Origin of the sequence: Agrobacterium sp. a22-2 (assembly GCF_012276985.1) — a bacterium.
GTDB lineage: Bacteria > Pseudomonadota > Alphaproteobacteria > Rhizobiales > Rhizobiaceae > Allorhizobium.
Genome location: NZ_JAAXMM010000015.1, coordinates 57,672 through 115,342, shown reverse-complemented (window position 1 = coordinate 115,342; position 57,671 = coordinate 57,672). Strand labels below are relative to the sequence as shown.

At 61.0% G+C, this 57,671-nt stretch carries 47 protein-coding genes (2 of these 47 cut by a window edge); 20 read left to right on the top strand and 27 right to left on the bottom strand.

Going from position 1 to position 57,671, the window contains the following annotated elements; genetic code table 11:
- The 3 genes in view from HFC70_RS21465 to HFC70_RS21455 are tightly spaced (at most 3 nt apart) and all read right to left on the bottom strand, a layout consistent with a single transcriptional unit that may run on beyond the window.
- Positions 1–597, bottom strand: the 5' portion of a protein-coding gene (locus HFC70_RS21465) for an FAD-binding oxidoreductase (RefSeq protein WP_168475337.1). It extends 699 nt beyond the left edge of the window; 597 of the gene's 1,296 nt are visible here — the first part of the coding sequence; it begins with the start codon at positions 595–597; its stop codon lies off the left edge, out of view.
- Positions 598–600: 3 nt separating this feature from the next.
- Positions 601–2,097 (bottom strand): aldehyde dehydrogenase family protein, encoded by a 1,497-nt coding sequence (locus HFC70_RS21460; RefSeq protein ID WP_168475336.1) that lies wholly within the window; start codon positions 2,095–2,097, stop codon positions 601–603.
- Position 2,098: 1 nt separating this feature from the next.
- Positions 2,099–3,202, bottom strand: a complete 1,104-nt coding sequence (locus HFC70_RS21455; protein ID WP_168475335.1) for a mandelate racemase/muconate lactonizing enzyme family protein — start codon at positions 3,200–3,202, stop codon at positions 2,099–2,101.
- Positions 3,203–3,337: 135 nt separating this feature from the next.
- On the opposite strand from HFC70_RS21455, the gene HFC70_RS21450 reads away from it, so the two are divergent.
- Entirely contained in the window at positions 3,338–4,831 is a 1,494-nt protein-coding gene (locus HFC70_RS21450; RefSeq protein ID WP_168475334.1) for a PLP-dependent aminotransferase family protein, read from the top strand.
- Positions 4,832–4,854: 23 nt separating this feature from the next.
- Here the strand turns inward: HFC70_RS21450 and HFC70_RS21445 are convergent, their stop codons facing one another.
- The 6 genes from HFC70_RS21445 to HFC70_RS21420 form a co-directional block, all read right to left on the bottom strand.
- Positions 4,855–6,483 (bottom strand): GMC family oxidoreductase, encoded by a 1,629-nt coding sequence (locus HFC70_RS21445; RefSeq protein WP_168475333.1) that lies wholly within the window; start codon positions 6,481–6,483, stop codon positions 4,855–4,857.
- A gap of 173 nt (positions 6,484–6,656) precedes the next feature.
- Entirely contained in the window at positions 6,657–9,260 is a 2,604-nt protein-coding gene (locus HFC70_RS21440) for a hypothetical protein (protein WP_168475332.1), read from the bottom strand.
- A gap of 179 nt (positions 9,261–9,439) precedes the next feature.
- The gene (locus tag HFC70_RS21435; RefSeq protein ID WP_246735894.1) at positions 9,440–10,636 is read right to left on the bottom strand and encodes a patatin-like phospholipase family protein; all 1,197 of its coding nucleotides are present in this window, start codon (positions 10,634–10,636) and stop codon (positions 9,440–9,442) included.
- Between the two features lie 98 nt (positions 10,637–10,734).
- Complete coding sequence (locus HFC70_RS21430; protein WP_168475330.1) at positions 10,735–13,818, bottom strand: efflux RND transporter permease subunit; 3,084 nt, start codon at positions 13,816–13,818, stop codon at positions 10,735–10,737.
- Complete coding sequence (locus tag HFC70_RS21425; protein WP_246735901.1) at positions 13,815–14,861, bottom strand: efflux RND transporter periplasmic adaptor subunit; 1,047 nt, start codon at positions 14,859–14,861, stop codon at positions 13,815–13,817. Before HFC70_RS21425 ends, HFC70_RS21430 begins: the two co-directional genes overlap by 4 nt.
- 29 nt (positions 14,862–14,890) lie before the next feature.
- On the bottom strand, positions 14,891–16,345 hold the full coding sequence (locus HFC70_RS21420; RefSeq protein WP_168475329.1) for an efflux transporter outer membrane subunit: 1,455 nt from the start codon (positions 16,343–16,345) through the stop codon (positions 14,891–14,893).
- A gap of 143 nt (positions 16,346–16,488) precedes the next feature.
- Between HFC70_RS21420 and HFC70_RS21415 the strand changes: the two genes are divergently transcribed.
- Positions 16,489–17,181 carry a response regulator gene (locus HFC70_RS21415; protein ID WP_168475328.1) on the top strand — a complete coding sequence of 231 codons (693 nt, stop codon included), beginning with the start codon at positions 16,489–16,491 and terminating at the stop codon, positions 17,179–17,181.
- On the top strand, positions 17,181–18,443 hold the full coding sequence (locus tag HFC70_RS21410) for an ATP-binding protein (RefSeq protein WP_168475327.1): 1,263 nt from the start codon (positions 17,181–17,183) through the stop codon (positions 18,441–18,443). The genes HFC70_RS21415 and HFC70_RS21410 overlap by 1 nt, the downstream gene beginning before the upstream one ends.
- Before the next feature lie 133 nt (positions 18,444–18,576).
- Here the strand turns inward: HFC70_RS21410 and HFC70_RS21405 are convergent, their stop codons facing one another.
- From HFC70_RS21405 to HFC70_RS21395, 3 genes are read right to left on the bottom strand one after another with little or no spacing between them, the layout of a single operon-like run.
- Positions 18,577–19,701, bottom strand: a complete 1,125-nt coding sequence (locus HFC70_RS21405) for an ABC transporter permease (RefSeq protein WP_168475326.1) — start codon at positions 19,699–19,701, stop codon at positions 18,577–18,579.
- A 1-nt stretch (position 19,702) separates the two neighbouring features.
- A complete protein-coding gene (gene rbbA / locus HFC70_RS21400) occupies positions 19,703–22,432 on the bottom strand; it encodes a ribosome-associated ATPase/putative transporter RbbA (RefSeq protein ID WP_168475325.1) in 2,730 nt (909 codons plus the stop codon).
- A gap of 2 nt (positions 22,433–22,434) precedes the next feature.
- Positions 22,435–23,448 carry an HlyD family secretion protein gene (locus HFC70_RS21395; protein WP_168475324.1) on the bottom strand — a complete coding sequence of 338 codons (1,014 nt, stop codon included), beginning with the start codon at positions 23,446–23,448 and terminating at the stop codon, positions 22,435–22,437.
- 153 nt (positions 23,449–23,601) lie between these two features.
- Here HFC70_RS21395 and HFC70_RS21390 point away from each other — a divergent pair, with 153 nt between their 5' ends.
- Positions 23,602–23,814 (top strand): hypothetical protein, encoded by a 213-nt coding sequence (locus HFC70_RS21390; RefSeq protein ID WP_210259371.1) that lies wholly within the window; start codon positions 23,602–23,604, stop codon positions 23,812–23,814.
- A gap of 4 nt (positions 23,815–23,818) precedes the next feature.
- On the opposite strand, the gene HFC70_RS21385 is transcribed toward HFC70_RS21390, so the two are convergent.
- Genes HFC70_RS21385 through HFC70_RS21375 form a run of 3 tightly spaced genes read right to left on the bottom strand, consistent with a single transcriptional unit; the run spans position 23,819 to position 27,195 of the window.
- Positions 23,819–25,468, bottom strand: coding sequence for a bifunctional 3-(3-hydroxy-phenyl)propionate/3-hydroxycinnamic acid hydroxylase (locus HFC70_RS21385; RefSeq protein ID WP_168475322.1), 1,650 nt, complete (start codon positions 25,466–25,468; stop codon positions 23,819–23,821).
- Complete coding sequence (locus HFC70_RS21380; RefSeq protein ID WP_168475321.1) at positions 25,465–26,328, bottom strand: fumarylacetoacetate hydrolase family protein; 864 nt, start codon at positions 26,326–26,328, stop codon at positions 25,465–25,467. Before HFC70_RS21380 ends, HFC70_RS21385 begins: the two co-directional genes overlap by 4 nt.
- Positions 26,329–26,343: 15 nt before the next feature.
- Complete coding sequence (locus tag HFC70_RS21375) at positions 26,344–27,195, bottom strand: VOC family protein (RefSeq protein WP_168475320.1); 852 nt, start codon at positions 27,193–27,195, stop codon at positions 26,344–26,346.
- 249 nt (positions 27,196–27,444) lie between these two features.
- On the opposite strand from HFC70_RS21375, the gene HFC70_RS21370 reads away from it, so the two are divergent.
- Complete coding sequence (locus tag HFC70_RS21370; protein WP_168475319.1) at positions 27,445–28,197, top strand: IclR family transcriptional regulator; 753 nt, start codon at positions 27,445–27,447, stop codon at positions 28,195–28,197.
- A gap of 16 nt (positions 28,198–28,213) precedes the next feature.
- On the opposite strand, the gene HFC70_RS21365 is transcribed toward HFC70_RS21370, so the two are convergent.
- The gene (locus tag HFC70_RS21365) at positions 28,214–28,816 is read right to left on the bottom strand and encodes a TetR/AcrR family transcriptional regulator (RefSeq protein WP_168475318.1); all 603 of its coding nucleotides are present in this window, start codon (positions 28,814–28,816) and stop codon (positions 28,214–28,216) included.
- A 93-nt stretch (positions 28,817–28,909) separates the two neighbouring features.
- Between HFC70_RS21365 and HFC70_RS21360 the strand changes: the two genes are divergently transcribed.
- The 9 genes from HFC70_RS21360 (at position 28,910) to HFC70_RS21320 (ending at position 39,350) form a co-directional block, all read left to right on the top strand.
- Positions 28,910–30,376, top strand: a complete 1,467-nt coding sequence (locus HFC70_RS21360; protein ID WP_168475317.1) for a carotenoid oxygenase family protein — start codon at positions 28,910–28,912, stop codon at positions 30,374–30,376.
- 307 nt (positions 30,377–30,683) lie between these two features.
- On the top strand, positions 30,684–32,159 hold the full coding sequence (locus HFC70_RS21355; RefSeq protein ID WP_246735893.1) for an aldehyde dehydrogenase family protein: 1,476 nt from the start codon (positions 30,684–30,686) through the stop codon (positions 32,157–32,159).
- A gap of 159 nt (positions 32,160–32,318) precedes the next feature.
- Positions 32,319–33,542: an MFS transporter gene (locus tag HFC70_RS21350; protein ID WP_168475315.1), complete on the top strand. Its 1,224-nt coding sequence runs from the start codon at positions 32,319–32,321 to the stop codon at positions 33,540–33,542.
- A gap of 26 nt (positions 33,543–33,568) precedes the next feature.
- On the top strand, positions 33,569–34,597 hold the full coding sequence (locus HFC70_RS21345) for a transporter (protein WP_168475314.1): 1,029 nt from the start codon (positions 33,569–33,571) through the stop codon (positions 34,595–34,597).
- Between the two features lie 185 nt (positions 34,598–34,782).
- Entirely contained in the window at positions 34,783–36,000 is a 1,218-nt protein-coding gene (locus tag HFC70_RS21340) for an ABC transporter substrate-binding protein (protein ID WP_168475313.1), read from the top strand.
- 37 nt (positions 36,001–36,037) lie between these two features.
- Positions 36,038–36,898 carry a branched-chain amino acid ABC transporter permease gene (locus tag HFC70_RS21335; protein ID WP_168475312.1) on the top strand — a complete coding sequence of 287 codons (861 nt, stop codon included), beginning with the start codon at positions 36,038–36,040 and terminating at the stop codon, positions 36,896–36,898.
- A 3-nt stretch (positions 36,899–36,901) separates the two neighbouring features.
- Positions 36,902–37,906 carry a branched-chain amino acid ABC transporter permease gene (locus HFC70_RS21330; RefSeq protein ID WP_168475311.1) on the top strand — a complete coding sequence of 335 codons (1,005 nt, stop codon included), beginning with the start codon at positions 36,902–36,904 and terminating at the stop codon, positions 37,904–37,906.
- Positions 37,903–38,646: an ABC transporter ATP-binding protein gene (locus HFC70_RS21325; protein ID WP_168475310.1), complete on the top strand. Its 744-nt coding sequence runs from the start codon at positions 37,903–37,905 to the stop codon at positions 38,644–38,646. Before HFC70_RS21330 ends, HFC70_RS21325 begins: the two co-directional genes overlap by 4 nt.
- Positions 38,643–39,350, top strand: coding sequence for an ABC transporter ATP-binding protein (locus tag HFC70_RS21320; RefSeq protein WP_168475309.1), 708 nt, complete (start codon positions 38,643–38,645; stop codon positions 39,348–39,350). Before HFC70_RS21325 ends, HFC70_RS21320 begins: the two co-directional genes overlap by 4 nt.
- A 102-nt stretch (positions 39,351–39,452) precedes the next feature.
- Here the strand turns inward: HFC70_RS21320 and HFC70_RS21315 are convergent, their stop codons facing one another.
- From HFC70_RS21315 to HFC70_RS21285, 7 genes are all read right to left on the bottom strand, one after another.
- Positions 39,453–40,526, bottom strand: coding sequence for a branched-chain amino acid ABC transporter permease (locus tag HFC70_RS21315; RefSeq protein ID WP_168475308.1), 1,074 nt, complete (start codon positions 40,524–40,526; stop codon positions 39,453–39,455).
- Positions 40,527–40,554: 28 nt separating this feature from the next.
- Positions 40,555–41,418, bottom strand: a complete 864-nt coding sequence (locus HFC70_RS21310) for a branched-chain amino acid ABC transporter permease (RefSeq protein WP_168475307.1) — start codon at positions 41,416–41,418, stop codon at positions 40,555–40,557.
- Positions 41,405–42,127: an ABC transporter ATP-binding protein gene (locus HFC70_RS21305; RefSeq protein WP_168475306.1), complete on the bottom strand. Its 723-nt coding sequence runs from the start codon at positions 42,125–42,127 to the stop codon at positions 41,405–41,407. The genes HFC70_RS21310 and HFC70_RS21305 overlap by 14 nt, the downstream gene beginning before the upstream one ends.
- A complete protein-coding gene (locus HFC70_RS21300; RefSeq protein WP_168475305.1) occupies positions 42,127–42,846 on the bottom strand; it encodes an ABC transporter ATP-binding protein in 720 nt (239 codons plus the stop codon). Before HFC70_RS21300 ends, HFC70_RS21305 begins: the two co-directional genes overlap by 1 nt.
- Positions 42,847–42,905: 59 nt before the next feature.
- Positions 42,906–44,186 carry an ABC transporter substrate-binding protein gene (locus HFC70_RS21295; RefSeq protein ID WP_168475304.1) on the bottom strand — a complete coding sequence of 427 codons (1,281 nt, stop codon included), beginning with the start codon at positions 44,184–44,186 and terminating at the stop codon, positions 42,906–42,908.
- A 292-nt stretch (positions 44,187–44,478) separates the two neighbouring features.
- A complete protein-coding gene (locus tag HFC70_RS21290) occupies positions 44,479–46,236 on the bottom strand; it encodes an FAD-dependent monooxygenase (RefSeq protein WP_168475303.1) in 1,758 nt (585 codons plus the stop codon).
- A 29-nt stretch (positions 46,237–46,265) separates the two neighbouring features.
- Positions 46,266–47,339, bottom strand: a complete 1,074-nt coding sequence (locus tag HFC70_RS21285; protein ID WP_168475302.1) for a maleylacetate reductase — start codon at positions 47,337–47,339, stop codon at positions 46,266–46,268.
- A 101-nt stretch (positions 47,340–47,440) separates the two neighbouring features.
- On the opposite strand from HFC70_RS21285, the gene HFC70_RS21280 reads away from it, so the two are divergent.
- On the top strand, positions 47,441–48,391 hold the full coding sequence (locus tag HFC70_RS21280) for a LysR family transcriptional regulator (RefSeq protein ID WP_168475301.1): 951 nt from the start codon (positions 47,441–47,443) through the stop codon (positions 48,389–48,391).
- 27 nt (positions 48,392–48,418) lie between these two features.
- On the opposite strand, the gene HFC70_RS21275 is transcribed toward HFC70_RS21280, so the two are convergent.
- The 3 genes from HFC70_RS21275 to HFC70_RS21265 all read right to left on the bottom strand — a co-directional run bounded on the left by HFC70_RS21275 (position 48,419) and on the right by HFC70_RS21265 (position 50,419).
- Complete coding sequence (locus HFC70_RS21275) at positions 48,419–48,766, bottom strand: hypothetical protein (RefSeq protein ID WP_168475379.1); 348 nt, start codon at positions 48,764–48,766, stop codon at positions 48,419–48,421.
- Positions 48,767–48,779: 13 nt separating this feature from the next.
- Positions 48,780–49,619, bottom strand: coding sequence for a dioxygenase (locus HFC70_RS21270; RefSeq protein WP_168475378.1), 840 nt, complete (start codon positions 49,617–49,619; stop codon positions 48,780–48,782).
- Positions 49,620–49,954: 335 nt separating this feature from the next.
- Positions 49,955–50,419, bottom strand: a complete 465-nt coding sequence (locus HFC70_RS21265; RefSeq protein ID WP_168475300.1) for an Lrp/AsnC family transcriptional regulator — start codon at positions 50,417–50,419, stop codon at positions 49,955–49,957.
- A 159-nt stretch (positions 50,420–50,578) separates the two neighbouring features.
- Here HFC70_RS21265 and HFC70_RS21260 point away from each other — a divergent pair, with 159 nt between their 5' ends.
- Both HFC70_RS21260 and HFC70_RS21255 read left to right on the top strand, forming a co-directional pair.
- A complete protein-coding gene (locus HFC70_RS21260; RefSeq protein WP_168475299.1) occupies positions 50,579–51,592 on the top strand; it encodes a 1-aminocyclopropane-1-carboxylate deaminase in 1,014 nt (337 codons plus the stop codon).
- A gap of 201 nt (positions 51,593–51,793) precedes the next feature.
- Positions 51,794–54,112 (top strand): transketolase, encoded by a 2,319-nt coding sequence (locus HFC70_RS21255; RefSeq protein ID WP_168475377.1) that lies wholly within the window; start codon positions 51,794–51,796, stop codon positions 54,110–54,112.
- A gap of 38 nt (positions 54,113–54,150) precedes the next feature.
- Here the strand turns inward: HFC70_RS21255 and HFC70_RS21250 are convergent, their stop codons facing one another.
- Positions 54,151–54,843: a GntR family transcriptional regulator gene (locus HFC70_RS21250; protein WP_210259370.1), complete on the bottom strand. Its 693-nt coding sequence runs from the start codon at positions 54,841–54,843 to the stop codon at positions 54,151–54,153.
- A 174-nt stretch (positions 54,844–55,017) separates the two neighbouring features.
- Here HFC70_RS21250 and HFC70_RS21245 point away from each other — a divergent pair, with 174 nt between their 5' ends.
- The 3 genes from HFC70_RS21245 to HFC70_RS21235 form a co-directional block, all read left to right on the top strand.
- Positions 55,018–56,535 carry an ABC transporter substrate-binding protein gene (locus tag HFC70_RS21245; RefSeq protein ID WP_168475298.1) on the top strand — a complete coding sequence of 506 codons (1,518 nt, stop codon included), beginning with the start codon at positions 55,018–55,020 and terminating at the stop codon, positions 56,533–56,535.
- Between the two features lie 117 nt (positions 56,536–56,652).
- Complete coding sequence (locus tag HFC70_RS21240; protein ID WP_168475297.1) at positions 56,653–57,570, top strand: ABC transporter permease; 918 nt, start codon at positions 56,653–56,655, stop codon at positions 57,568–57,570.
- A 1-nt stretch (position 57,571) separates the two neighbouring features.
- Positions 57,572–57,671, top strand: the 5' portion of a protein-coding gene (locus HFC70_RS21235; RefSeq protein ID WP_168475296.1) for an ABC transporter permease. 803 nt of this gene lie beyond the right edge of the window; 100 of the gene's 903 nt are visible here — the first part of the coding sequence; it begins with the start codon at positions 57,572–57,574; the stop codon falls past the right edge of the window.

Sequence of the window (57,671 nt, the reverse complement as noted above, 5' to 3'; positions counted from 1 at the left end):
CAGCCTGACGAGGCCGGCGTGATAGCGTCCGGGGTCGAGCGAGGCATGATTCTCGAAGATGACGCCGCCATGATAGACGTCCGTGCCCAGTTCCGACCTCTGCTCGGCGCGCGGCACGACATGGGCCGGGACCTCGAACCCCTTCGGCCGGGTCTTGAGCGACGCCGTCAGGCTGTCGAAGGATTTTTTGTCATGGGCGACGTGGAAACGCCCGACGACCGCGAAATCGCAGTCGATGCCTTCCTCGCGAATGAAGGCCTCTGTCCAGGCCAGCGAGTGGCGGCCATCCTCGAAGATACGTCGCGCCACCGCATCGCCATGGGCCTTGACGAGGCTGGCGAAGTCCGGCTTGACGCTGGTGCTGATCTGGCCGCCGTTGCGGGTGGAGCAGCCGAAGCCGATCTGCTCGGCGTCGCAGACCAGCACCTCGCGTCCACCGCGCGCAAGCTCGATTGCCGCATGCAGGCCGGTATAGCCGGAGCCGACGACCAGGGCGTCGACCTTGGCGGGAAGGGATTCCTGTGTCGGCGCCTCCGGCGGAGACCTGTCCCACCAATAGGATGTCATTTTTGCATCGGCGGTGAAAACGCTCTCCATCGACTACCCTCCGATCCGCGCGGCGACGCTCTTGACGCGGGAATAGGCGTCCAGGGCGGCGAGCCCTTTCTCCCTGCCGAAACCGGACATCTTGTTGCCGCCGAAGGGCACCTCGATGCCACCGGCAAAGTATTCGTTGATGAAAACCTGGCCGGCGTCGATGTCGCGGGCGAGGCGATGGGCGGCGGAGAAATCGCGGGTATAGACTCCGGCGACCAGCCCGTAGTCTGTGCCGTTGGCAAGCGCCAGCGCCTCCTCCTCGGTGTCGAAGGGCTGGACAACCAGAACGGGGCCAAAGATCTCCTGCTGCACGACCGGGTCGTCGGCCGGTGCGGCATCGATGATGGTCGGTTCGAAGAACCAGCCCTTGCCGGTTTGCGGGTCCATGGTCGGCCTGCCGCCGGTCAGGATCGACAGTCCGCGGGCACGCGCGCCCTCGACATGGGCGGCGACGCGCGACAGGTGTTCCACGGAATTGAGCGGACCGAATTGCGGTCGCCTCAACCCGTGGCCGATGGTCAGACTTTCCGCGCGTTCGACGAGACGCGACACCACCTCGCCATGGATCCTGCGGTCGATGACCAGGCGGGAACCGGCCGAGCAGATCTGGCCGGCATTTTCGAAGATGGCCCCGAGAATGCCCTCGACCGCCGCATCGAGATCCGCATCGGCGAGAACGACGACGGGCGACTTGCCGCCGAGTTCCAGCAGCACCCGCGTCACGTTGGCTGCTGCCTCCTGCATGACGTTGATACCGGTCTGCACCGAACCGGTGAACGAGACGTGGCGGACGGCGGGGTGGCGCACCAGCGGCGCGCCGGCTTGGCCGCCGGTTCCTGTGACGACATTGCAGACACCAGCCGGCAGGCCGGCGCGATGAAGGAGTTCGGCAAGCAGTAGAGCCGTCATCGGCGTCTGTTCGGCAGGTTTTGCGATCACCGTGCAACCCGCCGCGAGCGCCGGCGCGATGCCGCGGGCCGCGGTCGATAACGGGTAGTTCCACGGGATGATGTGGGCGGTCAGTCCAACCGGCTCGATGATCGAATAGCCGAGATAGTCATGGCCGAGAGGGAAGCTGTCGCCCTGCAGCGTGTTGGCGGCGGCGGCGTAGTATTCAAAGGTGCGGGCGGCGCCCGCAACGTCGCCTTCGGCTTCGGCCAAGGGTTTGCCGCTGTCGAGACTTTCGATTACGGCGAGGCGAGGGGCCTCCTCCCGAAGGAGGGCTGCCGCGCGGGCCAGAATGTTGCCACGCCCCGCCGGGCGGGTCCTTGCCCAGTCGCGCCCGGCGCGGACTGCGCTGTCGACGGCTGCCGCGATATCGTCGGCGTCACCGGCGGCAAACTGGTGATAGGCGCGACCAAGGCCCGGGTCGAAGGTCTCCATCGTCCGGCCGTGAACCGGCGGGCACCAGCGGCCGTCGATGAAGTGATCGGCGGGTAGGCCGCTCAAGGTTCCGGTGTCAAAATATTCCGCCGCAAGGCGATCGGCTTCCACGGTCATTTCAATCCATCTCGCTGATCTGGTAGCTGGATTTCGCCAGCCATTCCGGGTCGATCTCGATGCCCCAGCCGGGTGCATCGGTGACCGTCGCCTTACCATCGACGATCGCATAGGGATCGTTGCGGAACAGGCCGTATTGCCAGGGATAATAGTCAGCGCCTTCGATCGAGAATTCGAGATAGTCACCGGCATTGGGAATGGCGCGCAGGATGTGCAAGGTGAACAGCGTCACCAGCGAGAGGTTGGCGCAGTGCGGCGTCACCGGAAGTCCCGCTTCGGCTGCCATGCGTGCCACCCGGAGCGTCCGGCTGATGCCGCCGAGATAGAGGACGTCGGGTTGCACGATGTCGACCGCGCGCATGTCGATCATGCGCCGCCAGACCGTCAGGTCGCAATCCTGTTCGCCGCCGGTCACGGCGATATCAAGCGCATCCGCCACCTGCTTGGTCTGTTCCAGCTCCCAGTAGGGGCAGGGCTCCTCGTAGTGGACCATGCCGTGGTCCTCCATCATCCGGCCAACTTCGATCGCCTTGTCCGGCGAATAGCAGGAATTGGCGTCGGCCAGCAGGGCGGCCTCCGATCCCAGCGCCTTGGCCACCGCCGGAATGATCTCCTCGGTGCGGCCCGGCCATTCGTCTTTATTGCGTCCCACTTCCGCACCGACGCGAAACTTGAAGGCATCAAAGCCGAATTGCTGGCGCAGCCGCTTGAAGCGTTCGACTTCGTCGCGCGGAGCGATGTCGCGCTTCATCGAGGAGGCATAGGCGCGCAGCGGTCCTGGCGTTCCACCGAGCAGGGCGACCACCGGCTTGCCGGCCTGCTTGCCACGCAGATCCCAGATGGCCGTGTCAAGACCGCCGATGGCGCGGCGCAGGTAGGAGCCGGGGAATTTATGCTCGCGCTCGGTGATCAGGTCGAGGTGGTCGTCCAGATCGACGATCTCGACGCCAAGCGTCCAGGGCGCCACCTGTCGGTGTAGAACCAGCGCGGAAATGTCGGAATTGTAATTCGACAATTGCCCCCAGCCCGTCGCCCCGGTCTCGTCGGTGACGCGGACGAAGGCGACATAGCGCGTCGAAAATGTCTCGATCGACTTCAGTTTCATCGCCGACAACTCCGTAACTTTGCATTGGCATCCCATCATTGGCCTCACATTGAGCCGAAACTGGCCTTTGACTAAGGTCCATTTTGGAATAGTTTTCATGCCAATAAAGCCGACAACGGCGCTTGGGGAACGGGAATGGTGAAATATGCCGGCGGGGCTCTGATCCCGCCGATCAGCATCAACAGGGATGATCCGGGCTCGCTGACGGCGCAGCTGGCGGGCGGTCTGCGCGAGTTGATCCTGTCCGGTCGGCTTTCGCCCGGCGAGCGGCTGCCGTCCAGCCGAACGCTGTCGAAGGACCAGGGCGTGTCGCGCACCACGGCGGTGACGGTCTACGAACAGTTGATGGCCGAGGAGTTGATCTATTCGCGGGTCGGCGCCGGCGCCTATGTCAGCAAGACGCTACAGTCCGAACGTCCGATCCAGCCGCAGGCAATGCCTGAACTTGCCGATGCAGCGCCACCGCGTCTGGCGCGGCTCAGCATCGAGGCATCGGAACATTATTTTCCCCGCCTGTCCCATCCGCAGGTGCCGCGCCCCTTCGTCACCGGCATGCCGGCCAATGATGAGTTTCCAATGCCGCTCTGGTCACGGCTGTCGGCGCAATACTGGCGCCAGTCTCGTCATCTGGTGCTCGGCTATCCCGATCCTGTCGGGCTGTTCGAGCTGCGTCGTGCCATAGCAAACCATCTCAAGGCCAATCGTGGCGTGGTCTGCGAACCGGACGACATCTTCGTCTTCAACGGCGCGCAGGACGCCTTCAACCGCATCGGCCAGATGCTGCTCAATCCCGGCGACCATGTCTGGTTCGAAAACCCTGGACCGATTGGCGCCCGAAACAGCCTGGTATCGAGCGGGGCAAGCCTGGTGCCGGTGCCGGTCGACGATCAGGGCATGGATGTGGCAGCCGGGCTGAAGCTATGCCCGGAGTTCCGCATGGCCTTCGTGACGCCGGCGCGCCAGCATCCACTCGGCGTCACCATGTCGCTCGGCCGGCGGCTGGAGTTGCTGCATGCTGCCGGGCGATGCGGTGCCTGGATCATCGAGGACGATTATGATGGTGAATTCTATTATTCCGGACATCCCGCGCCGACGCTGAAAAGCGTGGATACGGCCGGACGGGTCATCTATGTCGGTACGTTTTCCAAGGTCATGTTCGCGGGTCTGCGGCTCGGCTACCTGGTTGCACCGCCGGAACTTGCCAAGATGTTTCAAAGGGTGGCGGGCGCCACCATGCAGGGCGCGCCCTCCAGCCTGCAGTCGATCATGGCGAGCTTCATGGAGCAGGGCCATTTCAATGCCCATCTGCGACGGATGCGCCGCATCTATGCCGAACGGCAGGCGGCTCTTGTAGAGGCGGCGTCGCAACACCTCGGTGGGTTGCTCGACGTTCAGCCAACCACCACGGGTTTTCAGACGGTCGGCCGGCTGCCGGATGATCTCGACGAGGACGAGGTTTCGGCACGGGCGCTGGAGCGCGGCATCATCGTTTCGCCGCTCGGCCGCTTCTCGCTGGCGCCGGCGCAAAAGGGGTTGATCCTCGGCTTCAGCGCCGTGCCGTCGCGGGCGACCGTCGCGGCGGTACGCGATCTCGCCGATCTTCTGCAAAAAATGCGCAAGCAACGATAGGCAGATCGCTGTTTGCCTGGCGATTAACGGCGGGCGTCCTCGAGGATGAAATCCGACCCGCGTTCCCCGACCATGATCGACGGTGCATTGATATTGCCGGACGGGATCAGCGGAAAGATCGAGGCGTCGACGACGCGCAGGCCCTGTATCCCATGCACCCTGAGGCGCGGATCGACGACCGAGCGGCCCGGATCCGGTCCCATGGCGCAGGTGCCGCAGGCATGGAAGACGGATCCGCTGCGGGCGCGGATATCGGCCGCCATCTCCGCGTCGCTCTCGACCGCCGGCCCCGGAACGATCTCGCGCCTGATGACTCCGGCGAGCGGCTGCATGGCGGCAATGCGGCGCAGGATGCGAGCACCGTCCACCAGCTCCGCAAGGTCGCTCTCCTCGCAGAGATAGTTCGGCCGGATCAGCGGGGCTGCGAAGGGATCGGCGGACCGGAGTGCGATTTCGCCGCGGCTCTTCGGATGGCAGTTCGAGATGCCGAGCATGAAACCTGAGAACAGGTCCGTGCGCATCAGGGCGCGCTTGCCCGGAACGGCGCGCGTATAACTGAGCGGCGAGAAATAGAGCTGGATATCGGGGCGCGGTCGATCCGGCCGGCTTCGCACGAAACCGCCGGCCTGGTTGACGCTGAGCGACAGCGGTCCCTTGCGGGTCAGCACATATTGCAGACCGACGCGAAGCCGACCCCACCACGGTCTCAGGACATCGTTCAGTGTCTGTCGGGTCGACTCGTAGATATAGTCGAAGCCGAGATGGTCCTGAAGGTTCTGGCCGACCATGGGGGCGTGATGGACAGGTGATATGCCCAAGTCAGCAAGCCTGCCGGCATCGCCAATGCCCGACAGCATCAGGATCTGCGGTGAATTGACGGCACCAGCCGAGAGCACCACTTCGCGGGCCGCCCGCACCGTGGTCTTGACGCCGCCCCTGATGTATTCGACGCCGACCGCACGCCCGGACTCGACAACGATCCGCGTGACATGGGCATTGGTCCTCACCTCGAGATTCTTCCGTCGCCGGACAGGATGAAGATAGGCATCGGCCGACGAACAGCGCAGGCCCTTGCGGGTGGTGACCTGATAGATGCTGGCGCCCTCCTGCGTCTCGCCATTATAGTCCGGATTGACGGGGATGCCGGCGGCAGTGGCAGATTTCAGATAGCCGTTGGCAAGCGGATGAACGGAGCCGTTCATGCTGGTGATCGTCAGGGGACCGCCGGTGCCGCGCCAGGCATCGTCGCCCTCGAGATTGTCTTCCATACGCTTGTAGACGGGCAGGACATCGGCGGCGGACCAGCCCGGATTGCCCAGCGCTGCCCAGGCGTCGAAATCGGCATGCTGACCGCGTACATAAACCATGGCGTTGATCGAGCTCGAGCCGCCGATCACCCGGCCGCGCGGCCAATAGGCGGGTCTGCCGCCAATACCGGCATCGGGCTCCGTCTGGTAGCGCCAGTTGAGCTTCGGATGATAGAAGGTCTTGCCGTAGCCGATCGGCATGCGGATCCAGACGTTGAAATCGCTGCCGCCCGCCTCGAGCAGCAGCACGCGCGTCGATGGATCGGCGCTCAGTCGATTGGCCAGAACACAGCCCGCCGACCCCGCGCCGACAATAACGTAGTCGAAACCCTCTTCAGTCGCCATGCTAGGCCATTCACCTCAAGATTGTCACCAGCCGATCGTGCACAGAGCGCTTAACTTAAGGCTCGCGCGTCTGTTGTCGCGGTCCATTTAGGGGCCAATGCCATACCATTCTGGGCGCCGCCGGAGTTCTCTTTCTCCGTGCTGGACCATCTGGCAGGGCGCAGGTTCCGGATCTAGCTCAGTCGCGCCACGGTGACTCCGAGATCTCGCTTCAGATCCTTGATCGCTTCATTCGAGGATCGCTTGGATTCCGGGATATCGTCGACGGGGACGTCGGTCTTTTGCTCCGACAGCGCGCGGCGCACGGCATGAAAGCCCAGCGCCCGATAGGCCTCCATCTGCTCCTCGGAGAAAAACTGATCGTTTGTCGCTTCATGGGGAAAGGCCGGGTAGCGCCGTTCGTAGTCGAGGACGTAATCGGGTTCATCCCCGGTGACGACCGCCTTGATGTAGAGCAGTCGTCCTGTCCTGCCGTTGCCGTAGTCGATCTTGCCAATGGCGAAGTGGCTGTCATGGATGGGAGCGTCGGCTACGGGGAGCCGCATCCCCTTGATCGCTTCCCGGGCGACGGCAGCTTCGCGCAGATGGGGCCAGTCGAGCGTGATGCGATAACCGAGATCGATGCGCGCGAACCGTTGCACGTCGACAAGTGCACCGAAGTTCAATGCCGGGTCGCTCTCCGCATCGATGATGATGATGTGATCGCATTGCCGTTTCAGCAATTGATAGAGGCCGATATTGTCGATGTGCCCGCCATCGGTGACGTAGACCTTCGAGCTGTCGGCACGCAGGAGGCCGAATGATTCGGCGATCAGATATGCGCCGAGGAAGTCGTGCCAGGGCAGGTCGGACCGCATGTCGGCGATGGACGTCGACGCGTATCGGGGATTGTGAAGCCAGTAGCCCAGGCGCAGGTTGAGCAATGCCAGGGTCGGGCTCAGCAGACCGAGGCGCACGCGGCCCATGCTGGACGAAACGGCGGCGCCCGAGATCGCCACGGCGCTTGCCAGGTTGAGTTCGGGATCCTTGGTCGACATGAGGGGCGTCGGCGCATAGTGCGTGGTGTCGCTGCCGGTAAACAGTTTGGAGAACAGGAAGAATTCCGCATTTCGTCCGCGCATCGCCGGGTCTAGGCCACGGGCAGCATCGTCGGTGTCCTGGGCATTCGCCTTATCATCCAGCGTTCGCTGAGACAGGCGGGCATTGAGCGTTGCATTGATCAGCAGATAGGGGGCCGTGTCGCCGAGATCCTGAAGCCGCAGGCTGCCGTTGTTGCCGGAAAGCCGGAAGGCAATATCCAGCCGGTCGCGATAGAGGCGATGCAGGGAATTGGCGTTGTTGGCGAAGTTGATGGTCAACAAAACCACGATCAACGATGCGAGACCATAGTTCAAGGCCACGGTATACTGGATGGCCATCTCTCCGGACGCGGGGTCGATCTGATGGGGTCGCGTGCTGTCGAATGCGAGGATGAGAAACGCTGCGATGGCCAGGAGCGCCAGACCCACCGGAAGGGCCCTGGTGCGAGGATCCAGCAGGCGGCGACCCAGAAGCTTCAAGGTATCCCGGCCGCTTTGCCGCCCAAGATAGACGAAACACTCCCAGAGGATCAGCATACCTGCGACGACAGCCAATCCCATCGTCGTTCCACTGCTCGAAATGAAAGCGGGCGAATCCGGCGGAAAACAGGGCTCGGTCGCAATCCGTATCTCGGGGCAGAACTTTGTCCACCGCATTCCCCACAGGGAAATCTGCAGATAGAGGGCATAGATCAGCAGGGGGAGGATCAGCGCGGCGGCGATCAGCAGCATATGCGACAGGATCGACCTCAGCTTCATGCCGAAGCGCGGGCTGTTGAATCCTTTTTCGATCCAGCCCGCCAGGCGTTTTTGCTGGCTTGCTGTGGCGATCACGAAGGCCGAAAGCGCCAGGAAGAAAGTCTGGTAGGACGATTGTTCGACCGGTGCCTGCCTTTGCATGCGCGCCAGCCAGCCGAGCACCGGTCCCTGGATCTCGACGGCGGCAATCGCCAGCAACAGGACGATGAACAGCCCCGCCGCCTTCATGCCTCTGGACGACAGTTCCTTCTGGGTATCGATGCCCTTGAGGAGCCCATGCCGCTCGGGCAGCGACCGCCATAGTCCCCAGCCGATGAAATAGACCAATGCGGCGAGGCCGAAGACCTTGGTGGCCAGAAGCGGTTGGCCAGACAGCAATGCCAGCCACTCCCGATTGGGCAGGAATCGCTCGAGTATGTCGTAGATGGCGCTGCGCCCGAGGTGATCGACCGTCGGGTTGAGCAGGATGGTCATGGTCGCCAGCGGCATCAGCAGGAAGAAGATGAGAAACAGATTGACCGCGATGCCCCGCGTCAGGATCGCGGCGGAGACGAGTATGTCGGAAAGACCGTGGGGGATGAGGTAGCGGCTGTGATCGCGGACATGGCTGACGGCCTCGCTGTCCTTCATGTCATTGCCCTGTCGCCCGACCGTGGGCGCATTGCCGCGATCTGCATAAGGGAAGTCCGTTTGCTGTCCGTCCTGCCGGGTCATGGCGGCAACCATTCCAGCCCCGATATAACCGCCGCCGGACACCGTCGAGAGATAATCGGCTCTGCGGATCAGGCCGAACCCTTCAAGGGCCTGCAGTGCTCCAAGGCAGAACGAGGCGGACCGGATGCCGCCGCCCGAGAGGCCTATGCCGAAGAGGTCTTTCGGTCGTTCGTCGCCGTCGTCTTGCTGGAGTGCGGTCAGTTGCAACTGTTTTCGCCGCAGCATGACGGCTTGGTATTCCTGCCTTTGCATCTCGTTGAAATCGACACAATCACCTTTGGCTTCAACGATATTCCCGTTTTCCCTGGCTCTATCCATTGCCACCCCCATCACCCACCGAAATATTAACACAACCCCTGGGTATGGAAAATGAAAACAAAAGGAAGCATTATAGGCGATCGGCTTTAGTTTGGCTGGCGCGAGCCGCCGGTCTCTTTAACCAGAACCGGCGTCGTCATGCGGGAACTGCCACCATCCGTTGGCGTAAACACCGGTCGATCCTGCCACAGCCGGCCATTTATCATCCTGTCGTAGCCGATCTGGAAAACGGCCCTCATGTAGGTGTTGTTGAAGGGGTCGCTGATCTTATACGGAACCGCGGCGTCGATGGCGGCCAGGTGAAATCCGACGCCGGCCCGTCGGCTGTATTCATAAGCGGCGTATAGCGACTGGCGCGTCTGGGACTTGACGAGAACGGAATAGGCGCGGGTGCTGACCGACAGTGTTGAGTTCGGCGTGATGGAGAACTCAGGCATCAGGGTGTTGTTGACCAACAGATACATGTCTGAGCCGCGAACTTCCGGGGGAATCGGCAGGTTCACGTTGGAGAGGATGGCTTCCGGGACTGTTATGATCTGAGCGGAAGAACCTCCATCCGAATGCATTTCAACGATCGGTCGCCCGTCAACCAAAGCCTTGATCTGTACCGCCGGGAATGCTCCGGGAATGCTGGCTGAGGCTATCAGGACGTTTTGGAAGAGGCTCAACGCGTCCGGCTGAGAACTGTCCGCGATGGCACCCATGTTCCAAAGGACAGCCCTCTGCGTGTCGAGGTTCGTTGTCAGTACAAACAGATTTCGTCCTTTGCGATACTCGGCGGCGATCTGGTCAAGAAGCGGCCGATCCACATAGTTTTCCACCATCTGCCGGAGGGGTTTCTGGAAATAGAGGCTCTCACCCAGCACGCCTCTCACGATGAATTTGCGGTCGATCAACTCTGACGCGACGCCACTGGTGTACAGATGCTCCAAGACGTCGTCATACTGGGAGCCCAGGAAGGCAAACGGTGCGATCAGGGCGCCGGTGCTGACGCCGCTGACGAGATCAAAGGCCGGCCGATCTCCCCGCTCGGACCAGGCTTTGAGGACGCCGACCGAAAATGCTCCACCCGCCCCGCCGCCGGAGATCGCAAGGTATTGCACTGGCACATCAGCGCGTTTCCTTGGATAACTCTTCTTAATAAAGGCGCTGAACTCGCCGTCGAGAGGGATCCGCACGTTCTCAAATCCAGCGATCTCCGCCTTCTCCGCATCTGCTTGTGAATAAGGTTCCCGCGTCGTCGCGCATCCGACCAAAACCAAGCAGCAGATCAGCGCGGCCAAGATCGGGCCTGATCGAGCCGATTTTTGGGGCGCCTGGATGGTGCCCGGACGCTTGGCGCCCTTTCGGGAGGCGTTTCCGCCCGATATTGCGCAGTATGTCATTGCGCGGCCTGGGCTGGTGCAGGGATCGCAGAGGTATGCTTGAAGGGCTTCATCAGCAGATGCAAGAGGTCGTCAATGAACGTGAAGACGACGGGTATGACCATGAGACTGAGGAAGGTGGAGGTCACCAGTCCACCAAGCACCACGATTGCCATCGGCTGGCGGAAGCTGGAATCGCCTCCGCTCATGTTCAAGGCAATTGGCAGCATGCCGACGCCCATGGCGATGGTCGTCATGATAATGGGCCGCGCGCGCTTGTGGCACGCATCGACAAGCGCCTCGAAGCGCTCCATCCCTTGCCCGCGGGCCATGATCGCGTATTCGACCAGCAGGATGGAGTTCTTCGTCACGATTCCCATGAGCATCAGCAGGCCGATGACCGCGGGCATGGAAAAGGAGGTGTTCGTCAAGACGAGCGGCAACAAAGCCCCTCCGAGCGCAAGAGGAAGGGCCATGAGGATGGTGACAGGCTGCAGGAAGTCGTGGAACAACAGGACCAGCACAGCATAGATGCAGAATATGCCGATCGCCATGGCGATGCCGAAGCTTCCGAGCATCTCCGTCATGCGCTGGAGTTCGCCTTGTTCGACGACGTGAACGCCGGTCGGCAGGTTTTTCATCGCCGGCAGGGATAGTGCATCCTGATTGACGTCTCCCAGGGCGCGGCCGTTCAGTTCGACCGAGAGTGTCACGTTGCGCTCCCGATCGAGGCGGTCGATCTCGGACGAACTCCCGCCGATACGGATATCGGCGATCGAGCCGAGCGCGACGTCACCATTCGTGCCGCTCACCCGCAACTGCGAGATCGACTCGATGGAGGTCCGCGTGTCTGGCTTCAGCCTCACACGGATCGAGATCTGCCGCTGCGGCAGGTTGAGTTTCGACAAGGATGATGAGTAGTCACCATAAGTCGCCACACGAACGACGTCGGCAATCGATTCCGAGGTGATTCCGAGTGCCGCTGCACGGGCAAAGTCCGGAAAAATTTGTATTTCCGGCGCCTGAAGCGAGGCGCTGGAGGTGATCGCTCCAACGCCGTCCAAGGTGCGAAGACCGTTCTCGACCGAGGTTGCAGCCTGGTCGAGCGCGTCTGCGTCGTCGCTTGCAAGAGTGATCTCAAGGACCGTGCCTCGCCCTCCGGATCCGACCTCAACCCTTGCCCCTGGCAGAACGGCAAGGGCTTTTCGGATGTCGGCTTCAATTTCGGTCTGGGCGCGGTTGCGATCATCCAAAGGCGTCAGGTTGACCACGAGCGTCGCAGAAGCCGTGTCGGACGAGCTGGATGAATCGCTGCCATCACCGCTGGAGGCCGTTCCTATGGCGACGAAGACAGAATCGACGTCCGGCACCGTCTTGATGATCTCGGCGGCACGACGCGCCAACGCATCCGTGGACTGGATCTGGCTGCCAGGCTGGAGCGTCAGTGTGACCTTGGTCTGAGAGTCGTCGGATGCCGGGAAAAATCCCGTTTCCAAGAATGGGATGACCGATAGCGAGGCCGCCAGGAACACGACAATACCAGCGAGCGTCAGCTTTCGAAATCGCAGGCACAAGCGAACCGTTCTGAGATAGGTCCGCATCAGCCACCCGTCCTGCTCCTCTTGGCCGTGCGGCTTCATGATATAGGCAGCCATCATCGGTGTAAGGAAACGCGCCACCATCAGCGACGCCAGGACGGCGACCGCCGCGGTTACGCCGAACTGGCGGAATATGAGACCCGGAATGCCACTCATGAAGGCCGTGGGCAGAAAGACTGCGACGAGCGTAAACGTCGTTGCGATAACAGCCAGGCCGATCTCGTCGGCGGCCTCAAGGGCGGCATCTTTCGCCGATTTGTTCATGCGCAAATGCCGAGCGATGTTCTCGACTTCGACGATCGCATCGTCGACCAGAATGCCGACCACCAGCGACAGCGCGAGCAAGGATACGGTATTGAGGCTGAAATCCATCAAGTACATTGCGAGGTAGGTCGGTATGACGGAAAGCGGAAGCGCGACAGCCGACAGGATCGTCGCCCGCCAGTCACGCAGGAACAGCCAGACCACGACGACTGCGAGGAACGCGCCCTCATAGAGCATTTCCATCGAGGCATCATAATTGTCGATGATCGGCGTCACCGTCGTATACGCCTGCACCACGTCGACTTCAGGATGGCGTGCTTCGAATGCCTTCATCGCCGCCTCTATGTCTTCGGCAACAGCCAAATCCGAATATCCATTCGAGCGCTTGATCTGGACCGCAATCATCGGCTGCCCATCCAGATAGGCGAGCGACGAGCGATCCGAGTAACTATCCGTTACGGTCGCTATTTCGTCCAACCGCATTCTCTTGCCACTGGAAAGCGGGATGGGAAGCGCCGACAGTTCCTCGATGGAGGATACCGCGCCCATGGTTCTGATCGTCTGCCGTGTGTCTCCGATCTCGCCTCGGCCTCCTGATTTATTCACCTGGACCGCCTTGAGTTGGTCCGAGACCGTGGATGCGGTCAGTCCGAGCGATGTCATGAGCACCGGATCGAGATCCACATGAACCTCTCGGTCTATGCCACCCAGCCGACTGACGTCTCCGACACCGGAGACTGCCAGAAGTGCCTTTTTCAGATCGTTGTCGATGAACCAGGACAGTTCTGTTTCATCGAGCTTGGTCGACCGGATCGCGTAGGTGAGGAGCGGAGAAGATTGAACATTCACTTTTGAGACGGTGGGTGTGTCCATTTCGGACGGCAAATCCCCGCTCACGCTGTCGACGGCGTTGCGGACCTCGTTGAGGGCTTGTTCGGAGTCCTTTTCCAACTCGAAGGAGACGCTGATGGAGACAGATCCGTCGGTGATCGTCGTGGTAATGTGATCGAGTTGGCTCAGCGATGCCAGCTCATCCTCGATCTTGCGCGCAACCTCGGTTTCCAGCTGTGATGGGACTGCCCCTTCCAACGAGGCGGAGATCTTGATCGTCGGCAAGTCCATGTCGGGGAAGTTCTGGACGGCGAGCCGGTCGAACGCGAGCAGGCCGCAGACCGTCAAAAGAAAGAACAGCAGGATCGCGGGAACGGGTTTGTGGATGGACCAGGCTGAAATGTTCATTGACTTGCCTTTTCAACTTGCACAAGCACACCGTCGGACAGAAAAGCTCCACCGCTCTCAACCACATCGCTATCCTCAGCGAGACCCGAAAGGACCTCCACCTCGCTGCCCTGCCGGCGCCCGATATCGACACGACTGCGCGCGACCCGATTTTTCTCGTTGAGGGTAAAGACGTAATTTATGCCGTCCCGGAACACGAGCGCGCTCTCCGGTACGGTCAGAGCCGGACTATGTCCAAGTTCAATGGAGCCCGTGGCGTATAGCCCGACCCTCGATCCTGCACTCTTCGGAAGCTCGACATAGACGGTGGCCCGACTGGAATCGGTGCTGACCGTCGGGCCGATGAGGCGCACCTTACCCTTGATCTTCTCGTTGTTGGGGCCATCGATGACCGCGGTCGCTCCCGTCTGGAACTCCTGCAGATATTGCGCCGAAACTTCGGCCTGCCATTCGACCCGCTGTTGCCTGATCAACCGGAACAATTCGGTACCTGAAGAGACCACTGTCCCAAGGTTTGCGGAACGGGAGGATATGATGCCGTCATCGGCGGCTCTGACGATTGTCTGGTCGAGTTTTATTCTCTGGCTCTCAAGGCCCGCCTCTTCGGAAGCCAACGAGGCCTGTGCGGTCTGTTCCGTAATGAGATATTCATTGACTTCCTGGTCCGAAAGCGCACCCGATCCCTTGACCTTTCGGGCTCGATCGGCGTTGGCCTTCGCTTGCGCCAGACTGGCTTTGGCGGAGGCAACGGCTGCTTCCTGCTCACGCAGCTCGGCAAGCACGCTGTCCCTCGACAATCGCACCAATTCCTGACCCTTCGTCACCACCGAACCAACATCCGCGAGCACATCGGTTATGCGCAGCCCGCCGGTTTCGGCAGCAATGACGGCCTCATGCCAAGCCGCCAGCCAGCCGCTTGCCGGAATGGTTCGAGCCCAGTCTCGCTCCTGCGGCTTGACGACTGTCACGGTCAGGGCGGCGGCTTCGGACGAGGACGAATCATCCTGCGTGGAAGCAGCGGAAACCAGACCGGCGACGGGCAGGCACAGGGCGAGCGCTAGATACGGTAACTTCACTGAACATTTCCCTTGGTAGCCATTGTCATCTTCTCGGTCATCTTGGGCGGCGAGGTCGTCCAGCCACCCCCCAATGCCTTGTAGAGTGCGATCCAATACTGCACGCTGTCGCGCCGGACCTCGATCAGGCTGATCTCGGCGGATTGCGCCGAGCGGCGGGCTTCTTCCCGATCCAGCAGACTGGCTCCACCGGCACGCCAGTTCTCGTCAATTGCAGTGAAATAGGCGCGATAATTCTTTGCCGCGATTGATGCATCCCCAATCTGTCGTCGGGTCGCATCGATCCGCACGAGTGCGCTCTCGACGTCGTTCACGGCGCCCAGGATCCCGCTTCGATACGACTGAAACGCGATCTGGTAATCGGCGACGGCGGTATCGAAGGTGGCGCGCCGCTGACCTTGATCGAAGATGGGGATCGAGAGAGATGGCCCGAAAGACCAAGGTAGCGATGTTCCGCTGAGGTCGGACTGATCCAGACTGATCGAGCCGCTAAGAGAAAGGCTCGGATAGAAATCCGCCTTGGCAGCGCCCACTTCAGCGGCCGTGGCGGCAAGTTCCCGCTCGAGCGCAACCACATCTGGCCGCTGCCGCACCATGTCGGCGGGTACTGCCTTGACAGAAAGAGTGGACGGGGAGGGGATTTTTGATTTCCCCTCGTTCAGCACGGTTCTGAGCTGCGTCTCGTCGCCGCCGACAAGCTCGGCCAGTGTCTTGACCAGAATCTCGCATTCCGACTTCTGGGATGTCAGCGTCGAGGAGGTACTCGCCGCGCTTGCCAGTGCCAATGCCAGATCGGCCGATGAGGTGAGCCCTGAAGCGGCCGCGGCTTGCGTCGCCTTGATCGTCTGGCGCTGCGAGGCCAGTTCTTCGCTGTAGCTTCTCTCGATTTGCCTGCAGGCGCGATACTGTACGTAGTAATCGGCAACCTCAGCCGCCAGTGAGACACGCGCATCGTGCCAGTCGGCGGTTTTTTCCATCACGCGATGCGCGGCGGCTTCGGCGTCTTTGCGCAGTTTGCCGAAAAGGTCGATTTCCCAGGACGCATCCAAGGCACCGCTGCCGGTCGTTGAGGCAGAAACTTCGTTGGCTTGCGCGCCTTCGGTACCCGACCGTGTCCCGGAGGCTGTGCCGCTCAACGACGGAAGAAGGCTCGCCCTGGCGCTCGCGAGCGTCGCCCTTGCCTTCTCTATATTGGCCGAGGCCGTCGCCAGATCGGGGCTGCTGGTTTCCGCCGCCAGCTGCAATGTCGTCAGGGACGGGTCGTTGAATGTCCCCCACCAGGCAAGGAGATCGCTGGTCTGCCCATCATGAGGAAGGGACGCATGCCAATACTGGGCAACCAGGACGGCTGTCTCGTTTTGTTGGAATTCAGCGCTAACACAACCACCTAAGGGGGCGATCGCAACGATGACGGCAAGCCGTATCTGCTGCCTCAATCTAAACTGGTGCATGTGTGATCTCTGATGACAGTTGATCTTTCACTAGCACTGCCTGTGTTAAGTGCGGTCAAGACAATGTAAAGTTAGGTAAATGTTGCTTTCACGAATGCTGCAGCGGTGTAAGCGTGGTCTATGCGGGTGTGGAGGTAAACGAGATGACGAAAGTTCTGATCATTGACGACGACTTGGAACTCATGGCCTTACTGAAGGAATACTTTTCCGACGAAGGGTTCGCAGTCGAAACCACGGATGACGGTCGGCGGGCGATCGCCGAGGCATCCGACGGTACCGTTGACATCATCTTGCTGGATATCATGATGCCGCGGATGAATGGCATCGAGGTCTTGCAGCGGATACGCCGCGTGAGCGCCGTGCCGATCTTAATGGTGACCGCACGCGGCGACGATGTGGACAGAATTTCAGGCCTTAACCTGGGTGCGGATGACTATGTTGCAAAACCCTGCTCTCCTGGTGAACTGGCCGCGCGGATCAGAGCAATTCTGCGTCGCACGAGCCGGCCCGAGGAGGGGGGCTCTGCCGACGATCTGCTGAGGGTCGGCGATCTCGTCTTGAAGCCTTCGCTCAGAAGCGCCGAGTGGCACGATCGTCCACTTGATCTGACTGGCACGGAGTTCAATCTGCTCGAAGTCTTGGCGCGAAATGCCGGTCAACTGGTATCTAAGCAGGAAATTTCCAAGAAGGCCTTCGGGCGTCCTCTAACCCCTTTCGACCGCCGCATAGACGTGCATATCAGCAGCGTCCGGCAAAAACTGGGTTTGCGCCACGATGGCCAGTCCTGGATACAGGCGGTTCGGGGGCAGGGATATCAGCTTGTGCAGGATCCTTGATGCGCCGAGTGTTTTGGAAGTTTTTTCTGGTCGTATGGTTGTCCTTGACTGCCACATGGATAGGCATCTTTGGCCTTGACGTGCTGTTTGATCTTCTGCCCCCGAAGAGAGACCGGTATGATGTGCTTGCGCAGATGAGCCTGGATACAGCGGCCAACATCCTGTCCATCAAGGGGTTGGAGGCCGCAACCGTGTTTGCGGACGCGGTGGCGAAGGGCACCAATGCGATGGCCATCAGGATAACGCCGCTCTCGGAGCAGGAAACGTGCTTGAGTGAAGTCGGCCAACTCTATACTCGCACGGCCGCTTACCGCGGAGACTGCTATCGCATCTCGGCGCCTCCGTTCCAGGGAAACTTGTTCAGCGAATACTTCGTTCAATTCTTGCCATGGTTTGCGGCTGTCATCTGCAGCTTAAGCTCGGCCTATTGGCTGGCTCGGCAATTGATACGGCCGGTCGAAGAGCTTCGGCGAGGCCTCCGTTCGCTCGCCGAGGGCGTGTTTTCCTACCGAATCGAGTGCTATTCGAAGCGCCGGCAGGATGAGATCAGTTCCCTTGCCGAGGATTTCAACGTCACTGCCAATCGCCTGCAAGAACTGCAAGACAGCCAGAAGCGGCTGTTTCATGACGTCTCGCATGAATTGCGCTCACCGCTATCTCGATTGCAGGCAGCCACTGGTGTCCTTCGGAAAAATCCAGCCCGCCTGGATGCGATGCTGGCACGCATGGACACCGAAACAGAGCGCCTGGATCTTCTGGTCGAGGAGATCCTCACCCTGGCGAGACTGAGCACGACCGATCGTCCGCTCGAGCGACAAACCATCGACATCCTCGACCTTGCAAACGACATCATCGACGACGCTTCCTTCGAGGCGCAGGGGCGGGGGATAACCGTCAGGCTGGAAGGGGTGCGAAGCTTCGTAGCGCGCGTCGATGGCGAACTTATCTACCGAGCCATTGAGAACGTGGTTCGCAACGCGATCAAATACACCGTAGACGGTTCAACGGTAACCTTGAGGGCAGCGACGGTTGACGGCGCGCTCCACCTATGCGTCTCGGACCGGGGCCCCGGCGTTTCGCCTTCCGCACTGAATTCAATCTTCGAGCCATTCTTACGCTTGGCTCAGCAGACGCCAGCGCCAGGACATGGTCTCGGCCTTGCGATCACAAAACGTGCTGTTGAAAGGCATGGCGGCAGCGTCAGAGCGGCGGTCAACTCTGACGGCGGCCTTGATGTGACGCTCATATTGCACGCGTTCTGAACCGGCCCGGATTTGCCGGCGGCCGTTTGGCTCAAGTTATGCGTCTACGGCCTTTCGATGGATGGTCTTTGGCTTAATAAAGGCCGTTGATTGTTTCAGCCGGAATGCGTCATGGCTTGTGACACGAACCCGTTCATTTCATCGTTGCAACGGAACGTCGGAACAAAAGCAGGCTCGCACCGAGAAACGTCACTCCCATCACCAGCACGGTCAAAAACTCTTTCCAGACAATGCTGAAGTCTGCGCCTCGATAGACGATCGCTTGCATGAAGCTCACATAGTGGCGTGACGGGAGAAACCACGTGAAATACTGAACCCACTGCGGCTGGCTCTCCACCGGAGACATGCCGCCTGACAGCATCATCATCGGCATGATGGCCATCATCATCAGCAGTGCGAACTGGGCCATGGTTCGCGCCAGTGTGCCGAGAAAAATGCCGATCGCCGCGGCCGCGAACACATAGATGACGGTGCCGAGCAGCAGAAGCCCCCGCGAGCCGGCAATGGGAACATCGAGCATCCCTTCGACGACAAACAGCAGAGAGCAAATAAAGGCGAAGACAATCACCACGCCGTTCGACCACACTTTGGCCAGGGCGATCTCAAACGCAGTGAGCGGCATCACCATGAGATGCTCGATGGTGCCATGCTCGCGTTCGCGCAACAGCGCTGCACCCGTCAGGATGATGACAAGCATTGACAGTTGATCGGCAAGACCCACGATTGCCCGGAACCAGGATTGGGTCCCGTTGGGATTGAAGGCGCGGCGTATGACAAGGTCGGACGTCAGGCCCGTGCTCTTTTCCGCCTCCTGCAGGTACGACTCGACCGCATCCGTCACGATGTTCTGGATGTAGCTGGAGCCGAGCGACGCCTGCTGGACCGCAGTGGCATCTGCATTGACCTGGACCTCCGTGTCGCGTCCCATCCGAGTGTCCTTTTCGAAGTGAGGAGGGATGACAACGACGAAGGTGTAAAGTCCTTCGTCCATCGAGCGGTCGATATCGGCGGCACTGATGGTTTTTACCGCCTGGAAATAGGGTGGGTAGAACGCTCCCGCGATCGAACGGGAGAGCCTGGACTGGTCTTCATCGACAATTGCGATGGAGGCGTTGTTCACCGTTTCGCCGCCTCCGACGGATTGCATGTAAATGCTGAGGCCGAAGGAATAGAGGATGAACAGGATCATCGTCAGATCCTTCGAAAGCGTGCGGAGGTCCTTGGCGCCGAGCCAGAATATGTGGGAAAGGTTTCGCATGTCACTTTTCCTGCTTTTTGAGGAGCAGCACCGACAGAACGAGGAAGACCGGGCTAAAAGCCGCAAGCGCCAACAGATCGTATGCCAAGTCCCCGAAACCAAGCCCCTTTGTGAACGCGCCGACGCTGATCTGCATGTAGTAGGTGGTCGGCCAGAATGATCCCATGAGGCGCGCGCCGCCCTCGAGCGTCGATATGGGCTGAGTCATGCCTGAGAACTGCATGGTGGGAAGCATCGATAGGACCGCTCCGGCAAAGACCGCTGCCACCTGGCTGGACGTGAAGCTCGAAATGAAAAGCCCATAGCCGGTAGCAGCTGCTGCGTAGAAAAGCGCTCCCAACGCCAGAGCCAAGCCGGCGCCCTTGAGCGGCACCTGAAATATGAAGACGACGGTCGCGGTCATGATGAGAAAATTGATCATGCCGATGCCGAGATAAGGCAGCTGTTTGCCGACAAGGAATTCCAGCCGGGTCGTCGGCGTCGCGTAGAAATTGGTGATCGTACCGATCTCCTTTTCCCGGGCGACGCTGACGGCCATCAGGATCGCCAGGAACATCATCAGCAGCAAGGCTGGAATTGACGGTCCCATGGAATAGATGCTCTCGGAAGTCGGATTGTAGCGATTGCGTACCAGAATGCTTGTCGTTGCGCTTGAACTGGCCGGGGTACTCGCCTCCCGGTCTCTTTGCTCAGAAAAAAGGTTATGCGCCTGCTCTACATAGCCTTCGATCGTGGCGGCGCGGGACGTGTTGGCGCCATCGATCCAGGCCGATACCTGCCAACCCGAACCACGCTCTACCATCCGGCCGAAGTCGGGCGGGATCTCGATGGCAAGCTCGATGTCGTTTGACTTTAGGCGCTGTTCCATCTCATCGAGATTGCTGATGGGCGACTTCTCGATGAAGTAGGAAGAGCTCGAGAAGTTGGCGAGATAGGACCGGCTTTCCGGTGTGTTGTCCTGATCGAAGGCTGCGTAGTTGAGTTGCGTCACATCGCTTGACAGGCCGAAACCGAAGATCATCAGCATGATGAAGGAGCCGAGAAAGGCGAAGGCCAATCGCACCGGATCACGCATCAGGGACAGTGTCTCGCATTGCGAATAAGCCAGCACGCGGCGTAACGGCATGAAGCCTGGCCGGGACGGCTTCACATCCTGATTGGCGTCAGGTGCGGCCGGCTCTTCACGCGCGGCAGACCGCGGCTCCGAGGTTTCGGCCTCTTCGATATAGGTGACAAACGCCTCCTCAAGATCTGTCGCATGCCGGGAGGCGACGACATTGTCAGGCGTGTCGCAGACAAGGACGCGACCGGCATGCATCAATGAGATGCGATCGCAGCGCATTGCCTCGTTCATGAAATGGGTGGAGACGAAAATCGTTACATTGCGGGAGCGGGAGAGATCGGCGAGCAAAGCCCAGAATTCGTCACGTGCCTGTGGATCGACCCCGGATGTCGGCTCGTCGAGAATGAGCAACTCGGGATCATGGACGATCGCGACGGCCAATGACAGGCGTTGCCTCACGCCCAACGGCAGTGAACTGGCCACGGCATCGGCATAGGTCTCAAGGCCCAGTTTCGTTATGAGATCCGCGGTCCGGTCCTTGGCGTCCGCTTCGCTCATGTTGAACAGGCGGGCATGCAGGAGGAGGTTTTGCCGTACGGTTATCTCCCCGTAGAGCGAGAACGATTGGGACATGAAGCCGACGCGCCGGCGTATCGACAGGTCGTTGGCATCGACCGGACTTCCGCAAACCTCGGCCTCTCCTTCACTGGGTGCCAAAAGCCCGGTCAGCATCTTCATGGTCGTTGTCTTGCCGCTGCCATTCGAGCCGAGGAAACCGAAAATCTCCCCGCGTTCGATGGAGAAGCTGACGCGATCGACAGCGGTAAAGCTGCCGAAACGGCATGTCAGATTGTTGGCGACGATGACAGGTGCGTCTGTGCTCTTTTTCCGCGGCGGAATGACGAAGCGCTCGCGCTTGCCCGTTTGGCCAGGTTGGAGAGCAACAAAGACAGCTTCCAGATCCTGTTCGCCGGTGATAGCCCGCAGTTCGTCTGCCGAGCCTGACGCAAGCACCTTGGCGTGATCCATCGCGACCAACCAATCGCAGTGGGTCGCTTCGTCCATATAGGCGGTGGAAACGACCACGCTCATTGTCGGACGCTCACGCCTCAGTTCGCCGATGAGGTTCCAGAACTGTCGGCGTGACAGCGGATCGACCCCTGTCGTCGGTTCATCGAGGATTAGAAGATCCGGATCGTGAATAAGCGCGCAGCACAGCCCGAGTTTCTGCTTCATGCCGCCTGACAATTTTCCGGCGGGCCGGTCCAGAAAGGGGAGGAGCCCGGTCGAGCCGGCAAGGCGATGAATGCGGGCGTCGCGCTCCGACGCCGACAGCCCGAACAAAGTCCCGAAGAAGACCAGGTTCTCCCTGACGCTGATCTCCTGGTAGAGATTCTTGCCAAGCCCCTGCGGCATATAGGCGATTCGGGTACAAACGGAGCGGCGATGCCGTCCATCTCCCATATTGCCATCCAAAACCTCGACGGACCCCGACTGCAACTTTCGCGAACCTGCGATCAGCCCCAGAAGGGTCGACTTTCCGGCTCCGTCAGGACCGATAATTCCCGTCATCCGGCCCTGCGGCAGCTTGAGCGACACCTCGTCCAGGGCCCGGACCTTGCCATAGACGTGCGTGACGCCGGAAACTTCGGCTACAGAAACCTGCATGATCAATCCTCGGCGTCAAGAGGATCACCCTGGTAGCGCTTTTGGAGGAGGTCAGGCCAGTCAGGCTGGTTAGAACCGTAGCGCACGTAGCCGACGCCGCGGGCACCGGTTTTAATCTGCTCAATATGACTGTCGACGAGGGACGTCGGCATACGCAGCTTGACCCGGAACATCAATTTGTCCCGTTCACTGCGCGTTTCGATCTGTTTGGGCGTGAACTGTGCTTCCGGAGACACGAAGCTGACTTTGGCCGGCACTGCGAAATCCGCACCGTCAAAGACGATACGCGCCTGTGATCCCAGCGCCACGCCCATGGCCTGCTCGGATGGAAGATAGATCTCCATGTAGATCTCTGCCAGATTGACAAGCGTCAGGACCTTGCCGCCGGCCGAGACAACTTCTCCGGGGTTGGCGAGGCGATAGAGGACCCGGCCCCTCACAGGTGCGACAAGCGTGTTGTCGGCAATCTGAGCATCGACCTGGGCAACCAACGCTTTCGCAGCCACAACCGATTGCTCGCGGGCCTCAACATTCTTTTTGGCAGCCTCGAGGACGGAGCTGGCGGAGTCGCGTTCGCTGAGTGCCTCGTCGCGTGATTCCTCGCTGATGGACCCGGTGCCGGAAAGCGAGAGCGCGCGACGAAGATTTGCTTCCTTGAGAATCAATTCTGCCTGCCGTTGGGAAACGGTGGCTTGCGCCTCCAGCATCGAAACTTCCTCGGAAAGCACGTCAGCGGCATATTTGGCGCGTTCGGCCTGCAATTCCGCACTGTCGATGCGGGCGACGACTTGTCCTACCGAGACGAGGTCGCCCTCCTGCACCAGCACCTCCCGAACGCGTCCGGCGGACTTTGCGGCAATATCGACCTGGTCGGATTCAATGCGGCCATTCCCGGATGCGAGTCCTTCCGGCAACTCGTCTTGCCGACTCTGCCACCAATACCAGCCACCACCAACTCCGGCGGCAATCAGCACGAGCGCAACCAGTGCGAACTTTATTATGCGGTGTATTTTCATGATAGCTGTCCCCTTCGGGACGTATGCTAGTTCGGCCAGCGTTAAGTCGCGTTAAGGGAATGTAAAGTTAGGTAAAACAGCAGCAGAGGACCTGGCAGAGCACCGAAAGGTATCAGGGGTCTCTCTGACAGGTGTTGTTTCTCAAGGTTGCGATTGCGCGGTTGCCGCTCTGAAGGGCCGGTTCGGAGGAAGGCCAAGTTTTTCGGCGATGGCATCGGCAAGCCGGACCGGGAGATCGACAGGCTCGTCTTTGCCGAGACGACCGGACTGAGCGTGGCGGCGGGCCCGCTGACCGCCACGGTCGAAACCGGTAATAGTCGTGCCTTCCGAATGAAATTCTGTTTTGTGCGCTTCTTTCACTTCTGAGTTTTCAGACGGCCTGTGCTTGCAGTTCCTCCTCCGCGGCCAATTGTTCCATCTCGCAACTCCGCGGGGCGGCGGTCAGACGCTCGATCATCGGGATCAGCCCCACCAGGGATTCAACAGGCTCAATGGCGGCAACGTAGCGGTCGCGGCGCAGAAGCAAGGCGTGGCCGAGACATTCGCGGAACGGTTTTTCCGAGAAGAAGCGGCTCTGATCGCGCAGGATCGGGAACGGTGCTGCGACCGGGTTCATCCATTCGGGCGTCAGGCCGATGACCTCGCTCCCGAGCGCGCGTAAACGCTCCAGCATGTCGGCGTCCACCCAGCGATCCGGCATCTCGGCAAACACCAGCACAACAGGACGATCCGGCAGGCAACCGTCGAGCAGGATCTGCTGGCGGTCGAGGGTCGCGACGACAGGCTGTGGGATCATCCGACCGATGGCCGCTGCTCCTGGACCATTCGGCACCGGCCGGATCAGCCCGGCAGCGAATTTGGGTTTCGGCTTGTATTTCATCTGGGCAAAGTAGTCGCGGGCCGGGCCATAGAGCCCCAGAAGACGAAAGCCTGCCCTGATGATCGTGCCACGCGGCACGGAAACGGGCATCATGACCTTGCCCATGCGCAGCGCCAGCTCGATCATCGACCAGGCATGGGGTTTGCGCTCGGTCTCGTAGGTGTCGAGTAGCGCCTCGGGATCTGCCATTCGCAATGCTTCGTCGAGTTTCCATGCGAGGTTATGCGCATCGCGCAGGCCGCTGTTCATGCCTTGCCCGGCAAAGGGCGGGGTCAGGTGGGCGGCATCGCCGGCGAGGAAAACGCGCCTGTCACGCCAGCGCGCCGCGATGCGCGCATGGAAGGTATAGACCTTTTGGCGGCGGATCGGCTCTTCGCCGTCCGGACCAACGTCGGCCAACAGCCTGCGGGCGAAGCCTTCCTGCTCGGCATCCGCGGCAGTCTCGCCGGGATTAAGCTTGAACTCGTAGCGCCGGATGCCGCCGGGGCCCGGCAGGGTAATTGCCGAACGACGTGGATCGCAGAAGACTTCGGTGTGGAAACACCGGTTGCGGGTCGACTGCAGATCGACGATCAGCCAGGGTTCCTGAAAGGTCGATCCTTCCAGCGGAATATCAAGCGCCTTGCGAACGGCCGAGCGTCCACCGTCGGCGGCGACCATGTAGCGGGCGCGCAACGTCCGCGTCCGTGTGCCCTGCTTCACCTCGGCAAGAACGTGCTCGCTGTCTTGCGAGAAGTCGACCAGTTCCGCGCCGAAGCGCGCCGTGACGCTTTTGTGCCTGGACAGCGCCTCGCGCAGGGTTGCCTCGAAGAGGGGCTGCTCGAAGGCGTTTCGCTTGTCGAACCCATATTCCTTGACGAAGGGCTTGACCTCAGCGAAGCGACGCCCGTCCGGTCCACGGTAAATGGACCCGTATCCCTTGACCGTAATCGCCGCGATCTTCTCGGCGAGGCCTGCGGCTTGAAGCGCCCGCAGGGATTCGTCGTCGATCGACACGGCGCGGGGTTCCGGCACCGTCGTTTCGTTGCGCTCGATCAGGATGGTGCTGACCCCCATCGATCCCAGCAGATTGGCCAGCAGGAGCCCGGTGGGGCCGGCGCCGACCACCAGGACGTCCGTTTCTTCTTGAGCGTCGTTCATGGCGCGATCGCAGCCTCTCCGGCAATCGGATTGACGAGGCGTCCCAATTTGCTGATTTCGACCTCGATGACGTCGCCGGCCTTCATGTAAAGCGGCGGATCGCGTCGATCCCCGACGCCGCCCGGCGTGCCGGTCAGAATGACATCGCCAGCCGACAGCGGCGTGTAGGTCGAGATATAGGCAATCAGCCGTTCGACCGGGAAGATAAGGTCTGCAAGCGTCGCGGATTGCATGATCTCGCCGTTCAGGCGGGTCTTAATTGAGAGCTTTGAATAATCTCCGACCTCGTCAGCCGTGACCATGAAGGGCCCGAACCCGCCGGTGCCGGGAAAGGTCTTTCCCGGGCCGAACTGATGGGTGTGGCGCTGCCAGTCGCGAATGGTGCCATCGTTGTAGCAGGCATAACCCGCGACATGGGAGAGCGCCTTGTCTTCCGGAATGCAGCGTCCGCCGCGGCCGATGATAACGGCCATCTCACCCTCGAAGTCCAACTTGTCGGAGACCGTGGGCACGATCATCGGTTGGCCATGGGCGATCTGGCTGTCGGCATAGCGCGTGAACATGGTCGGGTGCTGGTTGTCCGGCCGTTTCGTCTCGGCGCGGTGGGTTTCGTAGTTGAGACCGACGCAGAGGATCTTGCCCGCATCCGGTATCACCGGCAGAAGCGTGACATCCGAAACGGCAAAATCCGGACGGCGCTCGGCCGCGAAAGCAGCGGCGGCATCGAGCAGGTCCGCGGCAATCAGGGCCTTCATGCTGTTGATGCCTGGTTCCAGGCGGTCGGTCAGGTCGACGATGCCATCGTCAACCACCGCGCCGAAGCCGCATTTGCCCAGCCGTACAAAACTCATAAGCTTCATGGTCCGTCTCCTCCCTTACGATCGCAGGATCGCACGGCCCCATTTGTTGAGCGTGCGCGGATGCTGCGGCCAGTCGATCACCTCGCGGTCGTAGATGGTCTCGAGCTCGCCCGAGATCTCGATCCAGTTTCCGTCCGGGTCGGTGTAGAAGACGAAGAGATTGTTGCCCGGACCATGGCGGCCCGGTCCCCAGGTCAGCAGCACATCGTTGGATGCGAAGCGGTCGCAGAATTTCTTGATGTTCTCGAAGGTGCCGGCCTCGTAGGAATGATGGTCGACGCCGGTGCGATCGGATTTGAAGCAGGCAATGGTGTGATGCTCGTGGTTCGACGTTGTGAACACCGTCGCCAGATCGCCGTTTTCGTGAAGGACGCGGTCCGAGAGGAAAAAGCCAAGCTTGTCGACGTAGAATTCCTTGAAACTCTGGACATTCTGGCTGGCAAAGGTCAGGTGCTGCGTCGGGGCATGGATGCCCTCGCGACCCGGCGCATAGGCAACCGTCCTGTCGGAGGCGACGCCAAAGCAGATCAGGTGGCCGTCGCCATCACGCACGGCAAAGGCACCCTCTTCGAAGTAGGGAGAGACGCTTTCGAGGATTTCCACGCCGTTTTTCTCGGCGTGAAGGCGTAGTCCTGCCAGCACCTCTGCATTGCGGCAGGCCATGCCGGCATAGGAAAGGACCTTGTCATTCCCTTTCACCACGACAAAGCGGCGCAACGGCCCCTCGCACCGGTATTCGATCTGCGAGACCTCAATCAGTTCCATGTCCATATTGGTCGCATAGAAGCTGGCGAGGCGTTTCGGGTCAGAACTCTCAAAAGCGACATGGTGCAGATATGCCCCAGCCTGAACTGCATTGTACGACATCAGATCCTCCGATTGCTGTTGCGCCAAGGTTATCGAAAAAGTGATTATATGCAATCATAAAATGCCATAATTATTATTTTTTGATAATTATGAGGTGTGCGGTGCATAATGAATGTGAAGTGGACGCTGCGCGCGGCGCCGATTTGAGGCCGGTGATAAATTCGATTGTTTGGATTGACTTCCCAATGGCGCAAATGGCAACTAGAGCGTCCGTCAATGGATCAACTTGGCATATCCAAGGAAAATAGAATGGCAGGACTTGATCGGTTTGTCGAAATCTTGAGACTTTTCGATGAGCACAAGCCGCACTGGACCATCCAGGAAATGGCTGGCGCCACGGATGTTCCGGCGAGCACCATCTATCGCACCGTGCGCGAACTGGTCGGGCAGGGGTTTCTCGACCCATCTATCGAGGCGCATTATCGACTTGGTGCTGCCTTCATCGAATTCGATCGGCGCTTGCGCATTTCAGATCCGCTGATCCGTGAAGGCGATCCGATGCTGGCCGATGTGCTGGCGGCGGCAAACGTTCCCTGCGTCGCGGTGCTGGCCCGGCTATACCGCGATCAGGTCATCTGCGTCGCAGACCATCGCACCCACGATGTTGCCGTGGAGACCAGCTATGAGCGCGGCCGCCCCATGCCGCTCTTAAGGGGGGCAACCTCCAAGGTGATTCTTGCACAATTGCCGAAGGCCAGGCTTGGCAAGGTGATGAAGGCCAGCGGCCATGACCGTGCCCTGAAGGACGATACGATTGCCGAACTGGCAGCCATCCGACGACAGGGTTACACGATCACCCGCGGTGAGGTCGATGCCGGACTGGTGGGCATTGCCGTGCCGGTGTCCTGCCCGGAGGCAGCAATCCACGCCAGCATCAGTCTGATCATCCGTGCGGCGGATAGCAACGAGAGCATCGAGCGTCGGCTGTTGATGACGGTAACGCCGGTTGCCGATATGCTGTCACGCAAGCTTCGTGACGTTTTCCTGGGCGTCTCGAACTGACGCAGCGTTTCAGGCTTTAGGCGCGAAAACTTTCGAGGAAGATCATGCAGGCGGGTTCCACGTTCTCCATGATTTCCGCATCGGTGACGCTGCTGCGGATCGCCCAAAGGTATTGCTCGAACAGGCGGGCCTCGCACAGGGCCTTGAACCGCCATGCGGCTGCGGTCGGATCGGCAATGTTGAGTTCTCCAGCCTGGGCCGCCTGCTCCAGTGTGGCTGCGATGACGCCAATCACGCTTCTCGGGCCGTTTTCGTAGAAGATGCGACCGAGTTCGGGAAAACGCACGGCTTCGGCAATAACCAGCCTGTTCACCGACATGATCTCGTCCGAGAGCAGGAAGCGCAGGTAGTTGCGGCCGAGTGCCTTGAGTTTGGCGTCTATGCTGCCTGCCTTGTCGGGGAAAGCGATGAATTCCTGCCATCGCTGGTGACCGGCGGTAACGACAAAGGCGGCGAAAAGCTCTTCCTTCGACGGGAAATAGCCGTAAAGCGTGCCTTTCGAGCCGCCGACGGCCGATGCGATCGTCGCCATCGACACGGCGCCATAGCCCTGAGAGCGGAAAAGCTCTCCGGCAATGCCGATGATTTCGTTTCTTTTTTTCTCGGTTTTTACGCGCATGGGGCCTTATAACCGTAAATGTCCGTACTGTTAAGTTGACAAATTGCAATCCTCATAATAGTACATATCGGTACTGTTATGAGGAGGTATGCAATGACCAAGCTTTTCCCCAACACGCCTGAATTCACCGGGGCGCTCTACACGCCCGCCCGCTTCGAAGGAGAGGTTTACGACCTTGAAATCGACGGCAAGGTGCCGGAAGAAATCGACGGGACCTTTTTCCAGGTGGCGCCGGATCCGCAATATCCGCCGATGCTTGGCGAAGACATGTTCTTCAATGGCGATGGTGCTATCAGCGCCTTTCAGTTCAAGGGCGGCCATGTGGATTTCAGGCGGCGCTATGTCATGACCGAGCGGCTCAAGGCGCAACGCGCCGCCAGGGCTTCGCTTCATGGTGTGTACCGCAATCAGTATACCAACGATCCAAGCGTGTTCGACCTGAACAACAGCACGGCCAACACCAACGTGGTTGTGCATGCCGGCAAGCTTCTGGCGCTGAAGGAGGACAGTGCCCCCTATGCACTCGATCCCATCACCATGGAAACCATCGGACTGTGGGACTTCGACGGCCAGTTGACCAGCGCCACCTTTACCGCCCATCCCAAGATCGACCCGACGACCGGTGACCTGCTCTGTTTCGGATACGAGGCCAAAGGCGATGCAACGCCGGACATCGTCTATTACGAAATCGATTCAAAGGGTCGGATAAAGCGCGAAACCTGGATTGTCGCACCTTACGCGGCGATGATTCACGATTTCGCGGTCACCGAGAATTACGTCATCTTCCCGCTGATGCCGCTGACGGTCGATCTGCAGCGCCTAAAAGACGGCGGAAAGCATTTCCAGTGGCAGCCGGGTCTGGACCAGCTTTTCGGCGTGCTCAGGCGCCATGGTGACGGCAGGGATATTCGCTGGTTCAAGGCGCCGAATGGTTTCCAGGGCCATACCCTGAACGCCTTCGACGACCGCGGCCGGATCTATATCGACATGCCGATCACCAGCGGCAATATCTTCTATTTCTTCCCGCAATCCGACGGGACCGTGCCGCCGCCGGAAACACTGTCGTCCAACATGATGCGGCTGACGATCGACATGAATTCGACTGGCGACGGGCTGGAGATGAAGGCGCTCACCAGTTTCGCCTGCGAGTTCCCGCGCAGCGACGACCGCTACATGGGCCGGCAATACAGCCACGGCTTCGTCATCGCCATGGATCCGACCAAGCCCTTCGACGAAGCGCGCATCGGGCCGCGGCCGTTCCAGTTTTTCAACCAGTTGGCCCATATCAACGTCGCCAACGGTCGGACAAAGACCTGGTTCGCCGATGACCAGTCCTGTTTCCAGGAACCGATCTTCGTGCCGAAACACGCGAATGCACCGGAAGGCGAAGGCTATGTGATTGGATTGTGTAACCGCCTTGCAGAACGCCGGACCGACCTTCTTGTGCTCGATGCCCAGCATATCGAGGAGGGGCCGATCGCCACGGTCAGGCTCCCGATCCGGTTGCGCATGTCCCTTCACGGCAATTGGGTCCCCGGTGCGGTGCTCCAGGCAGCCTGAGGGCGCCTGACTTAAGGGGCCGTCAGGTCAGACGGTGCCCAAATCAATCTTTCATCTGATTTTTACGCGTTGATCGACTTCACAGACGTCCTGTCTGTGAAGTCGTCGCCGTTTGGCTCCATTCGTGTTAAGCCGCAATGGCTGCATTCATGATCTGTCAGGTTATCAAAATATGATAATTATGTATTGACTATAGGCAAATTTGCGGCAATATGGTTTTCATGAGGAGAGCCCTGAGTATTCTGTCGTTGCCGTGCATCTGCCGGCTCGACGTGGAGACGAAATGGCTGCAAACGGAGGAAACGTCTTGCAACAGAATGTCGACCGGTCTGCTTTTTTTCCGCGTGCTTACGACGGTTTTACCGGGCAATACATCGCCGGTCGTTGGGTGGCGGGCACGACGGGCGCGACCGTCCTCGACCGCAACCCCTATGACGATGCGGTTCTGGCAGAGATAACCCAAGCGGGCCTCAGCGATCTGGCTCAGGCTTTCGCCGCGGCGAAGGCGGCCCAGGACGATTGGGGTCGCGCATTGCCGGGCGATCGCGCCGCAGTGTTTCTCAAGGCCGTGACAATTCTCGAAGCCCGCAAGGAAGAAATCATCGGTTGGCTCGTCCGCGAGTCGGGCAGCACGCGCTTAAAGGCGGGTATCGAATGGGGTGCGGTGCGGGCCGGCATGCTGGAGGCAGCCACCATGCCGGCTTCCGCTCAAGGTCATATCATCCCCGTCGACAGGCCCGGCAAAGAGGCGCGCGTCTACAAGAAGCCGGTCGGCGTCGTGGGCGTCATCAGCCCATGGAATTTCCCTCTGCATCTGTCCAACCGCTCCGTGGCTCCAGCTCTTGCTCTCGGCAACGCTGTGGTGCTGAAGCCGTCGAACGATACGCCGATCACCGGCGGTCTTCTGCTGGCAAAAATCTACGAGGAAGCCGGCCTGCCGGCCGGCGTGCTAAATGTGGTGGTTGGCAGTTCGAGCGTCATCGGTGACGCTTTCGCACGCCATCCCGTGCCGCGGGTGCTGACCTTCACCGGCTCGACGCCGGTGGGCCGCCATATCGCGCAGGTGGCAGGGGAATCATCCCTCTTGAAGCGTATCGGCCTTGAACTTGGCGGCAATGCTCCGCTGGTGGTGCTTGATGACGCCGATCTGGAAAAGGCCGTGGGCGCCGCCTTGATCGGTCGCTTCATGCATCAAGGCCAGATCTGCATGAGTACCAATCGCATCATTGTCGACGCTTCGATCTACGACGACTTCGTCGAGGCCTATACTGCCGCTGTGAAGACGATCAAATACGGCGATCCCAACGATCCGGCAACGTTGGTTGGGCCGCTTTGCAACGACAGCCAAGTGCGGAACGTAACGGAGAGCATCGCCCGCGCCAGACAAAGCGGTTTCCGGGAATGTGTATCTGGACCGATCGAGGGTCGCGTTGTGGCACCGCACGTCTTTGCCGACGTGACGAACGATTCGGAATTCGCCCGCAACGAGATCTTCGGCCCCGTGGCGCCGATCATTCGGGCCGCCAACGAAGCAGAGGCACTGGCCTTTGCCAATGATACGGAATTCGGTCTTTCCAGCGCCGTCTTTACGCGCGACGAGGCTCGCGGCCTGGCGTTCGCGCAGCGGATCGAGGCGGGCATGACCCACATCAACGACATCACCATTCACGATTACCCGCATGTGATGTTCGGTGGTGAAAAGAACTCTGGTCTCGGCCGATTCAATGGCAAATGGATCGTCGAGGAATTTACCACGGATCACTTCATCTCGATCCAGCGATAAAGGGTCTCGACGCCGCCGGAGGAGGGCGGCGCCGTGCCCGAATCCCGTAAAGCGGGGCGCGCCTCGCGGACCCGGCCGAAAGTTCAGTTGAAAGACCAAGAAGTCAGCCCTCGCCTTGCGAGGGAGGGATGACGTGTGCCCTTAAAGGAGGAGGAGAGCATGCAACATTTGAAAGCCGGCGCCCGTCATGGGTCGCTTTTGGTGGCAGTCGCATGGCTTGCCCCGATCGGATCCACGCTGTTCGCCCCGGTTCTGCCGCATATGATCGAGCATTTTTCAGCGGTGCCGCATGCCGCTCTGCTTGCGCCCATTGCGCTGGTAACGCCGGCCCTGTTCGTGGCGCTGTTGGCTCCTTTGGCGGGCCTGCTGACCGATCGTGTCGGGCGGCAACGTGTGCTGGTGGCGGCGCTTGCCATCTATGCGCTGGCAGGCGTTGCGCCGTTCTGGATCGATAATCTCTACGCCATCATCCTGACAAGGGCTGTGGTCGGCATTGCCGAAGCGGGCGTCATGACGGCAAGCACGGCGCTGATCTGCGACTATTTTATCGGCGAACGGCGCGCTCACTGGCTCTCGGTACAGTTCGGTTCTGCCTCGCTGGTGGCAACGGTCTGCTTCGTTCTCGCCGGCATTCTCGGCGGCTACGACTGGCGCGCGCCCTTCCTCGTCTATGGAGCGACGGCGCTGTTCATTCCGCTGGTCCTTGCGATCATCTTCGAACCCGCGCGCAACAGTTCCGGCGAAGAGCCAGTCCAACGGCTGCAAGAAAGTCCCGAGCGTCTGTTTACCGCCCGCTTCATCGGCAGCCTGGCGGTGACCCTCGTATGCGGCGCGCTGTTTTACGTCACGCCTGTCCACATCTCGCTCGTGCTGAGCGAACGAGGCTTTGCTGACCCCGGCATGCTGGGGCTGGCGAGTGCCATCGGTTCGCTCGGCGTGGTGGCCGGCGCGATGTTCTTCCGCTTCCAGTCCCGCCGCTCCGTCGGTGTGCTGTTGACCGGCGCGATGCTGACCCAGGCAATTGGCTTTGCCATCCTCTATACGCAGTCGTCGCTGACGGGCGGCATCGTCGGCATGTTTATCAACAATGTCGGGTGCGGCATCTCGCTGCCTCTCGTGCTTGCTTTCACCATGAGCAGGCTGCCGGACGGCTATCGTGGCCGGGCCTCGGGTATCTGGACATCGATGTTCTTTATCGGCCAGTTCATTTGCCCGCTCTGCGTCGCCGCCGTCTCCGCGCTGAGTGGCGGCATGGTTGCCACGATGGCGGTCTTCGCCGGTTTCACGGCGGTCGGCGGCCTGCTTCTTCTGGCCGGCCTGATGTTCGGCCGCACGCTGCGCGAGCCTGCCACGACGGGCACTCCGGTCGTTGCCACTCACTAATATCCATCGAAAAAAGGGGGATCTAAATGGATAAGCATATCTCGAGCGTCAGGCTGGTATCCTTTGCCCTGTCTGGACTTGTTCTTCTGTCGGCAGCGGGGGCGGCCGGAGCGGCGGAATTCTACCAGACGGTGACGCCTGGCGCGAGCAGCGACATCCGGGCGGCGGAACTGCCGCCGGAGCCTGGTTTTTACGCGGTCGGTGGCCTTTGGGGCAACTCGCGCGATCGCCTGAACGATGGCGACGGAAACGCGATGTTTCCCGACACGGACGAGTCGCTGCTCCAGGGCCAGTTGGGCGGGCTCTATGTCTACCCCGGAGAGGTCCTCGGAGGACGAATGGCCTCCTCGCTGGTCTTTGTCTACGGCAAGCACGACATGACCATTACCGACACGACACCGGCGGACCTCAGCAGCAAGCATACCGGTTCCTTCGACGCCTATTCGGATCTCTTCTTCTGGTCGAAGAGCTGGTACGAAGGACCGCCACCCGGCGCGCCCGGCCAGCCGCAGCCCACCGCAGACTTCGTGCCTCCCATGCCTGTGGGCTTCACGCTCGGTCTCGGCCTCGGCGTGACGATCCCGATCGGCATCTTCGACAATCAGGAAGTCGGCAATCCCGGTTTCAACAATTGGGTGCTCTCGCCCAATGTCGCATTCACCTATCGAACCAGGCCTCTTCTGCTGGATGCCACGGAATTCTCGGCGCGGGTATATTACAACCACAATTTCGATCGTGACGACTCGACCGGCGGCTTCACCTACCGGGACGGCGACTATCTCTCGACGGATTTCGCCGTTACCGAGCGCTACAACCGCTTCCAGTTCGGCTTGGCGGGAAATATTCGCTGGCAGATCGAGGACGACGAGGGCACTCCGGCTACTCCCGCCGCGGATGGGCAGCGGCACAAGTCGATCCGGCTTGGACCGATCGTGGCCGTCGATTTCCCCGAACATCGCACGACCCTCACGCTGAAATACCTGACTGACGTCTACAGCCGCAATGCTTTCGAGGGCGACTATCTGCAACTCAGCTTTATCCGCAAGATCTGGTGAACGATCTTGTGACTGGCCGGCGATTGGCGACGGACAGCCGGCCATTCGATCAGGCGTCCGGGCAGTTCCGGACGCCATCGGAGCCTGGTCGAACCAAAATTGGATTTTTTCAGTGCAGGGCGAACCTCATTGCGGTTCAGCACAATGATGTTTCGTGCCTGAAGAACATTTCTGGAGGAGATGAAATGACGACGGGATTGCTGTTTACGCGCCGCAGGGCGCTCGGGTTTCTGGCGGCGGCACCACTAGCCGGTTGGGCCGTGCCGGCGCGCGCTGCTGGCGCGCCAGTCAGGATCGGCCTCGTGCTCACGATGTCCGGCCCGTTCGCGTCGAGCGGACAGATCATGGCGAATGCGGCCAAACTCTATCTGGAGACCGAGGGCAAGTCGGTGCTCGGCGACATTCCGGTGGAGCTGGTCATCCGCGACGACGGCGGCACCAATCCGGACGTTGCCAAGCGATTGGTGCAGGAACTGGTGACGCGCGACAAGGTGCAGTATCTCGGCGGTTTCCAGTGGACGCCGAACGCCAACGCGATTGCACCCCTGCTCAAGAAGGCGAAGGTGCCCTGTGTACTCTTCAACGCCTCCGGCGCCAACACGACCCAGCTTGCACCCTGGTTTGCGCGCACCGCCTTTACCCACTGGCAGGTCAATCAACCGCTTGGAGAATGGGCGGCGGGCACGAAGGGATTCCGAAAGGCCTATTTGCTGACCACCGACTTTGCGCCCGGTCACGATGCCGAGGAAGCCTTCACCAGAGGGTTCACCGCGAAGGGCGGAGAGGTCATCGCCTCCGTAAAGATGCCGATCCAGAGCCCGAACTTCGTGCCGTTTCTGCTTGCGGCCAAGGCTGCGAAGCCGGACGTCGTCTTCGCCTTTCATCCCGGCGGTGTGCAGGCCTCTGCCTTCATGAGGGCCTGCCAGGAGGTCGATCTGCGTGGCGCCGGCATCCAGCTAGTCGGTCCTGGCGACCTGACCAGCGACGAGGAATTGCCCAATATCGGAACCGCTGCCCTCGGCGTCATCACGGCTGGGCAGTACAGCATGGCTGGAGATCGCCCTGCCAACCACGCGTTCGTCGAGGCATGGAAGAAGGCCTACACCTTTTCACCCGTCAGGCCCAATTACATGGCGGCAGGCGCCTATGACGGCATGCACCTGATCTGCACCGCCATCGCCGCGACCAAAGGAGCTGCAGATGCCGCCGCCGCCATGGCCGCGATGACCAGTTTCAGTGCGACAAGCCCCCGGGGTCCGATTTCCATCGATCCGGAGACACGCGATATCGTGCAGAACATCTATATTCGCGAGGTCCGCGAGGTTGGTGGCGAGCTTGCCAATGTCGAGATCGAGACGATTTCCGGCGTCAAGGATCCTTGGAAAGTCGAGCATCCTCTCTGATACCCCATCGGATCTGTCGGAACAAAGGAGGCGGCGGATGAATACGCTGGTCGAAATCGCTTTTCAGTCGCTTGCCTATGCGAGTGTGCTCTATCTCATCTCGGTCGGGCTTTCTGTGACGCTTGGCCTGATGGGCTTCGTCAACCTGGCGCACGGCGTCTTCGCGATGGCGGGTGGCTATCTCGCCGCCGTCGCGATCAGCGACTGGAGCGCGCCTTGGCTTGTTATGGTGTTTTGCGCGCCTCTCGCCGTCGCCGTGTTGGCGGCGGTGGCGGAGAAGACCCTTTACGGGCGGCTCTATGGCCGTTCGGAACTCGATCAGGTCCTGTTCTGTATCGGTCTGATTTTTATCGTCGGCGCGTTGGCGCGCTTGTTTTTCGGGCCTCTGATGCGCCCGGTCGTTCTGCCCGAGGTCCTGGCGCAGAACATGGTGATCGGCCCGTTCTCCTTCTACATGTATAAGCTGGTGGTGATCGGGATCGGTGCGCTGACCGCCACTGCCATTCTGCTTGCGCTGGAGCGTACCCGGATCGGTGCCGTCATCCGGGCGGCGGTCGAAAACCGCGGCATGGCGGAGTCCGTCGGTGTGCGGACAAAGTTCGTCTTCACCGCGACCTTCGCCTTTGGCGGCGCGTTGGCGGCACTGGGCGGCATGCTCGGTGCTGACGTCTACGGGCTGAACCCGTCCTATGCCCTCGACATCCTGGTCTATGTGCAGATCGTTGTGGCGGTGGCCGGCCTCGGAACGCTGCGTGGCTCCTTCATTGCCGCCCTGCTGGTCGGCATCGTCCAGACGGTTTCGGCCTACTATCTGCCGGCCTTTGGCACCTTCATCCTGTTTCTTGGGGTCTTCGCCCTATTGCTCATCCGGCCGAACGGCCTGTTCGGAAGAATATGAACCATGAACATACCCGTGTCCCCCATCCCCGTCGTGCAACAACCCGGCTTTGGTGGGTTTCTTCGCCGCAAACATGGCCTGCACCCGGCGGAAGGGCTGATCATCGTTGCGCTGGCGCTCGTGCCGTTTCTCGGCGACCAGTATTATGCGCTCGGTGCGCAGATCCTCGTCGCGATCATCTTCGCCCTCTCGCTTGACCTTCTCGTCGGTTATGCCGGAATCGTCACGCTCGGACATGCCGCCTTCTTCGGAGCCGGCGCCTATGCCGCCGGCATTGCCTCGCAACACGGTTGGGGCGAGCCGGTCAGCGGTCTCTTCATCGGAGCCGTTGCGGCAGCCCTGGCGGGTGTCGTCATCGGCGCGATCGTGCTTCGTACGGCGCGCTTCACCCTGCTGATGGTGACGCTCTGCACGGTGTTCCTGTTTGGCGAGATCGCCAACAAGGCCACATCCGTCACCGGTGGGGTCGACGGCCTGCTCGGCATCGAGACGTGGCCGGTCTTCGGGCTCTATGAGTTCGACCTGATCGGCGAAGTCGGCTACTGGTTCTCAGCGGCGGTGTTTCTTGCCGTTTGGATCGGTCTGCGGCGGCTCGTCCATTCGCCGTTCGGGCAATCGATCATGGCGATCCGCGACAATCCCGGACGGGCGGCGGCCATCGGCATGGCGGTCCTGCCGCGGCAATTGCTGATCTTCGTCATCTCCTGCTTCCTCGCCGGGCTTGCCGGTGCGCTGCAGGCGGAGATCAACCAGTTCGTCGGCTTGAAGGACATCGGCTTCGAGCTTTCGGCCACCATTCTCGTCATGCTGGCGCTTGGCGGCTCCGGCCGGCTTTACGGTGCGATCATCGGACCGGCGATCTATCTCGTCGCCCAGGATATCCTGTCAAAGGACAATCCCGTCCTGTGGCAGTTGTGGCTGGGTATCATCATCGTCGTTCTCGTCCTCTTCGCACCGGGCGGTCTGACGCAGTTGTTCGTCCGGCTGAAGGGAAGGGTTGGTCGATGAGCGCGCTGGAACTCAAGAATCTCACACTGCAATTCGGCGGGCTGGTCGTCACCAACGACGTGTCGCTGACCCTTGAAAAAGGTGCGCGCCACGCGCTGATCGGGCCGAACGGCGCCGGCAAGACGACGCTGATCAATCTCATCACCGGCCGGCTGGCGCCGCGCAAGGGATCCGTCTTGCTTGACGGGGCTGACTTGAAGGGCATGCCGCAACATCGGCGCACGCGGCTGGGGTTGGTCCGCAATTTCCAGGTGACGAACCTCTTCACCACGTTCACGGCGATGGAGAATATCGCGCTGGCAATCAGCGAGCGCGAGGGCTGCGGGCTTTCGATGGCGCGTCACAACGGCTTTCCGGCAACAGTGGTGAAGGAGGCCGAGGATATCGCCCGCCGCATGCGTCTGACTAACGTTCCGCACATACCGGTCCGCGATCTGGCCTATGGGCAGCAGCGGCTCGTGGAGCTTGGCGTGGCGATGGCGCTCAGGCCGAAGGTGCTGCTGCTCGATGAGCCTGCCGCCGGCTTGCCTGCCTCGGACCACGAGGTCATCCTCGGCGTCCTCGACGAATTACCGGGAGATGTTGCGGTCCTGCTTGTCGAACACGACATGCCGCTGGTCTTTCGTTTCGCTCGGCAGATCACGGTGCTGGCGGAGGGAACCGTTATTGCGCGCGGTACGCCGGAAGAGATCCGTCACGATCCGCAGGTGCGCACCGCCTATTTGGGGAACCGTTCATGACAGAAATCCTGCTTGAAATCAGCAATATCGTCAGCGGTTACGGTCCGACGCGCATCGTCGACGGCATCAGTCTTTCCGTGCCTGCGGGTGGCGGATTGGCACTTCTCGGGCGCAACGGCGCGGGAAAGACGACGCTGATGTGTACCATCGCCGGTCGCCTGCCGCTGAAGGAAGGCAGCATCCGCCTTGCCGGTGCGGAAATCGGCGCTCTGCCGGCCAGCCAGCGTTGTCGGCGGGGGATAGGCTTCGTTCCGCAGGAACGGCAGATCTTCGCCTCGCTTAGCGTCGAGGAAAACCTGCGTGTTGCCGATCTTGGTCGCGGCTGGAGCGTCGAGCGCGTCTACGACCTTTTTCCGCGGCTGGCGGACAGACGCCGCAACGGCGGCGGCCAGCTTTCCGGCGGCGAGCAGCAGATGCTGGCCCTGGCGCGCGCGCTGATGAGCGATCCGGTGTGCCTGCTGCTTGATGAGCCTTTCGAGGGATTGGCGCCTGTTATTGTCGACATGCTGCTCGAGGCGCTCATCCGATTGCGAAAGGAAAGTGCTCTGTCCCTGATCGTCGTCGAGCAGCATGCGCTGATGGCGCTGGAGATCGCGGAGCAGGCCATTGTCGTCGAGCGGGGGCGGGTCCGTACCGCAGGCTCGAAAGACGACTTGCTCGGCCGGTGGAGGGAGATCGAAGACATGCTTGCCGTGACCCATTGAGGGGTGCAAGCGTGCGGCGACAATCGGCTTGCTGTTGCGAAAGATGATGGCCGAACGCGGTATCGCCCCTCCGGCGTCTCGCGCCCTGATAGCGCGAAAAATTCAAGCCCCTTTATCCGGTCCGCTGCGCAGAAGGCGGCGCACGGGGAAGAAGGCAATGCCGGTGCGTTCTGAAATCAAGCCCCACAGCCCGCGTGGCGCAAACAGCATCGTGCCGATGGCGAGCCCGCCGAGCAGAAGAAGATACCATGATCCGTAATCGGCCAGCAGGTTCTGGAGCAGGAAGAAGATGATGATCCCGAGGATCGGCCCTTCGATCGTGCCGATGCCGCCGACCACGACGATAAAGAGGACATAGGCCGTCCAGTCGGTGAGCGAAAAGGCGGCATCCGGCGAGATGCGCGCCTTCTGGAGATAGATGAGCGCGCCGGTGACACCCGTCAGAAAGGACGTCAGGAGATAGATCGTCAATTTGAGTCGATGGGCATCGACGCCAAGCGCCTTGGCCGCGATTTCGTTGTCGCGTACAGCCGCAAGGCCGAGCCCCTGCTTGCTGCGCAGTAGTCGGTAAACGATACCGATGGTGAAAACCGCCATCAGCAGCGCCAGCCAGTAGGTCAGCGCATCCAGCGCCACGGCAGGCTTCATCGCGAAAAGATCGCCGATGGCCGAGACGCCGATCATCTCCCGCACCGCCTCGCGCGGCAGCGAGGTGCCGGTGCCGCCGCCCAGCATTTTCCATTGGGCAAACAGCAGGCGGCCCACCTCGGCAATCACCCAAGTGCCGATGGCGAAATAGGGACCGTAGAGGCGGAAGGCGAAGAAGGCGGTCGGTAGTGCGGTCAAAACGGCGAAAATTCCGGCCAGCGGAATGGCGAGAAGCGGATCGACTCCAAGTAGGATGACCAGGCCGAACAGCGCATATCCGCCGCAACCGACGAAGAGTTGCTGCCCCACGGAGATTAGCCCTGCATAGCCCGCCAGCAGGTTCCAGCTTTGCGCCAGCGTCAGCATGGTGAGGATGAAGAAGAGATCCTGCACAGTGCCGCGCGCGACGAAGAAGGGCGCGATGGCCAGCACCGCGAATACAAGCAGCGAGAACATCATCGCGGCCGAGGATAGCCGCGTTCGCGTCTCGATACGCCAGCGGTGGCGCGCAAGGTCCGGGTTCGTCATGATGTCTGTTCCTACGGTCACTGTGTCCTCAATCATTTGCGCGTGGGAACAAGCCGCGCGGCCTGACCAGAAGCACGAGCAGAAAGGCGATGTGGCCGGAGAGGATCTGCCATTCGGGATTGATGGAAGCACCCAAGGTCTGCGCCACGCCCAGAACGACACCGCCGGCCAGCGTGCCCCACAACGAGCCGAGCCCACCGATGATGACCGCCTCGAAGGCATAGATCAGCCGCGCCGGTCCGGCAGTCGGATCGAAATTGGCGCGCGTGCCGAGATAGAGGGCGGCAATCGTGACCACCACCATGGCCAGCCCCGTGGCCATGGCGAAGATGCGCTGCGGGCGGATGCCCATCATGCCGGCGGTCACCGGATCGTCGGACGTGGCGCGAAAGGCCCGTCCAAGCGCGGTCCGGTAGATCAGCCGATTGAGCGCAACGATGACGACGATGGCGGACGTGAAGGTCATCAGCGGGATGACGCCGGCATTCAGCCCGGCAAAGGACAGCGAGGCCGATTCCAGCGCACCGACGGAAATGCGGCGGCTGTCGGCGGTAAAACCTTCCAGAAGCCCGTTCTGGATCACCACCGAAAGCCCGAAGGTGACGAGCAAGGGCGGCAGGATATCCTTGCCGAGCGTGCGGTTCAGCAAGTAGGTCTGCAGCAGCCAGCCGGCCCCGAACATCAGCGGTGCAGCGATGAGCACCGCGAGGAAGGGGTGGATGCCGGTTGCGGCGACCAGCACGAGGATCAGGAACGAGGCCAGCACGATCAGGTCGCCATGGGCGAGGTTGACCAGGCGCATGATGCCGAAAACAAGGCTGAGGCCTGCGGCGAAGAGGGCATAGAGCCCGCCCAGCAGCACGCCCTGAAGAACGGTATCAAGCCAGTTCATGGGGTTCGGCTCCAAAATAGGCGGCGTGAATATCGTCGCGGTCGAGTTCCGAGGGACGACCGGTCAGGGTGATGCGCCCTTCCATCATGCAATAGACGCGATCGGCCACTTTCAAGGCCTGGTTGATGTCCTGCTCGACGATGATGAGGGCGGCACCCGCCGCCCGGATGCGCGGAAAGGCGGCATAGATGTCCTTGATGATCACCGGCGCGAGGCCAAGGCTCAACTCGTCGCACAGCAGAACCTCCGGGTTCGACATCAGCGCCCGACCGATCGCCACCATCTGCTGCTGGCCGCCGGACAGCGCCGTCGCCGGCTTCGAGCGGCGCTCCTTCAGAATGGGGAAGAGCGCGTAAACGCTGTCGAGCGACCAGGGACCATCCACCTTGCGGCCATACCGGCCAACCAGCAGATTTTCCTCGACGGTGAGCGAGGCAAAGAGCTTTCGGCCCTCCGGTACCAGCGCGATGCCGCGCGCCACCACATCGGGGGCCGCGAGATCGCCGATCGGCATTCCCCGATGCAGGATGGCATCGCCAGGGGAGGGGAGAACGCCGGCTATGGCGCGCATCATGGTCGATTTCCCGGCGCCATTGGCGCCGATCACGGCAATGGTTTCGCCTGCTTCCAGCCGAAGGTCGACGCCGAACAATGCCTGAAAATCACCGTAGAAGGCGGTCAGTCCTCGCGTTTCGAGAATGCTGCTCATCAGGCCTCCAGTCCCAGATAGATCTCGCGCACCTCGCGCGACGCCATGATCGCTTGCGGCTCGCCGATGCCGATGACCCGCCCGAAATTCAGGACGAGGATTCGTTGCACGACGGCGGTCAGCGCATGCAGCACATGCTCGATCCAGATCACCGCAACGCCACGCCGGTGCACGCGCTGAATGGTGGTGACGAGCTGTCGGCATTCGCCATCCGTCAGCCCACCGGCGATCTCGTCGAGAAGGAGCAACTTCGGCTTGGTGGCGAGCGCCCGGGCCAGCTCCAGCCGCTTGCGCTCCAGCAGGCTCAACGTGCCCGCCAGCGCATTGGCCTTGGCGATCAGGCCGGTATCGACAAGAATATCGGCGCAGAAATCGGCCACGTTCCGCTCGCTCGCCTGCTGGCCGAAAGCCCCGGCCACCAGCAGGTTTTCATAGACCGTCAGGCGTTCGAACGGTTGCGGGATCTGGAAGGTTCGTCCCATGCCGGCAAAACACCGCTGCATCGGCGGCATGGTCGTGACCTCGCGCCCGTCGAAACGGATCGAACCGCTGGCTACTGAAAGATTGCCGCTGATCAGGTTGAACAGCGTCGACTTACCGGCGCCGTTCGGCCCGATCACGCCGAGCGCTTCACCTGGCTCCACGGTAAAATCGATGTTCTCGGCAACCACGATGGCACCGAAGGATTTCGACACGCTACTGAGTTCAAGGATCGGCACAAACAGGGCTCCTGGTCTGTTGAGAACCGCTCCGCCTTCGGCGGAGCGGTCGTTTCCGGTCAGGACAGGGGTTCGAGCTTGCCGCCAAGCGGCACGGACGGAATAAGCCCGTTCTCGACCACGACAAGATCGTAGCCGCCGCCGGCCTTGCGCCGCCACTGGCCGCCGACCAGCGGTGTTTTGGCGACATTCTTGCTGGCGAAAGGCGGCAGCTTGTCGCTGCCCCAGGCGACAGGTCCGACCAGCGTATCCAGTCTGGTTTCACCGATCGCCTTGGCCACGGCATCCGCATCGCCGACATCCTCGGCCCGTTTCATCACATCCACCGCCAGTTCGAAGAGCGCATGGGCAAAGCCGATGGGCTGCGTCCAGGGCCGGCCCGTCGCCGTGGTGAAAGCGGCTGCGACCTCGGCCGCCGTCTCGCCGGTCAGCGACGATTTGAATGGATGCGAGGGTGTCCACCAGACTTCGGTGGACAGGTTGTGGCCGGCATCGCCGAGCGCCTCCACGGTCTGCGGAAAGAGCAGCGCCTTGCCGATCGAGGCGATCTTCGGCTTCAGTCCCTGCTGCTTGGCCTGGTTCCAGAAGGTGGTAAGATCCGGCGGGATCATGACCCCGGTCAGGATATCCGTACCCTTCTGCTTGAAGGCGTTGATCTGGGCGGAAAAATCGTCCGTCAGGTTCTGGTAGCGGCCGGTATCGGTCAGCCCATAGCCGAGCTTTTCCAGAACCGGAGGGAAGCCGACGGTTTTGTCGCCCCAGGCATTGCCGTCGCCATCGTTCGGAAACAGCCCGCCGACTTGTTTATTGGTCTCGATCTGCCCCCACATGCCGGTAAAGACGGCGATGATATCTTCAAGCCCCCAGAAGAAATGATAGGCATAGTTGAACGGCTTCCAGCTTGCTGGATCGCCGGGATTGCCCTGCTGTCCGATGAACCAGGGCTGCCACGGCGCGACGGTGGAAATGCAGGCCACGCCTTCCGCCTCGCAGGTGGTCGAAACCGGATTGGTCGTCTCCGGCGTCGAGGAGACCAGCATCAGGTTGACCTCATTGTCGACGATCAGTTCCTTCGCCACTTCAGCCGCCCGGTTGGGGTTGGACTGGCTGTCCTTGACGATAACCTCGTAGTTGAGGCCCATGCCTTTGGTCGCCGCCGTAAAAGCGTCGATGACGAACTTGTCGGCCTCGCCGAAACCCGCAAGCGGGCCGGTCTGTGGACTGACATAGCCAAGCTTGATCGCCACATCCTTGGCAATGGCCGGCGCGGCCAGCCCGGAAGCGGCCATAACTGCTCCTCCGGCCGCCGTGGTCTTCAGAAAATTGCGTCTGGTAAACATGTTTCCTCCTCTTGTCCCATTCTCTGGAGCGGCAAGATCCGTCGCGTCGGCACCCACGCCCTTGCCGGGTGATGCGCCGGGCGCGGCCTGTCATTTCCGGAAATGCCTTAAGTCAAGATACGGACCACTCATCCGCGGTCCTCACTGGCGCCATTGCATTGTGGCGTTTCGACAGGCGTCTCCTCCCAAAGCGGCGTGTCGTTGAATGACGAAGCTAACAGGCGGCAATCACATAATTGATCTGTTTCTTCGCGGTAAACATGTCATCGCGTTATGAATTGCCGCCGCCACCTCAAAGTGCAAGAACCTGACGCAGGACCCGGCGCAGGTCATCGCCCGGTGCCGCGCTTGCCCCCGTGCTGCGCCAGCAAATATGATGGTCAGGCCGCACCAGAAGGCAGCCGGTGTCGCGGATCTCGCTCAGTCGCGCCCAGTCGCCGCTATGGTCGACATAGGTCTGGCGCGGGCCGATCGCATGGGTGACGATCTCGATACCGAACTCCGTGCCCACAGCCTTGGCTGCCTCGACCCAGGCCTTTCCGCCGAGCCCGGTCAGCAGCGTGAACTTTCCGTGGCCGCAGAGATCGAGCGTGGAAACTTCCGCGCCGCCGACATGCTGGTAGAGCCAGGCATGCGGCACGCGGGCGCCTGGCCAGGTGGTCGGCTGATGATGGAGATCGGCGTCGAGCAGGAAGTCGGGTTCGATCTGGCCGCCGGTCACGATGGCGTCGGAGCGGTAACGCTGGTTCATTTCGACGCCATGGGCATCGAACTCGTACTTCTTGAAGGCGATCGCCTTGCGGATGGCCTCGCGCTGCTGTTCCGCCGCCTCCGTTCCGTCCGTGCGCGCCTCAAGATTCCTCTGCATCTGCACGGGATCGACGCCCTCGCTCATGCCGAGTGCTGCAAAGATCGGTCCGGTTTCTCCGATCGACTGGTTGGCCCGGGTGACGATCTGCTTGGCGATGGGCGCACGCTCGACGTCGTAGGTCTCAAGCAAGCGCTCGCCGGCTTGCCCCTTCAGCACCATCGCCAGCTTCCAGGCGAGGTTGTAGGAATCCTGGATAGACGTGTTCGAACCGAGGCCGTTCGACGGCGGATGGCGATGAATGGCATCGCCGACGCAGAATACGCGACCATTCGACGTCCGCGTCGCGTAAAAATTGTTCACGGTCCAGGTGTTGGCGGACAACAGTTCGATTTCCAGATCGGGATCGCCGATCAGTTGCCGCGCGACGCCGGTGGCGAATTCGGCAGTGACATCCGGTTCCGGACCGTTGATGTCATAGCCCCAGACGATCAGCCATTCGTTCCACGGCCGCACCATGCGCACCAGCCCCATGCCGATGCCACCGACATCCGCACCCGGCTGCATGACCCAGTAGAGAACGGAGGGACGATGGGCGACATATTTGCTGAGATCGGCCCGGAACAGGATGTTCATCGAGCCGCCGACACCCATCTTGCCTTCGAAGGGCAGGCCCGCATGTTCGGCAACCAGTGATTTTCCGCCGTCGGCACCGATCAGATATTTCGACTGGATGGTGAATTCACGGCCCGACAGCCGGTCAAGGCAAGTGGTGATCACGCCATCGGCAGTCTGCTCGTGGCGGAGATATTCGGTGGACATGCGGGCCTGCGTGCCGCGCGAACACGCCGTCTTGAACAGCAGCGGCTCCATGAAGGTCTGCGGCAGGTCGTTCATCTTTGTCGGCGACGACATCAGATGTTCGGCCTTGCTGAGCGGGTGGTTGCCCCAGGCCTTCAGGCGGCCGATCTCTTCCCCGGCCAGGCTTTCGCAGAAAATGTTCTCGCCCATCAAATCCTGATGCGTGGCGAACATATAGGCCTCATCCTCCACATCGCGGCCCAGATCGCGCAAGACCTCCATGGCACGCTGGTTGGTGATGTGGGCGCGGGGCGTATTGGCCAGCCAGCGATAGCGGTTGATAACAACATTGCCGATCCCGTAGGTCGACAGCAATGCGGCTGCCGCCGAGCCCGCCGGTCCCGTTCCGATGATCAGCACGTCAGTCGTAATTTCAGCCATTTAAACTCTCCTCCCAATTCCAAAAAATGTCAGGCGACCGGCGGATCGCCGGCCCAGGCGGCCTGCAGAAGCCTCCGGATCGCATCCCGCTCCACCGGGCGCGGATTCCAGTACGGATTCTTTGCCGCCAGATCAGCGGCTCGATCGAGATCGCTCTCCTTCAATCCCAGACCGTCAAGCGCCATCGGCGCGTTTACCGAAAGGGCGAAGCGGTGCAGCGCCATGCCCGGCTCGTCGTGGCCGAACAATTCGGCCACGGGCCGCAGTTCATCGCGCGCAGCTACGGCGTTGTAGGCAATGGCATGCGGGAGAACCACGGCATGGGTCTCGGCATGCGGCAGGTCGAAGCCGCCGCCCAGGGTGTGGCAAAGCTTGTGATGCAGCGCCATACCCACCTGGCCAAGCACCGTTCCACACAGCCATGCGCTGTAGAGCGTTTCGGCCCGCGCCCGCAGGTCGTCGGGATTGTCCAGCACGCGGGGCAGGGCATCGCGGAAGGCGCGCATCCCTTCCACGGCCATCAGCGAGGTCAGCGGCGTACGGTTCTGGGCGTAAAGCCCTTCGGCGGCATGGGCAATGGCGTTCAACGCACTCGTCACGGTCATCGGGACGGGCAGGGTACGCACCAGTTCGGCATCGTAGAGAATGACCTCCGGCTGGACTTTGGCACTGGTCAGCGTGGTCTTCACGCCGTCTTCGGTCTGGCCGAGAATGGCAGTCGCCTCGCTGCCTGCATATGTGGTGGGCACGACGATCTGTGGCAGGTCCGTACGCAGCGCAATCGCCTTGCCGAGGCCGGTGGTGGAGCCGCCGCCGATGGCCACGAGACAGTCCGCCTCGATGTCTCGCGCATAGGCCGCCGCTTCCTCGGAAATCGCCACCGGCGTGTGCATGCGGGCACGGGTGAAGATTCCGGCCGCGTAATCGCCGCACAGACCTGCGAATTCCTCGGCCACATGCGCCTGCTCAGGCGTCGTCAGTATGAGGGCACGCCGGCAATCGAGCTGCTTGATCTCCGCCACGAGATCGTGACGCACACCAACACCGAACCGCACGCGAACCGCTGGCCACTGTGCGGCAAACTCTTCGCGGAAAAATGACATGAGGCTCCTCCCGCCGGTCGTCCGTATTCCTTGAAATGCAACTTAGGTCAGCGCGTGACTGATATTGATCGCAAGATTGAGATCTAATATGATCTTTCGTTATGAAGATAGACAGCGAACATCTCGAAATCCTGGCGGTGATCGTCGACAAGGGCGGCTTGACGGAAGGCGCGGAAGCGCTCGGCAAGTCGCAACCCTCCGTTTCGCGCACCATGGCACTGCTGGAAGAGCGGATCGGAACACCGCTGTTCGAGCCGGGCCGGCGCCCGCTCCGACCGACCGAACTCGGCAGCCAACTGGCGCGCCTCGGCGCCCGGATTCGCGCACAGAATCAGGAAGCCAGCCGACTGGTGCAACGCTATCGGGAGGGGCAGGCCGGGCGCCTGCGTCTGGGAGGAACGCCGATCTTCTTCGATGGCGTCGTCGCCGGCATGGTGGCGGAGTTCCAGAACCGCCACTCGGACGTGCAGATCGCCCAGACTTACGGCTATTTCGATCAATTGGCTGCAAGCCTGCGCAGCGGCGCGCTGGACCTTGCCATCCTGCCGCTGCATGCCGGCATGATTCCGCCAGACATGCACTTCACTCCACTGCTGATCGGACGCAACGTCATCGCCTGCAGTGCCACGCACCCCCTGGCGCGGCGCAGCGTGATCACGCTGGCCGATATCGAGCCCTATTCGTGGATTGCACCACCGGCCGACAGCCCGCTTTTTCGCGATCTCCAGCGTGCGCTGAAGTCGATCGGGCTCGACGATTTCAACGTGAGTTTTTCAGGTGGCACGCTGGCTTCGATCTTCAGCGTCGTCGTCGGTTCGGATGCATTGACCGTGCTGCCCTATTCGGTGGTTTTCAGCCACCGGCGGACAATTCCCATCCAGGCTTTGCCGCTGCGTATCGAACACCCGGAGCGCCAGCTCGGGCTGTTGACCTTTGCCGACCGTCTGCCGCCACCGGCCTTGCCGCGCTTCGTGGCCTTCATCACCGAAAAATTCAAGCAGCTCGACTCTCGCATGGAGCACGAGCAGCAGGTGACCCGTCGTCGGGGTTAGAGCGTTTCCTGGCTAGATTGAAGCATTCTAAGCCACCTGCGCCTCTTTCAGCGCCACATAAGTCACGGGATCGAGTTGCGCGATGCGGACCGCCACCCGCGCCCCGGTGACCGAGGTTAACAGGGCGCGCAGCCTCTCGGCTGCCGCCCGGATGGCCTCGCCCGTTCGCTCGGCATGGGGCAGGATCAGAAGCTCGATATTGACCTGCGGCTGGTCCGGCAATCCCATAATCGGGATGACCGCCAACTGGCAGGCGGGCGGTTCCACGCGAAAGGCATCACAGAGCAGGGCGCGGATCGGCTCAAGCGCTTCGCTAAGGCGGCCACGCACCCCATCGAAAATCGTTTCATCGACATAGATCTTCAGATTTGGCACCGCCACCTCACTCTCATACAGGCGTCATGATGAAATCGAAGGGAGAGCGCCAGAGCGTCGGGGCACCTTCCAGCCGTTCATAGGGGGCCACCAGCGTTTCCTTCACCCCGAACACCGCGTCGGATGACAGATAGTGATCACCGCCGACGAAGGTGTGGGTGACGAGTTTGCGGAAACCGGGAGCGCTGATCATGTAATGCATGTGGGCCGGCCGCCAGGGATGGCGTCCGAGATGGCCGAGAAGCTGACCTACCGGCCCATCATCGGGGATCGGATAGCTGACGGGGCGAATGCCGACGAAGCTGTAGCGGCCATCGGGTCCGGTGAAGAAACGGCCCCGATTGTTCCATTTCGGCTGGATGCCCGGCTGCTGCACATCATAGAAACCGTCGGCATTGTCCGACCAGACATCGACGCAGGCTCCTTCGACCGGTTGGCCTTCCAGGTCCAGCACGCGGCCTTCGAACAGGCAGCTTTCGCCCTTGCCATCGAGGCTGATGACCGCACCCTGTTCTCGAACCGGAGCATTCTCGACATGGAAGGGGCCGAGCACCGTGCTTTCGGTCGCCCCTTTCGGCCGGCGATTGGTGATGGCGTCCACCAGCATCGAACATCCCAGCACATCCGAGAGCAGGATGAATTCTTGCCGCTCCTGCGTACAGATCTGTCCCGTCCTGGTCAAAAAATCGATCGCTATCTCCCACTCGTCGGTGGTCAGTTTCACCTCCTTGACGAAGGCATGCAGATGCTTGACGGCACCTGCCATGATCTCAGACAGCCGCTGATCGGTCTCATTGCCCATGCGGGCATTGACGATGGCGACCGAATCCTCCTCCACGAAGTATGTCACGATATCCTCCTTTGGGCTTTGGCGCAGCCGGCGCCCATGCCCCGCAATTGATGTGCGCTCGCATGTCGGCACCTTCTCCAACGGTTCCGAACCGCGCGACACAGTGACCCTAGGGTAGTTTCATCGGTAACTTGATCATTTCACATGCGCATAACATAACTTTTGATTATAAGTTACGAGGGGCAGCCATCATGCCGACGCGTTGAACTGCGTGCTTTTCGGGCGGATTATCAGTATCGACGGAGACGACGGCAAAGCAGGGTTGCTCTATTGCGGCCGCTGCTACCTGGTCACCGATTAGGTCGCCCCGCTCAACACAGCAATGCTGGAAGCACTCGTCAAAAGGTCAGGGGCGCATTGTCGACCACTTCCTTCATCACGAAAAAGGTGCGGGTCTGGCGCACGCCGGGCAGGGCGATCAGTTGCGTTCCATGGATGCGGTTGAAGTCCGCCATGTCGCGGACGCGGATCTTCAGGAAGTAATCGAAATCGCCCGCGACCAGATTGCAGTCCAGTACGAAATTGAGCTTGGCGACCGCCTTTTCAAAGGTGCCGAAGCTTTCCGGCGTCGAGCGATCCAGTACCACGCCGACCATGACCAATGCACCGCGGTCGACCTTCTGCGGCTCGACCATGGCTCTGACCGACTTGATATAGCCCTCTTCGAAAAGCCGCTGCGTGCGGCGATGGCAGGTCGCGGCACTGACATCGACCAGTTGCGCCAGTTCAGCATTGCTGAGCCGCCCGTTGTTTTGCAGCAGGCGGAGCATTTTCAGGTCGATGCGGTCCAGTTCCGATGCCATGAAAGAATCTTCCGAAAACTACGATACAAATGAAAGATATGCAGGTTGCGCTTAACTTTCGAATAGATATCACGAAAAATCAAGTTCAACTTAGAGAGCACCTTTCATCCGGAGAGTGGTAGCGTTTCCCCTGTGTCATAACAAGCAGAAGGGGATCCCATGCTGGCGAAATTCGAGCGCTATCCGCTCACATTCGGACAAACCCATATCGAGAAATTGGAACGCTTGTCGGAGCATCTCGGCGGCAAGGTCGAGCTTTATGCCAAGCGCGAGGACTGCAATTCGGGTCTGGCCTTCGGTGGCAACAAGCTGCGCAAGCTTGAATACATCATTCCCGATGCAATCGCCTCCAATGCCGACACGCTGGTCTCGATCGGCGGCGTGCAGTCCAACCATACCCGCATGATCGCCGCCGTCGCCGCCAAGATCGGCTTCAAATGCCGGTTGGTGCAGGAAAGCTGGGTGCCGCATGAGGATGCCGTTTACGACCGTGTCGGCAATATTCTGCTGAGCCGGATCATGGGTGCGGATGTGCAGATGGTGGACGAGGGCTTCGATATCGGCATCCGCCAGAGCTGGGAAGATGCCATCGAGGACGTCAAGGCCAAGGGCGGCAAGCCCTATCCCATCCCGGCCGGTGCATCCGTGCACAAATATGGTGGTCTCGGCTATGTCGGCTTTGCCGAGGAAGTACGCGCCCAGGAAGCCGAACTCGGCTTCAAGTTCGACTATATCGTCGTCTGCACGGTGACAGGTTCCACCCATGCCGGCATGACGGTCGGCTTTGCCAAGGATGGCCGCGAGCGCAATGTGATCGGCATCGATGCGTCCTTCACGCCGGCCCAGACCAAGGCCCAGGTGCTGGAGATCGCGCAGCGCACCGCCGAACTGGTCGAACTCGGCCGGGACCTGACATTGGACGACATCATCCTGATCGAGGACTATGCCTATCCGGTCTACGGCGTGCCGTCCGACGAGACCAAGGAAGCGATCCGGCTCTGCGCCCGTCTCGAAGGCATGATCACCGACCCGGTCTATGAGGGCAAGTCGATGCAGGGCATGATCGACCTGGTCAAGAAGGGCTACTTCCCGGAAGGCTCCAAAGTGCTTTACGCCCATCTCGGCGGCGCCCCGGCCATCAATGGCTATGCCTACACATTCCGCAACGGCTGACGCATTGCCAGGAGCACCCGGCCGGATGGTCATCCAGCCGGGTGTTGCAGACATGGGAACGGGATCCGGCCAGAGCAAGGCGAAAAGCCGCCGGCGGATCCTCATCAGGCGTGAACGCGTGACTGGGAGACGGTCGTGACAAGCACCGATATCGCAATTCTGAAATCCATCGAGAAGCAGGTCCTGTGGCTTGCCTGCTGGATGATCCACAATGCCAATCACCTGCGCGAAAAGGGCGAGGTCAAGGTCGGCGGACATCAGGCCTCCTCGGCCTCGATGGCCTCCATCCTGACGGCGCTCTATTGCCATGTTCTGCGTCCGGAAGATCGCGTCGCCGTCAAGCCGCATGCCTCGCCGGTGTTTCATGCCATCCAATATCTGATGGGCAACCAGACACGCGACAAGCTTGAGAATTTCCGCGGTTTCGGTGGCGCGCAGTCCTATCCGAGCCGCACCAAGGATATCGACGATGTCGATTTTTCGACCGGTTCGGTTGGTCTCGGCGTCGCCGTCACCGCCTTTGCCTCGATGGTGCAGGATTATATCGCCGCCAGACCCTGGGCGCAGAAGCGTCCGCTCGGGCGGATGATCGCCCTGGTCGGTGATGCCGAACTCGATGAAGGCAATGTGTACGAGTGCCTGCAGGAAGGCTGGAAGCATGATCTGCGCAATACCTGGTGGGTCATCGACTACAATCGCCAGAGCCTTGACGGCGTGGTGCGCGAAGGTCTGTGGCAGCGTATCGAGGCTATTTTCAAGGCCTTCGGCTGGGATGTCGTCATCATCAAATATGGAGCGCTGCAGAAGGCCGCTTTCACCGAGCCGGGTGGAACGCGCCTGAAGGACTGGATCGACGCCTGCCCGAACCAGCTTTATGCAGCGCTGACCTTTCAGGGCGGAGCCGCCTGGCGGCGCCGGCTGCTCGACGAGATCGGCGACCAGGGCGATGTGACCGCGCTGATTGAGCGGCGATCCGATGCCGAACTGGCCGAACTCATGAACAATCTCGGCGGCCATTGCCTGGAGGCGCTGACCGATGTGTTCGACAGTATCGATCACGACCGGCCGACGGTTTTCCTGGCTTACACGATCAAGGGCTGGGGCACGCCGCTTGCCGGCCACAAGGACAATCATGCCGGCCTGATGACGACGAGCCAGATGGCCGATTTCCAGGCGGCGATGCAGGTTGCGCCCGGAACGGAATGGGACCCGTTTTCGACCATGGTCGACAGCGCCGATGCAAAGGCTTTCCTTGCCCGTGTACCGTTTTTCGAGCCGGGGCCGCGACGCTTCAAGGCGGAGCGCATTGCGACAGAGGGGCCGGTCCTGCTGGAGGACCGCGTTCTGTCCACCCAGGCCGGCTTCGGCAAGATCCTCGATGCCTTGGCCAAGACCGACACGGCACTGGCCGCCCGCATCGTGACGACCGCCCCGGATGTCACCGTCTCGACCAATCTCGGCCCCTGGGTCAACCGGCGTGGCCTGTTTGCGCGCGATGCACGGGCCGATACGTTTCGCGACGAAAGGGTGCCGTCCGCGCAAAAATGGCATTTCTCGCCGGAGGGGCAGCATATTGAACTCGGCATTGCCGAGATGAATCTCTTCCTGCTGCTGGCCGCCGCCGGTCTGTCCCATTCGCTGTTCGGCGAGCGCCTGCTGCCGATCGGCACGGTTTATGATCCCTTCATCTCCCGCGGTCTCGATGCGCTGAACTATGCCTGCTACCAGGATGCCCGCTTCATGATCGTCGGCACGCCGTCCGGCATCACGCTGGCACCGGAGGGCGGCGCGCATCAGTCGATCGCCACACCGCTGATCGGCATCAGCCAGGACGGACTGGCGAGTTTCGAGCCGGCCTTCCTTGACGAACTCGCCATCATCATGGACTGGTCTTTCGATTATATGCAGCGCGATGGCGACGGTCAGCCGGACGAGCGCACCTGGTTGCGGGACGAGACGGGCGGCTCCGTCTATCTGCGGCTGACGACGCGGCCGCTCGAACAGCCGGCGCCGCGCAGCGATCCGCGCTTCCGCCAGGGCGTCATCGATGGTGGCTATTGGCTGAAGCCGCCCGGTCCGAATGCCGATGTCGTGCTGGTCTATCAGGGCTGCATCGCGCCGGAAGTGATCGCGGCGGCCGGGCTGCTCGGCGAGAGCCGACGGGATATCGGCGTGCTGGCGGTGACTTCCGCGGATCGCCTGAACGCCGGCTGGACCGCAGCCCAGCGGGCACGGCGTCGCGGCGTCAGTCGGGCATCCGGTCATGTCGAAACCTTGCTCGCCGGCCTTCCGTCCCATTGCACCCTTGTCACCGTCACCGATGGACATCCCGCAGGACTTGCCTGGCTTGGTGCCGTTCACGGCCACCGGACGATACCGCTCGGGGTCGAACATTTCGGCCAGACCGGTACGGTGCAGGATCTCTATCGGCACTATGGCATCGACAAGGCGGGTATCGTCAGGACGGTGTCGGGGTTGACGCGAGGTGCTGCGGTTTCCGAGCTTCTGCTATTTCCATGAGGTTCGGCGACGCGGCTGCCCGAAATCGGCGGCAGGTCTCACGAGGCTTGCCGACCAGCGGCCTCGCGCTCTCCGCTCATCGATTGGCGGTATTCCTCATAGATACTGCCCTGAACACGGATGTGATCGCGCATCACGGAATCGGCGCGCGCCGCATCGCCCGCTTCAAGGGCCAGCAGGATTTCGCGATGTTCCATCATCGACTGCGACAGACGATCGCCGAAGGAGAGTTGGGCCTGCCGGAAGGGCTTGAGGCGCCGGTGCAGGTTGGCGGCTTCTTCGGCCAGGAAACCATTGCCGGACGCCTCGTAGATCATCGCGTGAAAGGTGGCGTTTTCGACATAGTAGCGTTTGTAGTCCTGCTCCTGAAGGGCGGCTTCGCAGGCAGAGGCGGCTTTGCGCAGAAGGAGCAACTGTGCCTTGGTGATGCGGCTGGCCGCCAGCCGCGCGCACCAGGCTTCGACCTCGGCCATCACTTCGAACATTTCCACAAGACGGGTGAAATCGGGCTGGCGCACGAAGGCACCGCGATTGGGAATGAGCTCGACCAGCCCAGTCGCCGACAGAAGACGCAGCGCCTCGCGCAAGGGGGTGCGCGATACGCCGAAATCGCGGGCAAGGCGCATTTCGTCAAGGCGCTCGCCGTCCTTGACCTGTCCTTCGGCAATCATCGTCTCAATGCGCTCGTAGAGCACGTCGGCGGTCGGCGTTTTTGATGCGGGCAAATTCATATCGGTCCTCCACGCGCATTGTTGTGCGATCTGCGGGATTTGGCAAGCGGCGTATGCAACCGTGCAAATATGTACGCAATGCAAATATATTGTATACAAAAAAAGAAAATCGAGTACGATAATGCCATTCGCCACGAAAGCCTATAAAATAGGCAATAAATAAAGGGAACGAGAATGAAACTGACAAAGACGGCGGCTGCGGCCGCTCTTCTGCCCGCATTCCTGTTTGCAAGTGCCGCCTGGGCCGGCAAGGCGGACGACACGGTCTCCATCGCCTTTGCAAAGGAACTCGAACATGTCGATCCTTATTTCAACACGGCGCGCGAGGGCATTCTGCTCGGAAATGCCGCCTGGGATGGCCTTCTCTATCGCAATCCGGCGACCGGAGAGTATGTCGGCAATCTGGCGACCAGCTGGACCTGGGTGGATTCCACCACGCTGGAGCTCACGCTGCGCGAAGGGGTCAAGTTCCACAATGGCGAGGCCTTCGATGCCGACGACGTCGTCTACACGCTGAATTTCACCGTCGACCCCAAGAATGGCGCAAAGAACAAGGTGGCGACGGGATGGATCAAGCAGGCCGAAAAAATCGACCAGTTCAAGGTGCGCATCCTCACCAACGGGCCTTTCCCGGCTGCGCTCGAATATCTGGCCGGCCCGGTCATCATCCATCCCGATGAATATTACAAAGCTGTCGGCCCGGCCGGCGTTGCCACCAAGCCGATCGGCACGGGTCCCTATAAATTCGAGACCGTCGAACCCGGCAAACATTTCGTGCTGAAGCGCAACGAGGACTATTTTGCCGCCGCCAAGCCGAAAGCCAAGGTCGGCACCATCGATATTCGCACCATCCCGGACATCAACACGCAGATGGCCGAGCTTTTCAATGGCACGATCGATCTGGTCTGGCAGGTGCCCTCCGACCAGGCCGACAAGATGGCCGGCCGGGACGGCTTCCAGGTGATCAATGCCCCGACCATGCGCGTCGGCTACCTGTCGCTCGATGCGGCCGGTCGCTCGGGCGACAAGAACCCGATGACGAACCTCAAGGTCCGGCAGGCGATCTACCATGCGATCAACCGCGAGGGGATCGTCGAAGCGCTGATGAAGGGCACGACGGAAGTGATCAACAGTGCCTGCTCGCCCAGTCAGTTCGGCTGCGACAAGGACGTTGCGACCTATGCCTACGATCCGGCAAAGGCCAAGGCGCTGCTGGCGGAAGCCGGCTATCCCGACGGTTTCGAAATTGAATTCTATGCCTATCGTGACCGGCCGCTGGCCGAAGCGATGATCGGCATGTTGGCCGAAATCGGCATCAAGGCCAATCTCAACTACATGCAATACGCAGCGCTGCGCGAAAAGCGCATCAAGGAAGGTGCGCCAATCTCCTTCATGACCTGGGGCTCCAACTCGATTGCCGATGTCTCGGCCATTACCAGCGAGTTCTTCACCATGGGTGGTGAAGATGACGCACGCGACAAGAGCCTGTCGGATCTGCTGGAAAAGGCTGATTCCTCCATCGATCCGGCCGAGCGAAAGACGCTCTATACCCAGGCTCTCTCGGTCATCGCCGACAAGGCCTATTGGGTGCCGCTGTGGAACTATTCCACCAACTACGTCATGAGCGGCGACATTTCCTTCACGCCGACCCCGGACGAACTGGTCCGCTTCTACGAGATCGGCTGGAAGTGACATCTGCATACCCGGGTCGGACGCCGCATGCCGGCGGCCTGGCCCGGATTTGAGCTTCTTGTTTTAGAGGCATGTCGAGATCGCAAAGCCGCGAGACCGCCTGCTTGAGGGTTTCAGATGTTGAAATTTGTCCTGACCAAGATCGGCATGGCGGCGCTGGTAGCGCTGACGGTGTCTTTCATCAGCTTCATTCTTCTGTTCATGGCCGGCGATCCGGCGATCGCCATTGCCGGCGAGGGGGCTTCAGGAGAGGTGATCGCGGCGGTTCGCAGCCAATACGGTTTCGACCGGCCGTTGCTCGTTCAGTATGTCGACTGGCTGATGCGCGCGCTCTCCGGTGATTTCGGCATGAGCTATTATTTCAAGACCCCCGTCTCGGGCATGATCGCCGAACGCTTGCCGGTCACCATGACCATCGGTTTTCTCGGCATGAGCTTCGCCCTGCTGCTGGCTATTCCCATGGGCGTTCTGGCCGCCGCCTTTCCCAATACGCTGATCGACCGGCTGGCGCTCGGCATTGCTGTTGTCGGACAGGCTGTCCCGAGCTTCTGGTTCGGCCTCATCCTGATCGTGGTCTTCTCTGTCAATCTCGGCTGGGTGCCGGCCTCGGGGACGCGGCAATGGACCGGCTACATCCTGCCGATGATCGTGCTCGGCTATTACGCGACGCCGGCCATCATGCGGTTGACGCGGGCCGGCATGCTGGAAGTGCTGTCGGCCGACTATATCCGTACGGCAAGGGCCAAGGGCATCAAGCCGCGGCGGGTTCTGTTCAAGCATGCCCTGCGCAATGCCATCATCCCGGTCGTCAGCCTGGCGGCGGTGCAGCTTGGCTTCATGTTCGGCGGTTCTGTCGTGGTGGAAACCATCTTCGCGCTGCATGGAGCCGGTTACCTCGCCTGGGAATCGATCTCCCGCAACGATCTGCCGACCATGCAAGCGCTGATCCTGATCTTCGCGATGTTCTACATCACCTTCACGTTCCTGGCTGATGTCTTGAACGCATGGCTCGATCCCCGCTTGAGGACTGCCTGACATGAGCCACACCTCTCAAACCATCAGCCCCGGTCTTCCCGCGGCATCGCCGGCGCCATCCCGTCTGCTGGCCCGCAAGGCCCTGAAACATCGCGGCTTCA

Bases quoted from the DNA above. Each gene is read 5' to 3' on its own strand.
- HFC70_RS21460 (WP_168475336.1), bottom strand. From the start codon at position 2,097: ATGACCGTGGAAGCCGATCGCCTTGCGGCGGAATATTTTGACACCGGA.
- HFC70_RS21455 (WP_168475335.1), bottom strand. From the start codon at position 3,202: ATGAAACTGAAGTCGATCGAGACATTTTCGACGCGCTATGTCGCCTTC.
- HFC70_RS21450 (WP_168475334.1), top strand. From the start codon at position 3,338: ATGGTGAAATATGCCGGCGGGGCTCTGATCCCGCCGATCAGCATCAAC.
- HFC70_RS21445 (WP_168475333.1), bottom strand. From the start codon at position 6,483: ATGGCGACTGAAGAGGGTTTCGACTACGTTATTGTCGGCGCGGGGTCG.
- HFC70_RS21440 (WP_168475332.1), bottom strand. From the start codon at position 9,260: ATGCTGCGGCGAAAACAGTTGCAACTGACCGCACTCCAGCAAGACGAC.
- HFC70_RS21430 (WP_168475330.1), bottom strand. From the start codon at position 13,818: ATGAACATTTCAGCCTGGTCCATCCACAAACCCGTTCCCGCGATCCTG.
- HFC70_RS21420 (WP_168475329.1), bottom strand. From the start codon at position 16,345: ATGCACCAGTTTAGATTGAGGCAGCAGATACGGCTTGCCGTCATCGTT.
- HFC70_RS21415 (WP_168475328.1), top strand. From the start codon at position 16,489: ATGACGAAAGTTCTGATCATTGACGACGACTTGGAACTCATGGCCTTA.
- HFC70_RS21410 (WP_168475327.1), top strand. From the start codon at position 17,181: ATGCGCCGAGTGTTTTGGAAGTTTTTTCTGGTCGTATGGTTGTCCTTG.
- HFC70_RS21405 (WP_168475326.1), bottom strand. From the start codon at position 19,701: ATGCGAAACCTTTCCCACATATTCTGGCTCGGCGCCAAGGACCTCCGC.
- rbbA (WP_168475325.1), bottom strand. From the start codon at position 22,432: ATGCAGGTTTCTGTAGCCGAAGTTTCCGGCGTCACGCACGTCTATGGC.
- HFC70_RS21395 (WP_168475324.1), bottom strand. From the start codon at position 23,448: ATGAAAATACACCGCATAATAAAGTTCGCACTGGTTGCGCTCGTGCTG.
- HFC70_RS21385 (WP_168475322.1), bottom strand. From the start codon at position 25,468: ATGAACGACGCTCAAGAAGAAACGGACGTCCTGGTGGTCGGCGCCGGC.
- HFC70_RS21380 (WP_168475321.1), bottom strand. From the start codon at position 26,328: ATGAAGCTTATGAGTTTTGTACGGCTGGGCAAATGCGGCTTCGGCGCG.
- HFC70_RS21375 (WP_168475320.1), bottom strand. From the start codon at position 27,195: ATGTCGTACAATGCAGTTCAGGCTGGGGCATATCTGCACCATGTCGCT.
- HFC70_RS21370 (WP_168475319.1), top strand. From the start codon at position 27,445: ATGGCAGGACTTGATCGGTTTGTCGAAATCTTGAGACTTTTCGATGAG.
- HFC70_RS21365 (WP_168475318.1), bottom strand. From the start codon at position 28,816: ATGCGCGTAAAAACCGAGAAAAAAAGAAACGAAATCATCGGCATTGCC.
- HFC70_RS21360 (WP_168475317.1), top strand. From the start codon at position 28,910: ATGACCAAGCTTTTCCCCAACACGCCTGAATTCACCGGGGCGCTCTAC.
- HFC70_RS21350 (WP_168475315.1), top strand. From the start codon at position 32,319: ATGCAACATTTGAAAGCCGGCGCCCGTCATGGGTCGCTTTTGGTGGCA.
- HFC70_RS21345 (WP_168475314.1), top strand. From the start codon at position 33,569: ATGGATAAGCATATCTCGAGCGTCAGGCTGGTATCCTTTGCCCTGTCT.
- HFC70_RS21340 (WP_168475313.1), top strand. From the start codon at position 34,783: ATGACGACGGGATTGCTGTTTACGCGCCGCAGGGCGCTCGGGTTTCTG.
- HFC70_RS21335 (WP_168475312.1), top strand. From the start codon at position 36,038: ATGAATACGCTGGTCGAAATCGCTTTTCAGTCGCTTGCCTATGCGAGT.
- HFC70_RS21330 (WP_168475311.1), top strand. From the start codon at position 36,902: ATGAACATACCCGTGTCCCCCATCCCCGTCGTGCAACAACCCGGCTTT.
- HFC70_RS21325 (WP_168475310.1), top strand. From the start codon at position 37,903: ATGAGCGCGCTGGAACTCAAGAATCTCACACTGCAATTCGGCGGGCTG.
- HFC70_RS21320 (WP_168475309.1), top strand. From the start codon at position 38,643: ATGACAGAAATCCTGCTTGAAATCAGCAATATCGTCAGCGGTTACGGT.
- HFC70_RS21315 (WP_168475308.1), bottom strand. From the start codon at position 40,526: ATGACGAACCCGGACCTTGCGCGCCACCGCTGGCGTATCGAGACGCGA.
- HFC70_RS21310 (WP_168475307.1), bottom strand. From the start codon at position 41,418: ATGAACTGGCTTGATACCGTTCTTCAGGGCGTGCTGCTGGGCGGGCTC.
- HFC70_RS21305 (WP_168475306.1), bottom strand. From the start codon at position 42,127: ATGAGCAGCATTCTCGAAACGCGAGGACTGACCGCCTTCTACGGTGAT.
- HFC70_RS21295 (WP_168475304.1), bottom strand. From the start codon at position 44,186: ATGTTTACCAGACGCAATTTTCTGAAGACCACGGCGGCCGGAGGAGCA.
- HFC70_RS21290 (WP_168475303.1), bottom strand. From the start codon at position 46,236: ATGGCTGAAATTACGACTGACGTGCTGATCATCGGAACGGGACCGGCG.
- HFC70_RS21285 (WP_168475302.1), bottom strand. From the start codon at position 47,339: ATGTCATTTTTCCGCGAAGAGTTTGCCGCACAGTGGCCAGCGGTTCGC.
- HFC70_RS21280 (WP_168475301.1), top strand. From the start codon at position 47,441: ATGAAGATAGACAGCGAACATCTCGAAATCCTGGCGGTGATCGTCGAC.
- HFC70_RS21265 (WP_168475300.1), bottom strand. From the start codon at position 50,419: ATGGCATCGGAACTGGACCGCATCGACCTGAAAATGCTCCGCCTGCTG.
- HFC70_RS21260 (WP_168475299.1), top strand. From the start codon at position 50,579: ATGCTGGCGAAATTCGAGCGCTATCCGCTCACATTCGGACAAACCCAT.
- HFC70_RS21255 (WP_168475377.1), top strand. From the start codon at position 51,794: ATGATCCACAATGCCAATCACCTGCGCGAAAAGGGCGAGGTCAAGGTC.
- HFC70_RS21250 (WP_210259370.1), bottom strand. From the start codon at position 54,843: ATGAATTTGCCCGCATCAAAAACGCCGACCGCCGACGTGCTCTACGAG.
- HFC70_RS21245 (WP_168475298.1), top strand. From the start codon at position 55,018: ATGAAACTGACAAAGACGGCGGCTGCGGCCGCTCTTCTGCCCGCATTC.
- HFC70_RS21240 (WP_168475297.1), top strand. From the start codon at position 56,653: ATGTTGAAATTTGTCCTGACCAAGATCGGCATGGCGGCGCTGGTAGCG.